General features: G+C 61.4%; 55 protein-coding genes and 3 pseudogenes (2 of these 58 cut by a window edge). 39 read left to right on the top strand and 19 right to left on the bottom strand.

Going from position 1 to position 57217, the window contains the following annotated elements; all coding sequences use genetic code 11:
• The 9 genes from NXC14_RS30185 to NXC14_RS33225 all read left to right on the top strand — a co-directional run.
• A protein-coding gene (locus NXC14_RS30185; protein WP_085781682.1) for a HAMP domain-containing protein crosses the window boundary here: on the top strand, window positions 1–5714 show its 3' portion. The gene continues 586 nt to the left of window position 1, outside the view; only the last 5714 of its 6300 coding nucleotides appear in the window; the start codon falls outside the window, past its left edge; its stop codon occupies window positions 5712–5714.
• A gap of 10 nt (window positions 5715–5724) precedes the next feature.
• The gene (locus NXC14_RS30180) at window positions 5725–7398 is read left to right on the top strand and encodes a response regulator (RefSeq protein ID WP_085781681.1); all 1674 of its coding nucleotides are present in this window, start codon (window positions 5725–5727) and stop codon (window positions 7396–7398) included.
• Between the two features lie 295 nt (window positions 7399–7693).
• Entirely contained in the window at window positions 7694–9472 is a 1779-nt protein-coding gene (gene treZ / locus NXC14_RS30175) for a malto-oligosyltrehalose trehalohydrolase (RefSeq protein ID WP_085781680.1), read from the top strand.
• 13 nt (window positions 9473–9485) lie between these two features.
• On the top strand, window positions 9486–11405 hold the full coding sequence (gene malQ, locus NXC14_RS30170; RefSeq protein ID WP_085781679.1) for a 4-alpha-glucanotransferase: 1920 nt from the start codon (window positions 9486–9488) through the stop codon (window positions 11403–11405).
• Between the two features lie 11 nt (window positions 11406–11416).
• A complete protein-coding gene (locus NXC14_RS30165; protein WP_085781678.1) occupies window positions 11417–11617 on the top strand; it encodes a hypothetical protein in 201 nt (66 codons plus the stop codon).
• A 103-nt stretch (window positions 11618–11720) separates the two neighbouring features.
• Complete coding sequence (locus NXC14_RS30160; protein WP_085781677.1) at window positions 11721–11936, top strand: hypothetical protein; 216 nt, start codon at window positions 11721–11723, stop codon at window positions 11934–11936.
• Window positions 11937–11946: 10 nt separating this feature from the next.
• A complete protein-coding gene (locus NXC14_RS30155; RefSeq protein ID WP_085781676.1) occupies window positions 11947–12129 on the top strand; it encodes a hypothetical protein in 183 nt (60 codons plus the stop codon).
• 9 nt (window positions 12130–12138) lie between these two features.
• Complete coding sequence (locus NXC14_RS30150) at window positions 12139–12327, top strand: hypothetical protein (protein ID WP_085781675.1); 189 nt, start codon at window positions 12139–12141, stop codon at window positions 12325–12327.
• An 83-nt stretch (window positions 12328–12410) separates the two neighbouring features.
• On the top strand, window positions 12411–12572 hold the full coding sequence (locus NXC14_RS33225; RefSeq protein ID WP_164517833.1) for a hypothetical protein: 162 nt from the start codon (window positions 12411–12413) through the stop codon (window positions 12570–12572).
• A 299-nt stretch (window positions 12573–12871) separates the two neighbouring features.
• Here the strand turns inward: NXC14_RS33225 and NXC14_RS30140 are convergent, their stop codons facing one another.
• The 3 genes from NXC14_RS30140 to NXC14_RS32795 form a co-directional block, all read right to left on the bottom strand.
• Entirely contained in the window at window positions 12872–13096 is a 225-nt protein-coding gene (locus NXC14_RS30140; protein ID WP_085781673.1) for a hypothetical protein, read from the bottom strand.
• 47 nt (window positions 13097–13143) lie between these two features.
• A complete protein-coding gene (locus tag NXC14_RS30135; protein ID WP_085781672.1) occupies window positions 13144–13506 on the bottom strand; it encodes a hypothetical protein in 363 nt (120 codons plus the stop codon).
• A gap of 133 nt (window positions 13507–13639) precedes the next feature.
• Entirely contained in the window at window positions 13640–13828 is a 189-nt protein-coding gene (locus NXC14_RS32795; RefSeq protein WP_198175597.1) for a hypothetical protein, read from the bottom strand.
• A gap of 443 nt (window positions 13829–14271) precedes the next feature.
• Between NXC14_RS32795 and NXC14_RS30125 the strand changes: the two genes are divergently transcribed.
• The 5 genes from NXC14_RS30125 (at window position 14272) to NXC14_RS30105 (ending at window position 16097) form a co-directional block, all read left to right on the top strand.
• A complete protein-coding gene (locus NXC14_RS30125; protein WP_085781671.1) occupies window positions 14272–14562 on the top strand; it encodes a hypothetical protein in 291 nt (96 codons plus the stop codon).
• Window positions 14563–14577: 15 nt separating this feature from the next.
• Window positions 14578–14985 carry a hypothetical protein gene (locus tag NXC14_RS30120; RefSeq protein WP_085781670.1) on the top strand — a complete coding sequence of 136 codons (408 nt, stop codon included), beginning with the start codon at window positions 14578–14580 and terminating at the stop codon, window positions 14983–14985.
• Window positions 14986–15050: 65 nt separating this feature from the next.
• Window positions 15051–15299 carry a hypothetical protein gene (locus NXC14_RS30115; protein ID WP_085781669.1) on the top strand — a complete coding sequence of 83 codons (249 nt, stop codon included), beginning with the start codon at window positions 15051–15053 and terminating at the stop codon, window positions 15297–15299.
• Window positions 15300–15502: 203 nt separating this feature from the next.
• A complete protein-coding gene (locus NXC14_RS30110) occupies window positions 15503–15733 on the top strand; it encodes a hypothetical protein (RefSeq protein WP_085782059.1) in 231 nt (76 codons plus the stop codon).
• Window positions 15734–15833: 100 nt separating this feature from the next.
• The gene (locus NXC14_RS30105) at window positions 15834–16097 is read left to right on the top strand and encodes a hypothetical protein (RefSeq protein WP_085782058.1); all 264 of its coding nucleotides are present in this window, start codon (window positions 15834–15836) and stop codon (window positions 16095–16097) included.
• A gap of 30 nt (window positions 16098–16127) precedes the next feature.
• Here NXC14_RS30105 and NXC14_RS30100 read toward each other — a convergent pair whose 3' ends face one another.
• A complete protein-coding gene (locus NXC14_RS30100; RefSeq protein ID WP_085781668.1) occupies window positions 16128–17198 on the bottom strand; it encodes a LacI family DNA-binding transcriptional regulator in 1071 nt (356 codons plus the stop codon).
• Window positions 17199–17378: 180 nt separating this feature from the next.
• Here NXC14_RS30100 and NXC14_RS30095 point away from each other — a divergent pair, with 180 nt between their 5' ends.
• The 5 genes from NXC14_RS30095 (at window position 17379) to NXC14_RS30075 (ending at window position 21999) form a co-directional block, all read left to right on the top strand.
• Window positions 17379–18206 (top strand): ABC transporter substrate-binding protein, encoded by an 828-nt coding sequence (locus NXC14_RS30095; protein WP_085781667.1) that lies wholly within the window; start codon window positions 17379–17381, stop codon window positions 18204–18206.
• A gap of 78 nt (window positions 18207–18284) precedes the next feature.
• Window positions 18285–19823 carry an amino acid ABC transporter permease/ATP-binding protein gene (locus NXC14_RS33910; RefSeq protein WP_085782057.1) on the top strand — a complete coding sequence of 513 codons (1539 nt, stop codon included), beginning with the start codon at window positions 18285–18287 and terminating at the stop codon, window positions 19821–19823.
• Window positions 19824–19888: 65 nt separating this feature from the next.
• Window positions 19889–21025 carry an FAD-binding oxidoreductase gene (locus tag NXC14_RS30085; RefSeq protein ID WP_085781666.1) on the top strand — a complete coding sequence of 379 codons (1137 nt, stop codon included), beginning with the start codon at window positions 19889–19891 and terminating at the stop codon, window positions 21023–21025.
• Between the two features lie 93 nt (window positions 21026–21118).
• A complete protein-coding gene (locus tag NXC14_RS30080; RefSeq protein ID WP_085781665.1) occupies window positions 21119–21631 on the top strand; it encodes a hypothetical protein in 513 nt (170 codons plus the stop codon).
• Between the two features lie 116 nt (window positions 21632–21747).
• A complete protein-coding gene (locus NXC14_RS30075) occupies window positions 21748–21999 on the top strand; it encodes a hypothetical protein (RefSeq protein ID WP_085781664.1) in 252 nt (83 codons plus the stop codon).
• 43 nt (window positions 22000–22042) lie between these two features.
• On the opposite strand, the gene NXC14_RS33765 is transcribed toward NXC14_RS30075, so the two are convergent.
• On the bottom strand, window positions 22043–22183 hold the full coding sequence (locus NXC14_RS33765) for a hypothetical protein (RefSeq protein WP_245362257.1): 141 nt from the start codon (window positions 22181–22183) through the stop codon (window positions 22043–22045).
• Between the two features lie 174 nt (window positions 22184–22357).
• Window positions 22358–23086 carry an endonuclease/exonuclease/phosphatase family protein gene (locus tag NXC14_RS30065; RefSeq protein ID WP_085781663.1) on the bottom strand — a complete coding sequence of 243 codons (729 nt, stop codon included), beginning with the start codon at window positions 23084–23086 and terminating at the stop codon, window positions 22358–22360.
• A 116-nt stretch (window positions 23087–23202) separates the two neighbouring features.
• Between NXC14_RS30065 and NXC14_RS30060 the strand changes: the two genes are divergently transcribed.
• Window positions 23203–24162 carry a lysylphosphatidylglycerol synthase domain-containing protein gene (locus tag NXC14_RS30060; protein WP_085781662.1) on the top strand — a complete coding sequence of 320 codons (960 nt, stop codon included), beginning with the start codon at window positions 23203–23205 and terminating at the stop codon, window positions 24160–24162.
• Here the strand turns inward: NXC14_RS30060 and NXC14_RS30055 are convergent.
• Window positions 24109–25644: a phospholipase D-like domain-containing protein gene (locus NXC14_RS30055; RefSeq protein WP_085781661.1), complete on the bottom strand. Its 1536-nt coding sequence runs from the start codon at window positions 25642–25644 to the stop codon at window positions 24109–24111. The genes NXC14_RS30060 and NXC14_RS30055 overlap by 54 nt on opposite strands.
• 105 nt (window positions 25645–25749) lie before the next feature.
• Here NXC14_RS30055 and NXC14_RS30050 point away from each other — a divergent pair, with 105 nt between their 5' ends.
• Entirely contained in the window at window positions 25750–26997 is a 1248-nt protein-coding gene (locus NXC14_RS30050; protein WP_085781660.1) for a DUF763 domain-containing protein, read from the top strand.
• A 75-nt stretch (window positions 26998–27072) separates the two neighbouring features.
• On the opposite strand, the pseudogene NXC14_RS30045 reads toward NXC14_RS30050, so the two are convergent.
• The 8 genes and pseudogenes from NXC14_RS30045 to NXC14_RS30015 all read right to left on the bottom strand — a co-directional run bounded on the left by NXC14_RS30045 (window position 27073) and on the right by NXC14_RS30015 (window position 34592).
• Window positions 27073–28065: pseudogene (locus tag NXC14_RS30045) on the bottom strand (DUF4105 domain-containing protein).
• Between the two features lie 341 nt (window positions 28066–28406).
• Complete coding sequence (locus tag NXC14_RS30040) at window positions 28407–29324, bottom strand: DMT family transporter (RefSeq protein ID WP_085782056.1); 918 nt, start codon at window positions 29322–29324, stop codon at window positions 28407–28409.
• A 255-nt stretch (window positions 29325–29579) separates the two neighbouring features.
• A complete protein-coding gene (locus tag NXC14_RS30035) occupies window positions 29580–30674 on the bottom strand; it encodes a hypothetical protein (protein ID WP_085782055.1) in 1095 nt (364 codons plus the stop codon).
• A 255-nt stretch (window positions 30675–30929) separates the two neighbouring features.
• Window positions 30930–31060 (bottom strand): annotated as a pseudogene (locus tag NXC14_RS33760) (ABC transporter ATP-binding protein); the annotation flags it as partial.
• A 115-nt stretch (window positions 31061–31175) separates the two neighbouring features.
• Entirely contained in the window at window positions 31176–32120 is a 945-nt protein-coding gene (locus NXC14_RS30030; protein ID WP_085781659.1) for a dihydrodipicolinate synthase family protein, read from the bottom strand.
• Window positions 32121–32142: 22 nt separating this feature from the next.
• Window positions 32143–33030 carry an SMP-30/gluconolactonase/LRE family protein gene (locus NXC14_RS30025; protein WP_085781658.1) on the bottom strand — a complete coding sequence of 296 codons (888 nt, stop codon included), beginning with the start codon at window positions 33028–33030 and terminating at the stop codon, window positions 32143–32145.
• Window positions 33027–33857 carry an NAD(P)-dependent oxidoreductase gene (locus tag NXC14_RS30020; RefSeq protein WP_085781657.1) on the bottom strand — a complete coding sequence of 277 codons (831 nt, stop codon included), beginning with the start codon at window positions 33855–33857 and terminating at the stop codon, window positions 33027–33029. Before NXC14_RS30020 ends, NXC14_RS30025 begins: the two co-directional genes overlap by 4 nt.
• Window positions 33858–33878: 21 nt before the next feature.
• Window positions 33879–34592, bottom strand: coding sequence for a FadR/GntR family transcriptional regulator (locus tag NXC14_RS30015; RefSeq protein ID WP_085781656.1), 714 nt, complete (start codon window positions 34590–34592; stop codon window positions 33879–33881).
• A 366-nt stretch (window positions 34593–34958) separates the two neighbouring features.
• Between NXC14_RS30015 and NXC14_RS30010 the strand changes: the two genes are divergently transcribed.
• From NXC14_RS30010 to NXC14_RS29990, 6 genes and pseudogenes are all read left to right on the top strand, one after another.
• Window positions 34959–36896: an ABC transporter substrate-binding protein gene (locus NXC14_RS30010; protein WP_085781655.1), complete on the top strand. Its 1938-nt coding sequence runs from the start codon at window positions 34959–34961 to the stop codon at window positions 36894–36896.
• A gap of 116 nt (window positions 36897–37012) precedes the next feature.
• Window positions 37013–37999 (top strand): ABC transporter permease, encoded by a 987-nt coding sequence (locus NXC14_RS30005; protein WP_085782054.1) that lies wholly within the window; start codon window positions 37013–37015, stop codon window positions 37997–37999.
• 9 nt (window positions 38000–38008) lie between these two features.
• Window positions 38009–39130, top strand: coding sequence for an ABC transporter permease (locus NXC14_RS30000; RefSeq protein ID WP_085781654.1), 1122 nt, complete (start codon window positions 38009–38011; stop codon window positions 39128–39130).
• Between the two features lie 7 nt (window positions 39131–39137).
• The gene (locus NXC14_RS29995) at window positions 39138–40859 is read left to right on the top strand and encodes an ABC transporter ATP-binding protein (protein ID WP_085781653.1); all 1722 of its coding nucleotides are present in this window, start codon (window positions 39138–39140) and stop codon (window positions 40857–40859) included.
• Window positions 40860–40900: 41 nt separating this feature from the next.
• A pseudogene (locus NXC14_RS32785) lies at window positions 40901–41023 on the top strand (mandelate racemase/muconate lactonizing enzyme family protein); the annotation flags it as partial.
• 12 nt (window positions 41024–41035) lie between these two features.
• Window positions 41036–42223: a galactarate dehydratase gene (locus NXC14_RS29990; RefSeq protein ID WP_085781652.1), complete on the top strand. Its 1188-nt coding sequence runs from the start codon at window positions 41036–41038 to the stop codon at window positions 42221–42223.
• Window positions 42224–42339: 116 nt separating this feature from the next.
• Here the strand turns inward: NXC14_RS29990 and NXC14_RS29985 are convergent, their stop codons facing one another.
• A complete protein-coding gene (locus tag NXC14_RS29985; RefSeq protein ID WP_085781651.1) occupies window positions 42340–43263 on the bottom strand; it encodes a LysR substrate-binding domain-containing protein in 924 nt (307 codons plus the stop codon).
• Window positions 43264–43363: 100 nt separating this feature from the next.
• Here NXC14_RS29985 and NXC14_RS29980 point away from each other — a divergent pair, with 100 nt between their 5' ends.
• The 12 genes from NXC14_RS29980 (at window position 43364) to NXC14_RS29925 (ending at window position 55172) form a co-directional block, all read left to right on the top strand.
• Entirely contained in the window at window positions 43364–44389 is a 1026-nt protein-coding gene (locus NXC14_RS29980; protein ID WP_085782053.1) for a putative sulfate exporter family transporter, read from the top strand.
• Between the two features lie 100 nt (window positions 44390–44489).
• Window positions 44490–46040 carry a CoA-transferase gene (locus NXC14_RS29975; protein WP_085781650.1) on the top strand — a complete coding sequence of 517 codons (1551 nt, stop codon included), beginning with the start codon at window positions 44490–44492 and terminating at the stop codon, window positions 46038–46040.
• Window positions 46037–46843, top strand: a complete 807-nt coding sequence (locus NXC14_RS29970) for an SDR family oxidoreductase (RefSeq protein ID WP_085781649.1) — start codon at window positions 46037–46039, stop codon at window positions 46841–46843. Before NXC14_RS29975 ends, NXC14_RS29970 begins: the two co-directional genes overlap by 4 nt.
• Window positions 46840–47691, top strand: a complete 852-nt coding sequence (locus NXC14_RS29965; RefSeq protein ID WP_085781648.1) for a MaoC/PaaZ C-terminal domain-containing protein — start codon at window positions 46840–46842, stop codon at window positions 47689–47691. The genes NXC14_RS29970 and NXC14_RS29965 overlap by 4 nt, the downstream gene beginning before the upstream one ends.
• Window positions 47688–48455 (top strand): histidine utilization repressor, encoded by a 768-nt coding sequence (gene hutC, locus NXC14_RS29960; protein ID WP_085781647.1) that lies wholly within the window; start codon window positions 47688–47690, stop codon window positions 48453–48455. The genes NXC14_RS29965 and hutC overlap by 4 nt, the downstream gene beginning before the upstream one ends.
• The gene (hutH, locus tag NXC14_RS29955; RefSeq protein ID WP_085781646.1) at window positions 48452–49957 is read left to right on the top strand and encodes a histidine ammonia-lyase; all 1506 of its coding nucleotides are present in this window, start codon (window positions 48452–48454) and stop codon (window positions 49955–49957) included. The genes hutC and hutH overlap by 4 nt, the downstream gene beginning before the upstream one ends.
• A 69-nt stretch (window positions 49958–50026) precedes the next feature.
• Entirely contained in the window at window positions 50027–50959 is a 933-nt protein-coding gene (locus NXC14_RS29950; protein ID WP_198175598.1) for a glycine betaine ABC transporter substrate-binding protein, read from the top strand.
• Window positions 50960–51077: 118 nt separating this feature from the next.
• The gene (locus tag NXC14_RS29945; RefSeq protein ID WP_085781645.1) at window positions 51078–52082 is read left to right on the top strand and encodes an ornithine cyclodeaminase family protein; all 1005 of its coding nucleotides are present in this window, start codon (window positions 51078–51080) and stop codon (window positions 52080–52082) included.
• Between the two features lie 5 nt (window positions 52083–52087).
• Window positions 52088–52906 carry a PhnD/SsuA/transferrin family substrate-binding protein gene (locus tag NXC14_RS29940; protein WP_085781644.1) on the top strand — a complete coding sequence of 273 codons (819 nt, stop codon included), beginning with the start codon at window positions 52088–52090 and terminating at the stop codon, window positions 52904–52906.
• A 37-nt stretch (window positions 52907–52943) separates the two neighbouring features.
• On the top strand, window positions 52944–53576 hold the full coding sequence (locus NXC14_RS29935; RefSeq protein ID WP_085781643.1) for an ABC transporter permease: 633 nt from the start codon (window positions 52944–52946) through the stop codon (window positions 53574–53576).
• Complete coding sequence (locus tag NXC14_RS29930) at window positions 53573–54208, top strand: ABC transporter permease (protein WP_085781642.1); 636 nt, start codon at window positions 53573–53575, stop codon at window positions 54206–54208. The genes NXC14_RS29935 and NXC14_RS29930 overlap by 4 nt, the downstream gene beginning before the upstream one ends.
• Before the next feature lie 22 nt (window positions 54209–54230).
• Window positions 54231–55172 (top strand): ABC transporter ATP-binding protein, encoded by a 942-nt coding sequence (locus tag NXC14_RS29925; protein ID WP_085781641.1) that lies wholly within the window; start codon window positions 54231–54233, stop codon window positions 55170–55172.
• Between the two features lie 180 nt (window positions 55173–55352).
• Here NXC14_RS29925 and NXC14_RS29920 read toward each other — a convergent pair whose 3' ends face one another.
• The 3 genes from NXC14_RS29920 to NXC14_RS29910 form a co-directional block, all read right to left on the bottom strand.
• Complete coding sequence (locus NXC14_RS29920; protein ID WP_085781640.1) at window positions 55353–55925, bottom strand: NADPH-dependent FMN reductase; 573 nt, start codon at window positions 55923–55925, stop codon at window positions 55353–55355.
• A gap of 83 nt (window positions 55926–56008) precedes the next feature.
• Entirely contained in the window at window positions 56009–56674 is a 666-nt protein-coding gene (locus tag NXC14_RS29915) for a nitroreductase (RefSeq protein WP_085782051.1), read from the bottom strand.
• A gap of 195 nt (window positions 56675–56869) precedes the next feature.
• Window positions 56870–57217 carry the 3' portion of a metalloregulator ArsR/SmtB family transcription factor gene (locus NXC14_RS29910; RefSeq protein WP_085781639.1) on the bottom strand. It continues 6 nt past the right edge of the window, so 348 of the gene's 354 nt are visible here — the last part of the coding sequence; its start codon lies beyond the right edge, outside the window — the gene reads right to left on this strand; its stop codon occupies window positions 56870–56872.

Genomic DNA, 57217 nt, shown 5'->3' with positions numbered 1-57217 from the left:
CCGAGGTGACGGGCGTCTGGAAGGACTTGACTGAAAGCGTCAACTCGATGGCGTCGAACCTGACGGCGCAGGTGCGCAACATCGCGGAGGTGACGATCGCGGTCGCTAACGGCGACCTCTCCAAGAAGATTACCGTCGACGTGCGCGGCGAGATCCTGCAGCTTAAGGAAGCGATCAACACCATGGTCGATCAGCTGCGCTCCTTCGCTTCCGAAGTGACGCGCGTCGCCCGTGAGGTCGGCACCGAAGGCAAGCTTGGCGGCCAAGCGCTGGTGCCGGGCGTCGCCGGCACTTGGAAGGACCTGACCGACTCGGTCAACGCGATGTGCGGCAACCTCACAGCCCAGGTGCGCAACATCGCGCAGGTGACGACGGCGGTTGCGCGCGGCGACCTCTCGCGCAAGATCACCGTCGACGTCTCGGGCGAAATCCTCGAACTCAAGGAAACCATCAATACGATGGTGGATCAGTTGAACGGCTTTGCCGGCGAAGTCACGCGCGTGGCGCGTGAAGTCGGCACCGAAGGCCGCCTCGGCGGTCAGGCGCAGGTGCCTGGCGTGGCCGGCACCTGGAAGGACCTGACCGACAACGTCAATTCGATGGCCTCGAATCTGACGGCGCAGGTGCGCAACATCGCCGAAGTTTCCACCGCGATCGCCAATGGCGACCTGTCGAAGAAGATCACGGTGACGGTTTCGGGCGAAATCCTCGAGCTGAAGGAAACCATTAATACGATGGTCGATCAGCTGAACGCCTTTGCCTCGGAGGTGACTCGTGTCGCCCGCGAAGTGGGAACGGAAGGCCGGCTCGGCGGTCAGGCGAACGTACGTGGCGTCGCCGGCACCTGGAAGGACCTGACCGAAAACGTCAACTCGATGGGCGGCAACCTGACGGCGCAGGTGCGTAATATCGCGGAAGTCTCCACAGCCATCGCCAATGGCGACCTGTCGAAGAAGATCACCGTCGACGTCAAGGGCGAAATTCTCGAACTGAAGGAAACCATCAACACGATGGTCGACCAGCTGAACGCCTTCGCTTCGGAAGTGACGCGCGTGGCGCGCGAAGTCGGCACGGAAGGCCGGCTCGGCGGCCAGGCCAACGTGCGCGGCGTGGCCGGCACCTGGAAGGACCTGACCGACAGCGTCAATTCCATGGCCTCCAACCTGACCGGCCAAGTGCGCAATATCGCAGAAGTCGCGACCGCCGTCGCCCAGGGCGACCTTTCGAAGAAGATCACCGTTCCGGTGTCGGGCGAAATCCTCGAACTGAAGGAAACCATCAATACGATGGTCGACCAGTTGAACGGCTTTGCCGGCGAGGTCACGCGCGTCGCACGTGAAGTCGGCACCGAAGGCCGGCTCGGCGGCCAGGCCAACGTGCTCGGCGTGGCCGGCACCTGGAAGGACCTGACCGACAGCGTCAATTCCATGGCCGGCAACCTGACGGCGCAGGTGCGCAACATCGCCGAAGTCTCCACGGCGATCGCCAATGGCGACCTGTCGAAGAAGATCACGGTGTCGGTCTCGGGCGAAATCCTCGAGCTCAAGGAAACGCTGAACACCATGGTGGATCAGCTGAACCGCTTCGCCTCCGAGGTGACGCGTGTGGCCCGAGAGGTCGGCACCGAAGGCAAGCTCGGCGGCCAGGCGCAGGTGCCTGGTGTGGCCGGGACCTGGAAGGATCTGACCGAAAACGTCAACTCCATGGCCTCGAACCTCACCGGTCAGGTGCGCAACATCGCCGAAGTCACGACCGCCGTGGCGCGTGGCGACCTCTCACGCAAGATCACTGTCGACGTGAAGGGGGAAATCCTTGAGCTGAAGAACACCATCAACACCATGGTGGACCAGCTGAACGCTTTCGCCGGCGAAGTCACGCGTGTTGCCCGCGAAGTCGGCACCGAAGGCAAACTCGGCGGCCAGGCGCAGGTACCAGGCGTTGCCGGCACCTGGAAGGATCTGACCGACAGTGTCAACTCCATGGCGGGCAACCTGACGGCGCAGGTGCGCAACATCGCCGAGGTGGCGACTGCGATCGCCAATGGCGACCTGTCGCGCAAGATCACCGTCGATGTGCGCGGCGAGATCCTGCTCTTGAAGGACACGCTGAATACTATGGTCGACCAGCTTCGCTCCTTCGCCGGCGAAGTGACGCGTGTCGCCCGCGAAGTCGGCACCGATGGAAGGCTCGGCGGCCAGGCCGTCGTTCCCGGCGTCGCCGGCACCTGGAAGGACCTGACCGACAACGTCAACCTGCTCGCCGCCAATCTGACGACGCAGGTTCGCAACATCGCCGAAGTGACGACCGCCGTGGCGCGCGGCGACCTCTCGCGCAAGATCACCGTCGACGTGAAGGGGGAAATCCTCGAACTGAAGAACACGATCAATACGATGGTGGACCAGCTGAACGCCTTCGCCGGCGAAGTCACACGCGTCGCCCGCGAAGTCGGCACCGAAGGCAAGCTCGGCGGCCAGGCGCAGGTGCCCGGCGTGGCCGGTACCTGGAAAGATCTGACCGACACCGTCAACGTCATGGCCGCCAACCTCACCGAACAGGTGCGCGGCATCGTCAAGGTGGTGACGGCGGTCGCAAACGGCGACCTGAAGCAGAACCTCACCGTCGCCTCGAAGGGCGAGGTGGCAGCCCTTGCCGAAACCATCAACAACATGACGAACACGCTTGCGACCTTCGCCGATCAGGTGACCACGGTGGCGCGCGAAGTCGGCGTCGAAGGCCGCCTTGGCGGCCAGGCGAACGTTCCCGGTACCGCGGGAACGTGGAAGGATCTGACCGGCAACGTCAACCTGCTTGCCGCCAATCTGACGACGCAGGTGCGCGCCATTGCCGAAGTCGCCACGGCCGTCACTAAGGGTGACCTGACGCGATCAATCAAGGTCGATGCGCGCGGCGAAGTGGCCGAGCTCAAGGACAACATCAACACGATGATCGACAACTTGCGCCTGACGACGGAGCGCAACACCGAGCAGGACTGGCTGAAGACGAACCTCGCGCGCTTCACCAACATGCTGCAGGGCCAGCGCGACCTGACGCTGGTCGGCAAGATGCTGCTTTCGGAGCTGGCGCCGCTGGTCGGCGCGCATCAGGGCGTCATCTACCAGGTGGACGCCGACGAAGAGCAGCCGTTCCTGTCGCTGCTCTCCGTTTATGCGCAGGGCGTCGAAGCGGCGCATCCGCTGCGGCTCGACTTCGGCCAGGGCCTGGTCGGCCAATGCGCCAGCGACGCCCGCCGTATCCTCGTCACCGACCTTCCCGACAATGTCGTGCCGATCAGCTCGGGCGTGTTCACGACGCTGCCGCGAAGCGCGATCGTCCTGCCGGTGCATTTCGAGGGGCAGGTGAAGGCGGTGATCGAGCTTGCCTCTGCAGGCGAATTCACCGAGCTGCAGCTTTCCTTCCTCGACCAGTTGACGACCTCGATCGGCATCGTCCTCAACTCGATCGAAGCGACCATGCAGACCGAAGGCCTGCTCAAGCAGTCGCAGCAGCTCGCGGCCGAACTGCAGACGCAGCAGCGCGAGTTGCAACAGACCAACGAGCAGCTCGGCCAGAAGGCGCAGCAGCTCGAGGAACGCAACGTCGAAGTCGAGGCGAAGAACCAGGAAATCGAGCAGGCCCGCCGCGCGCTCGAGGAAAAGGCGACGGAGCTTGCTCTCACCTCGAAGTACAAATCCGAATTCCTCGCCAACATGTCGCATGAATTGCGCACGCCGTTGAATTCGATCCTTATCCTCGGCCAGCAGCTTGGCGAAAACCCCGACGGCAACCTCTCGGCAAAGCAGGTCGAATTCGCAAAGACCATCCACGGCGCCGGCACCGATCTGCTTAACCTCATTAGCGATATTCTTGATCTGTCGAAGATCGAGTCCGGTACGGTCTCGGTCGACGCCGAGGAGATCTTTGTCAGCAATCTGCTCGAAGTGATGGCGCGGCCATTCCGGCACGAGGCGGAAAACCGCAACCTGTCCTTCGCTATCGAGGTCGGCGCCGATGTGACGAAGAGCATCATTACGGATTCGAAGCGGCTGCAGCAGATCCTCAAGAACCTGCTGTCGAACGCCTTCAAATTCACGGCGCAGGGCGGCATCACACTTCGCGTCGCCTCGGCGGCGAGCGGCTGGTCGCCGGAGCATCCCTCGCTCCGGCATGCGCCATCGGTCATCGCCTTTGAAGTGATCGATACCGGTATCGGCATTCCGCCTGAGAAGCAGCGCATCATCTTCGAGGCGTTCCAGCAGGCGGACGCCTCGACCAGCCGCAAATATGGCGGCACCGGCCTGGGGCTCGCCATCAGCCGCGAACTGGCAAACCTGCTCGGCGGCGAGATCCAGCTGCGCAGCACGCCGGGTGTCGGCAGCACCTTCGTGCTTTACCTGCCGCTCACCTATGTCGGCGCCGGCGCGGTGGCGCCGAAGTCGGCTCCGGCAGCGGCGAATGTCGTCGAATTCGCCGAGGCGGCTGCCCGCCGGGCTGATAAACCCGCCGAACATGTCGCGGACGACCGCCACCGGATCGAGCCCGGCGACTCCGTGCTGCTCGTCGTCGAAGACGATGCGCATTATGCCCGCGTCCTCGTCGATCTCGCCCGCGACAACGGCTTCAAGGTGTTGGTCGCGATGCGCGGCAGCGATGCGCTTGTTCTTGCACAGGAATACAGGCCGTCGGCGATTTCGCTCGACATCTTCCTGCCAGACATGCTCGGCTGGACGGTGCTGAGCCAGCTCAAACAGAATTCGCAGACGCGACACATTCCGGTGCAGATCATCAGCCTCGACGAGGACCGCCAGCACGGGCTGACTCGCGGCGCCTTCGCCTTCATGAGCAAGCCGACAACGCCGGAAGGTCTCGGCAAGGCGCTGTCGCGGCTGAAGGCTTATGCCGAGCCGCGCCGCAAACAGCTGCTGCTGGTGGAAGACAACGAAGCCGAGCGCATGAGCGTCACCGCCCTTCTTGGGCACGACGACATCGACATAACAAGCGTCGGCTCCGGGTCGGAGGCGCTCACGGTTCTCCGGCAGGGCTCGGCCGACTGCGTCGTGCTCGACCTCACGCTGCCTGACATGTCCGGCTTCGAAGTGCTCGAGCAGATCCGCGACGACGCCGAGATCGCTGAAGTCCCGGTCGTCGTGTTCACAGGGCGGGAGCTTTCGCCCGAGGAAGACGCCACACTGCACAGTATGGCCCGCAGCGTCGTGGTGAAGGGGGTGGAGTCGCCCGAGCGGCTGCTCGACGAGACGGCGCTCTTCCTGCACCGGGTCGTCGCCGACCTGCCGGCCGCAAAACAGGCGACGCTGCAGGAGCTGCACAGCTCGGACGAGGATCTGGTCGGCGAGACCGTGCTGCTCGTCGACGACGACGCCCGCAACATCTTCGCGCTGAGCAGCGTGCTGGAGCGCCGGGGCATGAAGGTGCTGACTGCCACCACAGGCAGCGAGGCGATCGAGGTCATCAACACCGAGCCCTCGGTGGCGATCGTGCTGATGGATATCATGATGCCCGGGATGGACGGTTACGAGACGATGCAGGTGATCCGCTCGGAGCCCCGCTTCCGACGGCTGCCGATCCTGGCGCTGACAGCTAAGGCGATGAAGGGTGACCGGGAGAAATGCCTGGAAGCGGGCGCGTCGGACTACCTGGCAAAGCCCGTCAACACCGAGCAGCTCCTGTCGGCTCTGCGTATGTGGCTGCACCGCTGAGGATCCGGCCATGAACCCCGTCAACATCCTCCTCGTCGACGACCAGCCCGCCAAACTCCTGAGCTACGAGGTCATTCTCGAAGAGCTCGAGGAAAATCTGATCAAGGCGCAATCGGCGCGCGAAGCCTTCGAGCACCTGCTGCGCACGGAAATTGCCGTGATCCTCGTCGACGTCTGCATGCCCGAGCAGGACGGATTCGAACTGGTCAGCATGATCCGGCAGCATCCGCGCTATCAAAACACACCGATCATATTCGTCTCCGCCGTGATGCTGGCGGAACCAGACCGGTTGCGCGGCTATGCGGTGGGCGCCGTCGATTACGTCTCCGTCCCGATCGTGCCCGAGGTGCTGCGCGCCAAGGTCAGGGTCTTTGCGGATCTCTACAGGAAGACGCGGGAACTCGAACGTCTGAACGCCGAGCTGGAGGCCAGGGTGCACCAGCGCACCGCCGAACTCGAAGCCTCGGCGGCGCAGTTGCGTCAGCTGAACGAGGAGCTCGAGCATCGCATCGACCAAAGGACGCGCGAGCGCGAGGAGGCGCTGGCCCAGCTCTTCGAAGCGCAGAAGCTCGATACGATCGGCCATCTGACAGGCGGCGTGGCGCACGACTTCAACAATCTTCTGATGGCGGTGCTCGGCAGTCTCAGCCTGCTAAAGAAGCGGCTTCCGGCGGACGAGCGCAGCGAACGCCTGGTGACGAACGCCATCCAGGCGGCCGAACGCGGTACCGCGCTCACCCAGCGCCTGCTCGCCTTCGCGCGCCGACAGGAGCTGAAGCCGCAGGCGGTCGACTTCCTCCGGCTGTTCGAAAATGTCGAGGATCTGCTCGCCAAAGCGGTTGGACCGCGGGTCGAGATCCGAAAGCGCATCCCTGTTGATCTGGAGCCGCTGCTGGTGGACAGCAACCAGCTGGAACTGGCGCTGCTCAACCTCTTCGTCAATGCACGGGATGCGCTCGAAAGTGGTGGTGCGGTGACGGTCGCCGCGGAGGCGGAGGAGACCCGGCCGGCCGGCCTTGCAGGCGGCAATTACATCAAGATATCGGTCTCGGACGACGGCGAAGGAATGGACGAGGCAACGGTTCTGCGCGCCGCCGAACCTTTCTTCACCACGAAGGGGATCGGCAAAGGCACCGGTCTCGGCCTGTCGATGGTGCACGGCCTGGCAGCGCAGTCGGGTGGTTCCATCCAGATTTCGAGCACAAGAGGGAAGGGCACGACCGTCTCCCTCTGGCTGCCCGTCGCGCAGAGCATTCCAAAGGCAGAGCCGGCGGACGTGCCTGCGGCCGCCGAACCCTTGAAAGCAGTCTCGCGATCGCTTGCCATCCTCGTCGTCGACGACGATGCGCTTGTCAGGACCGGAACCGTGGCAATGCTGGAGGATCTCGGGCACCTGCCGCGGGAAGCGGCTTCCGCTACCCAAGCTTTGGAATTCCTCGCTGGCGGACAGGAGTGTGATCTCGTCATCACCGATCATGCCATGCCGGGCATGACGGGCGCCGAGCTCGCACGCCATCTTCGTTCAGCCTTCCCCAACCTGCCCGTTATCCTCGCTTCCGGCTATGTCGAGCTTGCCGAGGATCAGGGGCTCGGCCGGATGCTCAGGATGGCGAAACCGTTCACGCAGGAGCAACTCCAGGCGGCCATGGACGAGGCTCTGAGGGCCACGGTCGCGGCGGCGTGATGATCGAAGCGGCAGCCGTTGGGGGGTGCTGCATAATCGACGTTTCTTCAACCCCTATGTCACCAGCCTGAGTGGCGGAGGAATCGGCTGCCGTGCCCGCGGATGCCGCCCATGAGGCGCGCGGTTAACATGGAAAACTGCTCTTCGTCCGCGTGAACCAGCATGAACACGCCGCGACCAATTCGGATTTGCGCCGCCCGCTGATGAGATCTCGTCGCGCGTACTCTACTCCGGTGAAACTTTTCGCTCTGCTAAAAGTTACTCAAACCCATCCTCACTCACCGAAGGCTTCCCCTTGACCAAAACGATGTTCGGCCCCGCATTCACCGAAGATGGCGTTCTGTTTCGCCTTTGGGCTCCACTGCATGAAAGCGTTTCGTTGAAAATCGAAGGCTCTGATCCGCGCCCGATGCAAGCGGCTGAAGATGGCTGGCATAAGTGCGCGGTCGCGGATGCCGGCCCTGGTACGCAGTATCGCTTCATCCTGCCGGACGGTCTTCAAATTCCCGATCCTGCTTCGCGCTTCCAGCCGCAGGATGTGCATGGTCCGAGCGAAGTGGTCGACCTTGCCGCCTATCGCTGGAGCACACGCGAATGGGCCGGCCGGCCTTGGGAGGAGATGGTCATCTACGAACTGCATATCGGCTGCTTCACACCACAGGGCACTTTCAAGGCCGCGATCGAGCGTCTCGACAATCTGCGGGAGCTTGGCGTCACGGCGCTGCAGATCATGCCGCTCAGCGACTTCCCCGGCCGCTACAACTGGGGCTATGACGGCGTGCTTCCCTATGCACCCGACAGCACTTACGGCCGGCCGGAAGATCTGATGGCGCTGGTGGATGCGGCGCATGAGCGCGGCATCTCGGTCTTCCTCGACGCGGTCTACAACCACTTCGGACCCGATGGGAACTATATCCCCTCTTATGCGCCGCTCTTTACCGATCATCACAGGACCCCCTGGGGCCACGGCATCAATTATGACGGGGACGGCTCTGAGATGATCCGCGAATTCGTCATCGAGAACGCCATCTATTGGATCACCGAGTTCAGGCTCGACGGTTTTCGCTTCGACGCCGTCCACGCCATCAAGGACGACAGTTCTGAGCATCTTCTTCACGCGCTGGCCCGCCGCGTCAAGGCTGCGGCCGGTGACCGGCATGTTCATCTGATCGTGGAAAACGAGGAGAACGACAGCGACCTTTTGGAACGTGACGCAGACGGCGAGGCGAGGCTGTTCACGGCCCAATGGAACGACGATATGCACCATGTGCTGCATATTACCGCCACGGGTGAAACCTTCGGCTACTATGCCGATTATACCGGTGACGCCGGCAAGCTAGGCCGGACGCTGGCGGAAGGTTTTGTGTTCCAGGGGGAGCATATGCCCTACCGCGGCGGGAGCCGGGGTAAGCCGAGCGGCCATCTGCCGCCCACCGCCTTCGTCTCCTTTATCCAGAACCATGATCAGATCGGCAACCGGGCGCTGGGGGAGCGGATCATGGCTTCGAGCCCGACGAATGCTGTCAAGGCCGTCACATCGATCTACCTGCTGGCACCTGAGATACCGATGCTGTTCATGGGCGAGGAATGGGGTGCGCGAGAACCTTTTCCGTTCTTCTGCGACTTCGACGAGGATCTGAACGAAAAGGTCAGGAAGGGCAGGCGCGAGGAGCTTTCGCGCCTGCCGGGTTTCGACGCTGACGAGCTTCTCGACCCGACGGCGCCGTCGACCTTTGCGGCGGCCAAGCTCGACTGGTCAAAACGCGCCTCATCGGAAATGCTTGAATTCTACAAGACGCTTCTCGACCTCCGACATCGACGGATCGTTCCCCTGCTGAAAGGCGCCGGCGGCGGAAAAGCCACCTACCACTCCGAGGGGACAGCGCTCGCGGTGGATTGGTTTTTAGCCGGCGACCGTCGCCTTCATTTGGATGCCAATCTCGGCGGCGAGGCGGCGCCGCTTCTGCGGCGGCGCGAAGAAGGAGAAACGATCTTCCGCCTCGGCGGCCGCGATGGAGGACAATTGGCGCCCTGGACGGTGATCTGGAGCATCTCAGGTGAGGGCATGGCATGAAGGCGATCGGACGATGAAATCCGCCGAACTCGAAAAGCTCGCCCGGCGATACGGGATCAGCCCGACCAGGCCGAGTCCCGACGATCGCGAGGTGGCGATTTCCGCCGACACCAAACGCAAGATACTCTCGGCTCTGGAAGTCGAGCTATCGGGAACCACCCATCGCCAAACTTATCCACCGCGACTGGAGCAGCAGTCGAGGCCGGCGGATAGGGCGATTCCCAAATCATTTCTGCCGGATTTCCTGTTCAAGACGCGGGTCTGGGGTATCAGCCTGCAGCTTTACGAACTGCGTTCGGCGCGAAACTGGGGCATCGGCGATTTCGAGGATCTGTCTGACATGGCCGACTTGGCGGGGAAGCTTGGCGCTGATTTCATCGGTCTCAATCCGCTTCACGCACCATTTCTTGCCGATCCCGATCGCTGCAGCCCCTATGAACCTTCAAGCCGTCAGCATCTCAACCCGCTCTATATCGCGGTCGATAGATTGCCAGGTTTTGTCAGTAGTGCCGAACTCGAACGGCAATTGGAGGGACTTCGCGGGGGGGGCCTCGTCGATTATGTCGGAGTTGCGAGAGCCAAGCTTGGAGCTCTGCGCGATCTCTGGCGCGCCTGGCTGCAGGCGGGTGCCGCCCATGAAGCCTACAATCCCGTTGATTTCGATGCCTTCGTCACCCGAGGCGGCAACAGCTTGCGGCGCCATGCGCTCTTTGAATGTCTTTCGCTTTCCATGGCGGAACGCGGTGCAGGCGCTGGCTGGCAGGGATGGCCGGCAGATTTCCGGCGCTTCGACAGCGCCGCCGTCGCCGAGTTCGAACGTGAGTATGCGGACGAGGTCCGCTTTCATATGTGGCTGCAGTGGCTCGCCCACCGGCAGTTGCTGCAGGCAGCGGACCGGGCGCGAAAAGCTGGTCTGCGGATCGGGCTTTATCTCGATCTCGCCGTCGGCGAGGCGGTCGACGGATCGGCGACATGGAGCGAGCCGGATGTCTATATCTCGAAAGCGACCATCGGCAGCCCTCCCGATCCGTTCGCGGTAGAGGGGCAGGACTGGCATCTCGCCGGATATCTGCCGTCCGCCATCGCTGCAGGAGACAGTTCTCCTTACCGGCGCATGGTGAGCGCCGCGATGCAATATGCTGGTGCGATCCGTATCGATCACGCGCCGGCGCTCCGCCGCCTCTTTCTGGTGCCACTCGACAGCACGCCGGAAGACGGCGCCTATGTCCGCTACCCCCAGCATCGGCTTCTGCAGATCCTGGCCGAGACGTCCGACAAGTATCGATGCCTCGTCATCGGCGAAGCGCTGGGAATGATCCCGCCGGATTTGCCTGACGAGCTGGCGGCGGCGCAGATCCTCTCCTATCGCATTCTCTCCTATGAACAGGACGAGAAAGGCTTCAAGCCGCCGGATGCCTATCCCGTTTTTGGCCTGACTTGCATTTCGACGCACGACCACCAGACGCTTGCCGGCTGGTGGCGCAGCGCCGACATCCAGGATCGCCGCGACCACGGCATCGTGCCGCCCGATCTCACGGCAAAACATCTCCAGCACCGCCGGCGCGAGCGACGAAATCTGAAGGCCGCGCTCCTCGCTGCCGGCATCGACGTGCCGGCAGGTCTTAGTGCGAGGGCCGGCCGGGAGACTTTGAGGGAATTGACGGTCAGCGCCTACCGCTTCATCGCCCGTACTCCGTCGCTTCTCGTCGCGGTTCGGCTTGCCGACCTGACCGACGAGAAAAGGCCCACCAATATCCCTGGCACGAGCGACAGTTACCCCAACTGGAAGCCGAAGTTGTCGCTCTCGTTGGAGGAGCTGGCGTCGAACCCTCTGCTGCATAGCATTACGGCGGCGGTGCGGGAAGAAAGGCCACGGATTCACGCGGCAAGGGAACGATCGGGAAGCAGGCGGATTTCGACTAGACAGGGATAAGGAACGCCGAAATGAAAGCCAGAAGACCACTTGTCGAAGTTGCCGTAGAAACCGAGGAAGGACGGGTGCCGCTGGGCATCATGAACGCCAAGCAGGCATTGTCGCTTCCTGACGATCTCGACGTGAAGGTATCGCATCCCGATCATGAGCCGGGCAGCACCGACAATTTCATCCCCAAGGACGAACTGCAGCGGCACCTGGACAAGCTTTAGGGCGTCGCGGCTTGTCCGCTCGAGCGTCAGGCGATTTGAGTTTCGCATCCCGGAACCTCCATGGGCCTGGTGTGTTTGAGTCCATAAATGGAAGGAGAAAACCATGGCACATGCCGACCGGAAGCACATTGGCGCGGGCGCGAAGGGGAAGGGCGACGGAAGCGGCGCGATGACCAATCTCGACGAGGAAAAGCTTCCCGCAAACACGGTTCTTTCGAACCGCGACAAGACCCGGCACTCCAAAGAGCGCGGTCTCGACGGCAAGACTGTTCAGACCGAGCAATATTCGGATCACAGCTCCAATCGGAATCCTAAATGAGGACAAGGTGATGAGCAGCAGATTACCCCCCATTCCCGCCGACAACGTCAGCAACAAGGGAGCCGGCAAGCCGGCGCGGACCGAGGCAGAGGATTCCGCGATGACAGGCGGCAGCGAAAACCCGGAAAAGAAGGGTCAACAAGGAAACACCAAAGTCAACACAACCCATCAGGGTTACCAGCAGGACAGGTAGGAGGCATCGATGTCTACTTCGAAGAAGAGCCCGTCGACGATCCGCCAGGGCGGCCCAGGCGCATCCCACGAAAACGCCAAGTCGCCGCTTGAGATACCGAAACCGGCAGCCGAGCCGGATAGACGTACGCGAAGCAAAGTTTCCGGCGGCGGCGGCGAGCATGATCGCCACCACACCCACGACGCAAGAGAGAAGTGAGGGACAGACCTGGCGGTGGGACCTGATGAGCCCAAGGCACGAGGTCCACCGCTTTACATGATCAACATGACGGAAAACAGACCATGACGACCGCATTCATCCTTGTTGCACTGGCTCTCATCGTCATCTACGCCGGTCCGACATTGCTTTACATCTGCGTCGGTTATGCTGACTACATGATCGAACGCCGCCGACATTTGCTGGCTGTAAAACACGCGGTAAAGCGTCGCAGCGACGAGCTTTAGCTGTCCGGTTGACGGCGGGCCAGGATTCATTCACGCTTCGGATGCCGATATCTTCGGCCGCCGCAGTGTCACTCGATTTCCTCGGCGCGCTGGGTGATCGCGAAGTTCTGAAGGATGCCGGCCATTTCGGGGTCGTTGCCGGCATGCGCAATAAAAGCGTAGAAGGCCGCACGAAACGATTTCTTTCTTGGTGGCCTGCGGATGCGATTTCATCACAGCCTTGATCAGCTGCTTCGGTGTGATATTGGCCCGCGTTTCCTTCAGAATGGCCTCGCCAGGCTCCTTCAGATCCTGGTCTTTCAGTCGATTTCCCCGGACTCCTTGTCTCCGATTTCCTCGACATCATGATCAGGTAGGATGCGATGCTTTACTTCCTCGGCCGCGACCGCGATGCCTCTGGCCGTTCCCGCCAGGGCAATCTCGGCCGCGATGAGAGGGTGCTTGCGCACAAGCTTTCCGAGCGCCTTGGCCGTCGCGGCCGCTTTGGCCTGAGACAAGACGCCTTTATCGGCGCGTTTGCGCAAGAGAGATTCCAGCTTTCTCTTCGAATGCTTTCGGGGCGGCGTCGCATCTAATGCACGGCGACGCCCTTCCGAGGGTTTTCTTCCGCCTGCTTCCGGATATTCTTCGGAAGCGCCGAACTGGCGGCCTCACGCACAACATCGATGGCCGCATCGGCCGCACTATGGAAGGCCTGCCCGACCACCCCAAGAGTCTTTGCGCTCTTGCGCGTACTCGATTTTGCGGCGCCGGCAATGTCATCGCGGTCCTCCACCAGCACGGCCGCAGCAGCGCCGGCTCCCGCAATCAGCGCCTTTCCCAGCGTGTCACGACCGCTGGGGCTCGCCAGTAAGGTTTTCAGTATCGAATTCTTTCGGATGGCTTTCGGCACCTTGTAACCTGCAATCTTCTTCGGAATCTTTGTCTTGGCCATAACGCACCTCCTTCAGACCGTGAGAACGCGGCAAAGCGCACCCTGTTCCGAGAGTGGGTGGCACCGCGCGAAGGAGGAGCTTCGCCTCTTGTTTGCGGCAACTTCGGCTCGCCGAAGCAAAGGTTAGCAGATGTTAGTGGATCGACTGCGAGGTCGGAGCGTTGATCTTGAGCAGATCCGGGGCGGGAAACATCTCGATCAATCCTGCGGCGAGGTCGTCGACATCGGTCTTGCCTTCATTGAAGAGCTGGATGGCGGCGCTGCACAGGATCTGGCTGTCGTGTTCGCTTACCGAGACGCCGAAATGGCGATACCAGCTCATGACAGCCTTCGACAGGCATCTGAAATCCTGCGGGAGTATCGGTCGGTAGAAAATCGCCATGAAAGTCCGCCACGATTGCCGGTTAACGTCATCGCTCTTCACCTAATCAAGATAGTAGCCGCCCCGTTTGATACCAAGCGGCCTGTTTCCTTGGTGCGTTAGCGCACGGAGCCGCTATTCGAGCGCTTCGGGGCCTCTCTTGCCTTTACGCCAGGACACCGGCCGCAATGGGCGGCCTGGATGAAACGTTGGCGCGCCAGTTCGGCGCTTCCGCGTCGGCGAAGCGCATCGACGCAGCGCCGCGCTTCGCTTCGAAATAACCGCCGCCCCGGTGTTCCTGTTCGAAGAGGAACTCCTGCCTGCTGCCACCGGGTTCCGGAACAATGTCCGCCGCGCCTTGTTATTTGTGCGACAGGCGAATGCCGAAGCAGCCGGAGGATTCGATGAGGCGGAGCATGGGGCTTGGGCTGGTTATGGCCATCGCGCTGACGGGTTGCAAGACCAGTGCAGGCAGCTACCCATCGGCGGGACTTGAGCCCATTCCGGGCAGCATCACCTATCAGGGGCAACCGCGCACAAAGCTGACGAAATCCCCGGTCGGTTCATCCTTTCCGCACACCTTCACGGATCAATGGGGGCGGCAAGTCGAGGAGATTTATATTATCCAGCCCGACCGAAGCTTGGTGATTTCCCAGCGCCATTACCGACCGGTTTTTTCGCTCGATGACGACTAGAGAGGAGAACTGATCATGCCGCGCCGCAAGAACACGGTGGGGACGACGCTCGACACCGAAGGTGCCAAGATCGGCGAGCCGATTCCGAAAGCGATCGTCGATATCAACACCGCCTCTGTCGGGGTCCCCCGCCAAGCCGAGGACGATTTGCGCACAGAACTGAGCGCTCTACGGAAACAGGTTGATAGGCTTCAGCAGCAGGTCATCAGTGCGGGGCGTTCGGCGAAGGGCGGCGCCGGAAAGGCGGTTCGCCAGACCGGGGCTCTGGTGAAACATTATCCGCTCTCAACCTTTGTCCTCATGGCTGCTGTCGGAGGTTTGTTGGCGCTTGCCTCGCGTCAGCTCTCCCCACCGCGCCATCGTGGGCCGTCGGCCTTGCGCGAACTCAAGGATTTCTACGACAGGGTGCGCGAGCGGATCTGACAAGATTTGAGGATTGCCAGCATTCCGATTCTGCCTGACTCTCTTTCGGGCAAGGAGGGAATTGCATGCTTGACGTCCTTATACGACGCGCTCTGGATATTGTCCGGCGCACGGACCGTTTGATCGAAGCGGCGAGTGGGCTGCTGGACAGGCATGATCTTGATGAGGTCGAGCGATATGAACTTGATTATGAGATCGAACGGCTGAGGGACGCGGTTCTTGCGGTGGACGAGGCCGTCCGGTCGCTCGCGCGCAGGAGCGAACGCTGGCCTGAGGTGGCTCGGGTCCACGCATTACAGACGACATTGCACTGATTGCGGGACTTTTACAGGCACTTGCCGCTTTCATAAGCTGCTGATTTCTAAGCATTTTCTCAGACGAAACTGCATGTCACGCTGATGTCACGCGACCATGGGCGCAATATATGCTTGATTGGGCCGCTAGCGCTTATGATTTCCGGCCGGATGCACTGAACAGGGGGCGAGGGACAGAGCGCTGTTATCGTTGGGGCATCGCGATGACTTTGAAAACCTCCGGGCAGACATCTGAGCCCGACGAATGCGTATTTCCGGTTCACACCCGGACGATCGCAGAGATACGCTATGATATTCTCAACCAGGTCATGACGGTCGTCTATCATGACGGCCGCACGCGCACCACTGCCGGCATACGGGGGCCGGCGATGCTCAGGATCCTCGCTCAGCGTCCGCTGGAGCGCTCCCCGTTCCTTTTGCGGAGTGTTATCTGATCGAGAAAGCCGGCGCACCCGCCGCTAAATCGTCTTCGTCGTGCATCCATTTCGGAAGAGATGCGTTCATTCTGATAGTCAGACTATGGAGGGAACGCCGATGACCTTTCCACCGCCGAAAACCGAGGCTCCCGCTCAGCGCTTCGAAGAAGCAAGTGCTGCTGCGCGCGACGCTTTGGAGAGGCTGATTGCAGCCGCCAACGAAGCCGGATGGGGAACCGAGGAAATCTCGGTCGCATTCCTCGAGGCGGCGCGATTTTTGACCGAAGCAAATAAAAAAGATCCAGATCCTGCCGACGATCCCGTGATTAGCGACGTGCCGGGGAAGCGGGAGCAGATCGGCCACGGCGAGCTTTTCGATTAGACGCCGCTTCATTCCTGCTTTGGAACAAGCTCACCCGCCAATCCTTGCGACCGAGCTGCGGATGACGAGGCTCGTGCTGACCCGCAGCCGTTCAACGGCAAGGGGGATCTGTTCGATGCGGGAGACGAGCCGCTCGCCGGCGAGTTTGCCCATCTCGTAGACGCGCTGGTCGACGACGGTAATCGGCGGCACGGTCACGCTAGTCCAATCGGCATCCAGGAAGGAAATCATCGAGATATCGCCGGGAATTGAGAGACCGAGTGATTGCAGCGACTTGAAGACGCGCAGCCCCACCAGGCTGTCCGATGCGAGGACCGCGGTTGGCGGCAATGGGTCCGCCAGCAGGCGTTTGATCACGGCGTCCGTCTGCGGTTGATCGGTCGCGCCAAGCCTCACATAGTGAACGGGGTCGGGCAAGCCCGCTTCCGTCAGCACGCTCATGAAGCCTTCCACGCGTTCACGCACGGCAGAATTCGATATCCGGCTGATATCGGTCACTCCGCCGTCCTCAGCGTCCATGGCCGAGACGTAAGCGAGACGTCGATGTCCTGCGTCGACCATAAACCGGGCCGCGGCGATGGCGGCCTCGCGATCATCGCCGGTCACGGCGTCGACATCGAGCTCCGCGATGCTCCGGTCGAAGAGGACCAGCGGCATACCGGCGCGGCCGACGTGTCGGAGATGGTCGAAGCTGTCACAGCGGGCGGGCGTCACGATCAGGCCGTCGACACGCTTGCCGATCAGGAGGTCGACGGCTGATTTCTCCGATTCGAGCTTCTCGCCCGAATTGGAGATGATCACATCGAAGCCGGCGAGCCGAGCCGCATCGCTGATGCCGCGCACCGCCAGACTGAAGAAGGCGTTTTCGATATCGCCGACGACGATCCCGATGATGCCGGACCGGCCGGTGCTCATGCTGCGCGCAAGTTCGTTCGGCCGGTATTCGAGAGCCGTCGCCGCCGCCATGACCTGATCCTTGATCTTGCCGCTGACGACGCCGTAGCCGCCGAGCACGCGGGCGGCCGTCGCTTTCGACACTCGTGCCGCTTTCGCGACGTCGGCGACCGTGACTGAACGTTTCGGAGCAGCGGAATCTTCCATGCCGCAGCACTACAAGAGTTGTTGACGGGCGGTCAATTGACAGTTATCAAATCTGTTGTGAGACCGGTCTCTTTTTATTGGAGACCGGTATCTTTGCGGACAGTCTTGCTGCAGAACGGCGGCAAGTGCGGATAAACAGCTAATGCCGACAAGAGCATTCCTTCGGAGCGGAGAACGAACATGAAGTTTTTTGAATCACTTCCGGCAGTCATTGCGCCTCTGCAAGCCGGTCTCGCGGCCTGCTTTCTGGCGATGGGAGTCGGCTTCGCAGCAGCGGCCGACAATCCCTACAATCTGATCGAGCCCGGCGTCATTAGCGTCGGCACGATGGGCGATGCCAAGCCCTATACATTCGCGACCGCGGATGGCCAGTTTACCGGTTTCGACATCGAACTGTTTCTCAACGTCGTGTCCCGGCTCGGCTTTGCGAAGGACAAGGTGACTTTCACCGGCCAGGAATTTTCCGCCCTGCTGCCATCGGTTGCCAACGAGCGGTTCGACGTTGCCGTCGCCGCGATCGGAACCACCGAAGCCCGCAAGAAGACCGTCGACTTCTCCGACGGCTATCTCGCCGGTTATCTCTCGGTGCTGACGTCGGACGCCGCCATCAAGGACGCGGCCGGGCTGAAGGGCAAGCGGCTCGGCGTCGTGCAGGGAACCTTGCAGGAAGTCTACGCCGCCAAGAATTTTGGCGAGACCGATCTCGTGAAATTTCCCGACAACAATTCCGCCGTCGCCGCACTCAACAACGGCACGATCGATGCGCATTTCCTCGACTACGAGGCGGCCAAACAATATGGTGAGCGCTATCCTGCGCTGAAAGTCGCCGTCAACATCCCGTCCTTCGATGCGCCGGCGGGCTTTGTGATCAGGAAGGGCAACGATACGTTCCGCACGGCACTGAACGGCGCCCTTCACGAGGCAATGCAGGACGGCACCTGGAAGACCCTCTATGAGAAGTGGTTCCCGGGCTCGCCGATGCCGGATCAATATCTCCCCAAGAAGTGAGGCCGCGAGCCGTCCGTCAAAAACGGGCGGCTGACCTCGATGGCGGCACGCCCGGCAAGGGCTTCGATGGGGATTTTTATGAATTGGCTTGAGAATCTGCGCCGCAGCTTCCTCGACTGGGAGGCGATGGCGGACGTGCTGCCGAGCATGATCAATGTCGGCCTGAAGAATACTTTGATCCTGGCCGCGGCTTCGACCGTGCTCGGCGTCATCATCGGCATGGTTCTTGCCGTGATGGGTATCTCTCAATCTCGGTGGCTGCGGCTCCCGGCGCGCATCTATACAGATATCTTTCGCGGGCTGCCGGCGATCGTCACGATCCTGATCATCGGCCAGGGCTTTGCCCGGATCGGACGCGATATCTTCGGTCCCTCTCCGTTCCCGCTGGGAATTCTTGCGCTCAGCCTGATCGCCGGCGCTTATATCGGCGAAATCTTTCGCTCGGGCATCCAAAGCGTCGAGCGTGGGCAGATGGAGGCCTGCCGGGCGCTCAGCATGAGCTACGGGCAAGGCATGCGCCTGATCGTCATACCGCAGGGCATCAGGCGCGTACTGCCGGCGCTGGTCAACCAGTTCATCGGCAACGTCAAGGATTCGAGCCTCGTTTATTTCCTCGGATTGCTCGCCTCCGAGCGGGAGATATTCCGCGTTGGGCAAGACCAGGCGGTGGTGACCGGCAATCTGTCGCCGCTGCTGCTGGCAGGCGTTTTCTACCTCGTGATCACCGTGCCGCTGACCCATTTCGTCAATTATATCGATGCGAGGCTGCGATTGGGTAAGCAGGGGCGCGGTCCCAGTCCTGCGAGCGGATTGGTCGAGGTGAGCGAGCTTGCGGCGGCAGCCGGTCCCCACTCCATCGTCGACGTCGCGAGCTGCGATCACCGGCATTTCAGGGGCGGTACCCTGCAAATCCGGGATTTGAGCATGTCCTACGGCGAGTTCGAGGTACTCAAGGGTGTCGATCTCGATATCCCCGCCGGAACCGTCACTTGCATCATCGGCCCTTCCGGCTCAGGAAAATCAACGCTGCTGCGTTGCATGAACAGGCTTGTCGAGCCGAAGGGTGGCGACATACGGCTCGACGGCGAAAGCATCCTGACAATAAGGCCGGAAAAGCTTCGTCGCCGGGTCGGCATGGTGTTCCAGCACTTCAACCTGTTTCCCGATCACACCGCTCTCGAAAACGTCATGCTTGCGCTGACGAAGATCAAAAAGATGCCGAGGCAGCAGGCGCGACGCGTCGCCGAGGCGCGCCTGGCCGATGTCGGTCTGGCCGCGCGCGGAGATCACCGGCCGGCGGGCCTTTCCGGCGGGCAGCAGCAGCGCGTCGCGATCGCTCGGGCGCTGGCCATGGATCCGGAGGTCATCCTGTTCGACGAGGTGACGAGCGCGCTAGATCCCGAATTGGTGAAGGGCGTGCTCGACCTGATGGCGACGCTCGGCCGTCAGGGCATGACCATGGCCGTCGTGACGCATGAGATGGGATTTGCCCGCCGCGTGGCCGACCAAGTGGTCTTCATGGACGAGGGCCGTATCATCGAAGCCGGCTCGCCGCAGCAGATTTTCGACAATCCGCAAAGCGAGCGGCTGAAGCGCTTCCTTGCGGAAGTTCTCTGAGGCGCCAGGCCTTCAACGCGCGCAATTCGGTTCGATCAAACAAGAGCAGGAATAGGGTACCCGACATGAATGCTTACACCAAACCTTCGAAGGTCGTTGTCGTCGGCGGCGGGATTTTCGGCGTCTCGACTGCGCTCCATTTGGCTCGACTCGGGGTTGATACACTGCTTGTCAATGACGGCGCGCTTGCCAACGGTGCCTCCGGCCGATCTCTCGCTTGGCTGAACTCGGCGCGAAAACGCTCCGATGCCTATCACCGGCTGCGTCTGGCAGGCATTGACCGCTATCGCACGCTGGCTGCTCGATACCCCGATGCCTCATGGCTGCGCTTTGACGGCGGGCTGACCTGGGATGCGGACGACGCCAGCAATGAGATCGCCGAAATCTTCGACCATGAACGTGACCTCGGCTATCACGCTCAATGGCTCACCCCGGAGAAGATCGCTGCGGTGACGCCCGGCGTCGACCCGAGCGCTGTGACGCCGCAAGGCGCAATCTTCAACCCGGGGGAGGGGTGGGTCGATCTTCCATCTCTGATCGGCAGGCTTGCGGAAGAATTCCGTGCGCTTGGCGGCGAGATCATCACGGATGCCGGACGCGCGGCGGTCGATGTCAGCAACGGGCGCGCCCACGGCGTAATCACGGCGGACGGCGCGCGTTACGACGCCGACGCCGTGCTACTTGCTGCAGGCAGCAAGGTTCCCGCAATTGTTGCTGAGGCTGGCCAGCAGATCGAGGATTCGACACCCATCGCCCTTCTTGTCAGGACAAAGCCGATCAGCCACCCGCTGAAGGCCGTGCTCAACACCCCGCGCATCGCCATTCGACCGATGCCCAATGGCGGCTTCGCACTCGATTCCGCCTGGTCGGAGGAAGAGGTGAGCGCCAACCCCGACGGCAGCTACAATGTCAGGCAATCGACGCTGCAGGGACTGCTGCGAGAGGCGTCGAGAGTCCTCGAAGGCAATCCGGTCCTTGAGATCGAAGATTATGGGGTCGGTCCGAAACCGATTCCGGGTGATGGCGAGCCGGTTTTCGGCGAGCTGTCATCGATTCCGGGTTATTTCGTCGCCTTCAGCCATAGCGGCGCCACCCTTGGCCTGATCGCCGGCGAACTGCTGGCGGACGAGATCGCCATGGGCCGCCGCCATCCGCTGCTTTCCGACTTCCGCCCTGAGCGCTTCAGCGCGGCGTCCCGGTGACAGCCGCGATGCGGATGGCCGCCAGCCTGACGGCGGACGGATCAATTTGAACCATCGAACGTTCTGCCGAAAGGAACCAATGGGAGACGCATCATGATCAAGGATGAGGCCGCCGCCTTCGGCGCCGAAAATGATCGCGGCGATGCCGCCGCTTCAATGCCGAATGGAGAAGAACCAACCATCAATCCGGATCTCGTTCGGCGTGAGGGGTTCGCGAGCGAGGCCGAATACCGCGCCTACTTTGCCACATTGGGCGGAGATGCGTCAGCACCGCCCGAAAATCACGTGGCAGAATCGGTGCCGACTTCCGGGGAGCAGATCCTGGAAAGCCGACTGCAGGAATTGAAGTGGGAACTCGAAATCCTTCGCGCTCGCCTTCATGGAATCAGACGCCAGGCCGCGGCGGTTGTCACCGAAAACGTCCGTTGGGCTGATTCCAGCGCCCATGCCCAGCTCGGCGATCAACCGTGGCTGAAGCTCGCCGGCGCGATGGCGGGTGCCTTCGTCATCACAAGGGGGCTGAGACGGCTGCCTTGGGGAAGCGTGGTGACAACGGCGTTACCCTTGGCCGTCGCTGCGATGAATCGAAAGCTCGCCCGGCGGTGATGGCAGCAGGCACGGATGGGTTTGGGTGAGATCGCGCGTCGGTTTCTTCACCATGGAAGGGACGCCATCATCTCGCCGAAGTGTTCGTGACATCTACCATTTTAACGGAGGCAAACATGGCTGGACACGACGCTCGCTATGTCGAGATTACGACGCGTCTTCGCTCGGTACGATCGTTCTGCGACTTCCTCTCGCAGGGCGGAACTGTCCGCGTCGCCGTATCGGAGGGCGAACCGTACAAGGACGTTACTGCCACGTTGCTGGAGCGGAACCGCCGGGAGGCGGAAGCACTCGCCCGCACGCGCAGACATCTCTACCCGGAACTCGCCGAGGAAGACGTGGCGCCGCCGCTCTACAGCCGCCACTGACGCCCGCACACGTTTGAGCATCGCAACAAGACGGAGCATCGCTCTAAGCGGCGGCAACGCAGCCTGCGCTGGCTTCATCCAGCTGGAACTGGTCGATCAGCCGCAGAAGCGTTCTGGTCTCATCGGCAAGTTCCTTCGGCGCCGCACCGGTTTCTGCGACCATGGCGGCATTCTGCTGCGTCATCTCTGCTCGGATGCGGTGACCACTTTAGCGGAGATGCTGTCGAGCACTTCGCTCGTTTCGCGAACGACACGTGCGCCATTGCGTGAAATATCCGTTTCACATGTAGCCCCGATAAGGGTTCAACGTCGTTTTCCACCGCATATCAGGGCATGCCGCTCAGGCGCGGCGGAGCGATCAGGCAAAACCGATTTCTGCCAGCAGTGGAAGATGGTCCGAGGCGATCCGCGTCAGGCGGTTTTCCAGAACGACCGCCTTTTTCACGACGAGGTCGTCGGTGACGAAGATGTGGTCGAGGCGCATCAGCGGATAGCGGGAGGGAAAGGTCGCTCTCGGCGCGCCAGGCCCGGTGAGTTGCGCATCCTTCAGCGTTCGCGCGGCGAGCCGGTAGCTCGCGGAAGAGGGAATGGAGTTGAAGTCGCCGCAGAGGACGGCAGGAAGGGGCGCTTCTGCCGTGCCGTGCAGCCAGCCGGAATTGAGCAGCGTCGTCATCTGCCGGATCCGTTCGCGGCCGCGAAGGCCGAGATGGGTGTTGACGACGAGCAGCTTCCTGTCGCCCGCCGTGACTTCGACGGAAAGCGCGCCCCGGGCTTCGCCGACGGAGGGCAGGGGGCCTGCCTTGATCGCGCCTGTCGGAAGGGCGGTGATGATCGCATCGCCGTACTGTTCTTCGGCAATCGACAGCGCCGGATGGAAATGCGCCTGCATCTTCAAGAGCGAAGCGATCACGTGCGCCTGGTCGATGCCGCCGGTCCTGCGCCTGCCGACGTCGACCTCCTGAAGCGCAATGATATCTGCCTCCGTCGCGGCGATGACGGAAGCGATGCGGCCGGGATCGAGTTTCCGGTCGCTGCCGATGCAGCTGTGCACGTTATAAGTGAGCAATTTGATTGATTTATCCGGCATGGGCCCGTTGGAAGCTTGATCGCGCGGGAGGTTTTCTTCCCCCGGGGGAACACGGAACTCATTTGATCGTTCCGGATGATAGGGCCTGTCGCCCGCACTTTTAAAATGGATGATCGATGAGCCTGAAAAGCATTATCATGAACGGACTGCTCGTGGCTGCCCTTTGTCTTGCGGTCTTTCTTCTCTACCGGATCTTCCAACAATATAGCCTCGATGAGATCGTTCAATCGGTTCGAAGCATTCCTCTTTCGACGTTCCTCACGGCGCTCGTCTTCGTGGCGGCATCCTATCTCTGCCTCAGCTGTTTTGATCTCCTGGCGATCCGTTCGCTCGGCAAATCCTTGCCCTATCGCAAAATCGTGCTGGCATCGTTCATCAGCCTTTCGCTCGGCCACAATATCGGCTTTGCCGGCCTGAGCAGCGGCGCCTTCCGTTATCGGTACTATTCGCGCTGGGGGCTGACGACGGAGGACGTGGCGAAGATTATCCTGTTTTGCGGCGTCACCGTCGGACTTGGGCTCGTCACGCTCGGCGGCCTTGCGCTGATCATTAATCCTTCCGACGCGGCACGCCTCATGCGCGTCGATGCGGGAAGCGCCCGCATCTTCGGGGTGCTGGCCCTGATCGTGCCTGTGGTCTATGCGGGCCTGGCGTTTTTCGTCCGCGGCAAGCTGCGGCTTTGGCGCTGGTCGTTTCAACTGCCACGCTTTTCGATCGCCGTGGCGCAGGTGGGCGTCGGGACAGTCAACTTCATGCTGGTGTCCGCTTGCCTGCACCAGATGCTTTCGACCTTCGGCGACGTTGCTTTTTTCCGGTCGGTTACGGCTTACGTGCTGGCCAATTCGGCGATCCTTGCGACGCATGTCCCCGGCGGTCTCGGCGTGCTGGAGGCGACCGTCTCCCATGTCGTGCCGCAGCAGGCGTCGATCGGTGCGCTGATCGCCTTCCGCTGCGCCTATTTTTTCATCCCGCTGGCGCTCGGCACGTCGCTTCTCCTGAGCATCGAACTCATCTTCCGGCGCTCAAGCCGTGCGGGTGAAGAGGCGGACGAGAGCGCCGAGGCCCAGTCGGTGTAAGAGGAGGAAGGGCCGGGCCGGGTCGAAGATCGCGGTGCCGGTGATCGGCGAGATGCTGCCTGACAATTCGACGGCAAATTCCCTGAGGCCACGAGCGCCGCCGTTCAGCGCGTCAATCGCCCCGATCATCGAGCCGCTTCGCCCGAAGGCGACGGCAAAAGTCTCGGGGGCCGTCCCGAGATATTCCGCCAGCAGCCGATCGCGCAGCTCCGAAATGGCGCGACGATGGTCTGCGTTTACAGCCTCGAACAGCAGATCGCATTCCGAATCAAGCCCTTCCGAACGATTGTTGAGATTGGAAGAGCCGATGCGGACCAGCTCGTCGTCGGCGATCATCAGTTTCGAATGGATGAGCACCTCAACTTCGCTGTCCGCCTGCGCTGACTGCCGGGGGGCTTCAGGCCCCGGCACTTTCGGCCCGGGCACGACGGGGTAGTAGACCCGCAGGCGGTTGGCGCGATCGGCGCGTTTGAGGCGGCGGATGACACGGTCGCGATTGCCGCCCATGACGAGCTTTTCGATCAGTCCGTGAGAGCTGCGCGTGCAGATGACGACCACCTCCGGCCCGTCCCTTTCCTGTAATCGTGCGGCGATGGCGTCGGCAACCCGGAAGGAGGCGAGATATTGCGCCTCGATGTAGAGCTGGCGCCGGGCTCGGGCGATGATCTCCAAGGTCGAGGCGATGCCGTCGCTGATGCCGCTACGCCAGGTGGTCGCCGGCTCTGTCAGGGCGAAACCCACAGGGACGTCCCGCAGCGAAACGGAAAGGGTATCCGGCCAGGCGAACGGCATGTTGTCGGCGAGCGCCAGGTGCTTTTCGCCGGTGGCTTCCTCCCAGCGCCGCCTGGCGATATCGCCGATCAGCCGGGCGGCGTCACCCGTGACCATTGCCTGCACGTCGTGGAGCGGGTCGTAAGGGGCGCCCTCGGGATCGCGCCGCAGCCTGTCTCTGGCACGATGGCGCCTCGTATCCCATCGTCGTGCCGTCAAGTCTATGCCGCCGATGAAGGCGACCGCGTCGTCGATGCAGACGAGCTTCTGGTGATGACAGCCGCGCAGCGCCCCTTGAAGAGCAAAACGCAAATCGATTCTGGCATTTCTGGGAAAATTCTTCTTTCGAAGCAGATCGATCGATTTGTCCGAATAGATCGGCCCAAGCGCCCAGATAAGGATGCGAATTTCGAGCTCGGGATTTTCCGCTGCCAGCGCATGCAGCAGGTCGGCCAAGGTTTCGTCGGACTTTTCGGGCTCCATCCGAATATTGGGATGGAAATCCCACCCAATGATCCACACATTGCGGCGGGCCTGCCGCAGCGCCCGCGAGACTTCGGCGAAATATGTGTTGCCATTGATCAGAAAGGCGGCTTTGTCCGCACGTCCCTGGAGCCGCAATGCCGTAGATCCCTCTTTTTCGCCGCTCGGATGTTGCGCTTTTGTTCGGGTTAGGTACGGTTGATCGGACATGGTTTGAAATGCGGTCATGTTTGCCTCTGCGATTTGACTGAATGCAAACGCCTGAAATTTCGCGCGGTTCCGATCAGGACGCTGCTGCCGGGGCGGACGGGCATAGAAAATGTAGGAAAAGAAATGTCACGACGAGCAGGCAGTGCCGACCTTCCCCTTCACGGGGGACGCGTGCCGCATTGGCTTGGCGACCGAATGACGCGGCTGGGAACGCTGATCACAGAAGCAATCGTTCATCATTATGGCCGCGATGAATTCCTGCGCCGGCTCGCCCACCCTTTCTGGTTCCAGTCCTTCGGCGCGGTCATGGGCATGGATTGGCATTCCTCCGGCATTACGACAAGCGTTCTCGGTGCATTGAAGCGCGGGCTGAAGCCGCGCGCCGGTGAGCTCGGCCTGCATGTCTGCGGCGGACGCGGGGCGCATTCACGCAGAACCCCGCAGGAGCTCGTCTCGATCGGCGAGCGCGTCGGTCTCGACGGCGAGGGGCTTGCGACGACGAGCCGCCTCATCGCCAAGGTCGACAGCGCCGCGCTTCAGGACGGCTTCGACCTTTATCTTCACGGCTTCATCGTCGCCGATGACGGCCATTGGGTGGTGGTGCAGCAGGGCATGAACGGTGACAGACGGCAGGCGCGGCGTTATCACTGGCTCTCCGAAGGGCTCGAAAGTTTCGTCGACTCGCCGCATGCAGCAATTGAAGGCAGAAGTCAGGGCGAAATCGTCAATCTCGCCGACAAACGCGCAGAGCGCTCGCGGCGCGGCCAGCTGGATCTGCTCGCGACCCTCGGCCCCGACAGAATCATCCGCGAGGCGGCCGCGCTGATGCGTGTGGAGGAGCCGGCGCCCGAACCCGCTGCACAGCCGATGCTGCCGCATCTCATCATGCCCGCTCATCACGACGTGCGCGAGAGCGATGTCCACATGCGTCGCCTGCATGGAAATCTGGCGGCAGCGGCCGACCGCGGGCCGGTGGATTTTCAGGAGTTGCTCCTCGTTCCAGGCGTCGGCGCCCGGACGGTGAAGGCGCTGGCGATGGTGGCGGAAGTGGTACACGGCGCGCCCTGCCGTTTTTCCGACCCGGCGCGCTTCTCGATCGCCCATGGCGGCAAGGATCGCCATCCCTTCCCGGTACCGCTCAAGGTCTATGACGAAACGATCGGCGTGATGAAATCGGCGGTGCTGAAGGGCAGGCTCGGGCGTGAAGAGGAGCTGCAGGCGCTGAAGCGCCTGGACGAGCAATCGCGGCAGATGGAACGCTATGTCACGGGTCCCGATCTCAAAGAGATCATCGCCGGCGAATTCCGCCAATCCGCCGATTTCGGCGGCCGCAGCGTCTTCGGCTGGGAGCCTCCCGGGGCTGAGGATTAGGGCATGACGGCGAATGTCTCAGCGATTTCGGGCGGCATCATGCCATCGATTCGGATTTTCAGGCCGATGCGCTGTTCAATCGCCCGGTGAAGGCACACCCTCACGGATCACTTTCGAAAAATCGTCGGAGGCGCCGGCACCTTTTGCCCGTGCGGCGATATGCGCCGCCGCTTTCAACTACTCAAAAGGTAGCTTCATGTCGAGTGCTTTCCGGTCATAGGCGAATTCCGGAAGGTAACCGTTCACGATCAGCCGCCAATCGAACGGAAATGCAGCGCCGACGGCCCGCATCATTTTGGCGGCAGTCGTGGTGCAGTTGGTAGTGAGCGAGTTGTAGAAGCGCGGGTGTTCGGCGAGCGTGTTCGCATCGCTCACATATTGCAGGAGAAGGCGAGTGGCATTGGCCGGCGGAACGCCCATGCGAAAAAGCTGAACGTCCTCGCCGCGTATGTTGGATCGAACAAGAATGACGTCGCTTTCGGTGGCCGCGATGATGACGAGGGGATTGCTTTTGAAGAGGTCGCCGATCGGAGAGAATTTGCCCCCCGCCGTCCTCCGCACTTCGATCGACCATGCCAGGTATTGGTCGTCATCGAACCCGAAACTCAGGATCATGTGTGCCATCTCGGGCCCTGCCCAATATGACATGAACAAATCGAGGCTCCTGAGCGTGTTCAGGTCGTAGGTGCGCGACTCCCATTTCTCCACAAAACCGCCATCCGTTTTCCAGGTGAAATTTCTGACATTGGTCAGCGTGAGGATGTTGCCGTTGACCGTGCCTGTCACCTGCCTGGCGACGTCTCCCGCCCAGTCGGCCGTCACCGGCGGCTTGATTGAGTTCCACCACACGGCGATGCCTGCAAAGCATAGGACGAAAGGAAGGATAACCAAGGAGCGTGGCTTCCAGATTATGGAAACTGCCGCGGCTACACCGACCGATGCGAGGACTCCTGCTGCGACCTGTCGGATCGGCAGGGAAACAGGCAGACGATAAAATAGCGCGAGAGAGGCCCATATGGTCGCCAGCAGAAACGCTAACCAGAAGACAGCCTTTGCAGCCCAGAACATTATGCGAACGAGCAGGGGCGCTTGCCGCCGTCCGCGGCCTGCAGATCTTGATGCACTTTGGCTGTTGTTGAAACTCATGACGCCTTCCTAGCCTTGGTTGAAGGTCAATCGATGAATTCGATGTCCCGGGCATGTGACGAGGGCCGAGAAGGCGTATTTATCCGGAGACGCGGCTCTCGTGACGGGCAGAACAATCTGTCTTGAACCGAGGACGCTTGTCCAGTCCGTATCGGACAAAACAAAAGGGTGTTACGTGCTGACGACAGTCGAATATTAGGTCCTTGCCCGCCGGAACGGCGCCAGCAAGATGATCCTTCCCGGCAAGACGCCGATCCGGTTTGTCAGTGCCCGTCCGGGGGGACGGCTTCCGACGGCACCGTCTCCTTCAGGTTCTTCCGGTGGAAGATGAAAAGACCGGCAAAGACGATGATTGCGGCGCCGACGATGATCTGCGCATCGGGAATGTCATTGAAGAAGATGTAGCCCAGTACGATCGCCCAGAGCAGCAGCGTATATTGCAGCGGCGCCAGCAGCGACGCCGGCGCGAGCTTGAGCGAGCGGGTGATGAGCAGATGCGCGCAGGTGGCGACGATGCCGAGCAGCAGCATGCCGGCCCAATCGATTGATGTTGCCGGCTGCCAGTTGCCGATGCTGAGCACGATGCCGGTGGCAAGGGCGGCGACCGTTTGCCATGTCACCAGCGTCGTGTCGCTGGTCGAGCGAAGGTAGCGGCTCATCACCAGTGACAGCGCGAAGGAAAAGCTGCCGGCGAGGCCGAAGAGAGAGGGAAGCGACAGCATCGCCGTCGAAGGGCGCAGTGCGATAACGACGCCGGCGAAGCCAACCAGAACGGCGAGCCAGCGGCGCCAGCCGATCTTTTCCCCGAGAAAGAAATGCGAGAGCGCCGCAATATAGATCGGCCCCGCCATATAGAAGGTCATGACATCGGCGAGCGGCAGATAGGCGACGGCCGCGTAGAACAGCGCGACATCGCCGGTCGCCAGGACGACCCGCATGAACTGCAAGCCTTTCTGCTCGACGCGGAGGAGGGCCATTGGCCCTTGCCGCAGGATCATCGGCCCCAGGACGATGAAGGCGCCGACCGAGCGGATCACCAGCACCTGGCCGACGGCAAAGCTTGCCACCAGCCATTTGCCCATCGCATCATTCAGGGCAAACAGCAGATCGCCGAGCAGCATCAGCACGACGCCCGTCATGATCAGGTTTCCGGCATTGGCGACAGCCGCCTTCGTCTTCATCTCTCGCATCCTCGCAAAAACGGCCGCGCGTGCGCGGCCAGGTGCGGATTCGACCCTAACGCTGCCGATGTGAACCATCCTGCGCTGCATCAGCGCATAGGTTCGAAAGGCGGAATCGGTTTTCGGAAAACACGATGCGTTGTTCTATAGTATTAGAGCGTCCATCGTGCGTCCGAAGGACGCACGGCGCTCTATGCTGGCCAAACTGCGCCAGTGTCCGTCAGGTTGAGCGCGAGCGGGAGGCCCGGCCTGTCTTCAGTATTTCCAGCTTGTGTAATCGTCAGCAACGCATCCGAACGGAGCTCGATCCTGGCCGAACCGCTTCCGCAATTGAATGCATCCCCATTTGTTCAATGGTGTCGGCATGAGATTGTTGATATCCATCCCCGGCGACTGGAAAGGTGTGCTGGCACTCGTCACATACCAAAGCCAGAAACCGATGAAGCCGGCCAGGATCAAGAGGAGGGTGCCGAAAAACAGCCGCAGCCGGCCCGCGACTGACATCGTTTTTCCGCGCTTGCCGATCAAGACCGGCACAGTCTGGCCACCGCCGAGCTGGGAGAATTGCGCAAGCGCAACCTTTCGCTCGTCATCCGTCAGCCCGATACGCTGCAGACGATCATCCAGAAGCACTGGCAGCGCTGTCCTGCCATGCCGGACCGCCAAGCCCACGGCTTTGCCGTTTGCCTCCCCCACAATCAAAGGCTCCTGACCTCCCTTCATCTGGGTGTAGGCTGATCGACCAGTCCGACCGTTGGCGATCTTGTCATTGTAGGTGACGGAAAGAATGTTGCGCTTGCGATGAAACGCAGCAATTTCCACCGGTATGGTATCCAAGAACGCCGGCTGGCGCAGATGCCGTTTGACCCTCCATATCCGCAGGGCCTGGAACAGTGTTCCAAGGCTCATGCTGCCAAGAAACAGGGCAAATACGGTGAGGGTTATGATCCGGTTCCAGAGCTTGTCAAGACCGAGGCTCATTGTCGCCAATTCCGGATGATCGGCCGAGATCACCACGCCGGTTTCATAGTCGCCGGTATGAAAATCGACGAACATCACTTCGGCTTCCGTGTCGTATTTGCGGCCGTCGTAATTGTAGACGAGGCGCGCCTCACAGTCAGTAAAGAAGAGCTTGCGTGTCGTGCATCTCCCGCTTTGGACGTCACCATTCTCAAGGGCCAACGGATTTTGGCTGATCTGAAAATCCCTGATGACGCCGGGCGCTTGCCAGGTGACTATAAACACCGCCAGTGCCGCGATGACGGGAGTGGCCCAGAAGTAAGCCCGCGGCGTGGAGATCACATCAGGTGCAAGCGATAAAGGGCGGCTGGGAAGAACGAGGGCAGGCACGAGAATGACGCCTTTCGAATATTGGGGCTGAGAATACGCCCGATAAGAATTTTGATCGAAGCGGGTGACAGCTTCGCGGTAATGATCGCATTGATACATTGTGCGCGGGTCAAGTGTCACTCTGGTTGTCTCTCGATGCCGGCACCTCTTCACAAAAAACTGAGGGCACTATGGAGCTACGCGGGCGGTGACCATTGGGGACTGTGCACTGAGGCTGAAGCGGACTGCCAGCTTTTCTCTGGAAGAGGAGGAGAGCTAGACCCGACCATACATACGGCTCGCCCGCAGCAAGCGTTGCGAATAGGGATGTTCGACCGCGCCTTTCACAAGGCTTCAATATCGACCTGTTCGACGATCTCACCCGTTTCCATGATGGCGACGCGGCTCCACTGCGAAATCGGGATCGCGCTTCAGGATCGGCAGTCGGGCCGGCGGATACTCGATCTTCGGCAGGGAAGCCGGCAGCCCATGCGTATAGGGGTGCGGGAATGATGTTCGAATTCAGCCCGCTGCCTTGACGTCCCGCCAGTCCGTTTGAATGTCGCCCTCGGCCTCCCAACCGCGAAGCAGCCGATGCAGCTCGTCGCGATCCTGCGCGTCTAGCCGCGTCAATCCCGGCACGCGCACCGGGCCAGCATCGAGGCCGGAATAGGTGACGGCCTCTTTGACGACGGTGACGTTCGCGCCGTTGCGGAACTTGGTGCGCATCCGCTCGAAGGGTTCAAGCTTGTTGACGATCGCTCTCGCCGCGGCGAAATCGCCTTTCTCAAGCGCTTCGTGGACGGCGAGCGAAAGCTTCGGGGCGACGTTGACGAGGCCTGAGGTGAAGCCGCGCGCGCCGGCTGCGGTGAATGTCGGCGCCCAGCTCTCCGCCAGGCCGCAGACGAATAGCGCGCCATTCGGATCGGCGGCGGGGATCGCCCGCGACAGCAGCATCAGATCAGTCGTGGCGAACTTGATGCCGGCAATATTGCCGTGGTTGGCGAGGCGGACGATCTCGGCGACGCTGAAACCTTCGGCCCTGACATAGGCGACGAGCGGCAGGGGGGAAGCATCGGCGAGATTGCAGAAATAATCGATCTGGGCCGATGGTGCCGCGAAAGGATCGACGGGCTGATGCGACATCACGGCGGAGGCGCCGATCGCGGCTGCATCCCTGGCCATGCCTATCGCCTCGCGCAGCGACCGGCCGATCGCCGCCGTCACCGGCGCGCGGCCGTCGACGCCTGAAACCGCCGCCTCGTGGACGATCCGGATCTCCTGCGGCGTCAGGGCATAGAATTCCCCGGTATTGCCGGCTGCGACGATGTTGTGAATGCCGGCCGCGGCTACCCGTTCATAAACCTTCGCGGTAATCCGGGGCTCGACTTCGCCCCCGGCGTCATAAGCCGTGACGGGAACGCCCGACACGCCCCTGAGCGCCTTGCGCATGATCGCGATGCTCATTTTTCTCCCCCGTCGCTTTCCATCAGGATGATTGTTTGGCGAAGCGGAAAGGCGGCAGGCCCTCCGCATCCACGTCGAAGGCGATGACCGTGCCAGCCTCGAAACGTCCGGTGCGGTCTGTCGACAGGCTCGTGACGTAGAGGGTCCTGAAATCAGGCCCTCCGAAACACGGCATTGTCGGCGCTGCGACCGGCAGAATGTAGATTTCGACGATTTCGCCTTCGGGCGATATCCGGTTGAGACGACCGGCAGAGACGCCGGCACTCCAATAGAACCCGTCGCGATCGGTGGTCGCCCCGTCGGGACGGCCTTGCTCTTCGGTGAAACTGCGCAGCTGCCGAGCCTCGCCGAGTTCGCCCGTCTCGGAATCGAAATCGAAGACTTGGAGGAAGCACTGCCGGCTGTCGGAGTGATACATCCGCCGGCCGTCCGGCGACCAGGCAAGGCCGTTGGAACTCGTCAGCCCCGTTGCCGCGGTCCGCGTGCTGCCATCCGGCCCGACACGGAAGAGCGCCGCGTCATTCACCTGCGGCTTGGCCTCGCTGATCGAGCCGACCCAGAAGTGGCCATCCGGCCCAACCTTGCCGTCGTTGAGGCGGCCGATCATCTCGCGTCCGACCGGATCGCACAAAAATTGGAGATCACGAGACACGGGATCGAAGAGATGGACGCCGGTCCGGAGGCCGACAACGATCCGGCCGTCGCGGCAAAGTCCAAGACTACCGGCCGCGGAAGGCATGTCGAAGCGCTCCACCTTGCCGTCTGCCGAGCACCGGACCACCGCCGGCGCGAGGATATCGACGAGCCAGAGAGCGCCGGTCTGCTCGTCCCACACGGGCGATTCACCGACCGTCAGCGGTTGCTGCAGGACCGAACGAGCCTTCGGCTCGATGAGCCGGGGCGCCGTCACGAGATTTTCTCCAGGTCTTTGACGAGGCCCTCGGCATCGCGCATGCGGATGTTGCCGTCGTGATTGAATTCGCAGAAACCGCCGCCCTGGAATGCAAGGGCGACCCGCCCCTCCGCTCGGTCCTCGATACGGGCGTGATCACGCGGCCGATCCTGCGGCTGGTAACCAAGCCGTGTCGCCAGATCATTGTCCCACCATTTCGTGTCGGTATCGGAAACGCCGTAAACAACCGTTGCGGCGATCTGCGGGTGGGTGAGGCCGATCAGCACCAGTTGCGCCAGATCGCGGGCGCTGATCCAGATCGCGATCGAGCGCTCGCTGTTCGGGTAGGTGCCGGCGTTGCCGATGCGGATGGAAAGGGAGCGAATGCCCGATGTGTCGTAATAGAGACCCGCCACCAGTTCGCCCCAGCATTTTGACAGTCCGTAGGGGCTGTCCGGCCGCATGGGATCGAGCGGCGAGATGACTTGGCCGCGCGGGTAAAAACCCGTGGCATGGTTGCTCGAGGCGTAGACCATCCTCTCGACCTTGTTGATCCGAGCCGCCTCGTAGAGATTGTACGTCCCGAGCACATTGGCCTGCAAAATGGCATTCATGTCGACTCCGCTGGCGATGCCGGCAAGATGAATGGCCCCGTCGACACCGCGCAAAGCGGCCGTGGCCTCGTCGAGCTTCGACAGATCGGCACGGACGAAGCTCTCATTCTCGGCCAGTTCCTCGGGCTCATGAATGTCGATGAGGCTGAGATGCTCGAAATGCTGCCGGAGAAACGGGCGCAGCAGCGTCCCGACACGTCCGGCGGCGCCCGTCATCGCGATCCGTCTCATCGTCGTTCCTCCCATTGTCGCTCAAACCCCCTGGAACATGCGGGCGCGCGCATTCAGTATGTGTCTCTTCATCGCGTCGTGCGCTTCGGTTTCCCGCCGTGCGAAGATCGCCTCGACGATCACCGCATGCTCGTCCTGGACGCTGCGGATCTGCTCCGGGGTCCGCTTCAGGCTCAGGCTTCGCGTTACGGAATGGCCGATGGCGAAATGCGGCTTGAACCATTCGCGCACGGTGATGTGAAACTGATTGCCCGTCGCCATCGCAATCGCATCGTGCAGGGCCTGGTCTTCGTCGGCGCCGAGTTCGCCGTTCTTCAGACATTGCTCGATGGCAAGAAGCGCCTCGGTGATCCGCTCCTTGTCGGCCGGCTGCCAGTTTCGCGCGGCAAGCTCTGCAGCTTCGGCCTCGAGGCCGGCGCGGAATTCGAAGAACCGCTGGACATCGGCGAGCGAGCCGACCGGAACCATTTTCAGCATCGACGAATCCGGCCGTTGCCGGACATAGGAACCGGAGCCCTTGCGTGAAACGACGAGACCATCGGCCCTCAGGCGTTCGAGCGCTTCACGCACGACGGGTCTTGAGGCGCCGAAATCGGCGGCTAGCCTTGTTTCCGACGGCAGCCGCTCGTTAACCGGAAAATGGCCGTCCGCGATCATTTCCACGATCTTCTCGTAGATGATATCGCTGAAGCGTGTTGCGCCCCGGGTCGAAACGGCATCGACTGCAAACGACATTATCGCTCTTTTCTCTCCCGCCAAGTGGCAAATTCACGCCCATCGGCTCTTCCGGCGAATAGAAGCCAGATATGCCTTCCAGACCATGCGCCGGCATGGCGTCGCCCCGTCGCCGGCCGTGATAAAACCCGTTTACAGCATCTGACAGCTTGAGCTTCATCTGCCAGTCACGGTAGAACGTCCAATGGCTTGGCGCCTGGTTCGATATTGTATCGCTATAGAATCTGTAATTATCTGTCAACTCTTGTAATCATTTGAGAACGTGTCTATGGTTTCGTCCTAGCGCCGAGGAGGGCGCAAAATGGCGGTCGGGAGCCCGCCGCACCAGCCGGGAATAGCCTGTACCGGCATAAAGGGGAGGAATCGATGCCCAATGAATTTCTGTCTCGCGGTGTCACCCGCCGCGCCGTTCTCGGCGGCATGGCTGGTGCTGCAGCATTGTCCATCGCCGGTCGCGCCTTCGCGGCTGGCGGCGAAGCGCCTGCGCTGGCTCAGCTGGTCAAAGACGGCAAACTGCCGCCTCTTACCGAGCGCCTGCCGAAGAAGCCGATGGTCGTCACGCCGTTCGAGAAGGTCGGCACCTATGGCGGCACGCTGCGCCGCGGCCTGCGCGGCTCATCCGACCACAACGGCATCCTGCGCATGGTCGGCAACCAGAGCCTCGTGCGCTGGAATCTGGAGTTCACCGCCGTGCAGCCGAACCTTGCCGAGCGCTGGGAGGTCAGCGACGACGCGACGCAATTCACCTTCCATCTGATCGAAGGTGTGCGCTGGTCCGACGGCCAACCCTTCACGGCCGACGACATCGTTTTTGCGATCGAAGACTGCGTCAAGAACACCGAACTTTACAGCGCGACACCGTCGCAGCTCTCCGTTGCCGGCAAGCCGGTTACTGTCGAGAAGATCGACGATTATACGGTGAAGTTCACCTTCGCGGCGCCGAACGCGCTTTATCTCGAAAATCTCGCCACGCCGCTCGGCCAGCATCCGACGCTCTTCCCGAAGCATTACTGCAGCCAGTTCTTGCCGAAGTACAATCCCAACATCGAGGCCGATGCGAAGAAGGCTGGCGTTACCAGCTGGACGGAGCTCTTCCGCAGCCGCTGCGGCGATATCGAGATCCCGACGCGCTGGGGCAATGTCGACAAGCCGACGCTCGATCCTTGGGTCGTCAAGGAGCCCTATGTCGGCGGCGCCACGCGCGTCGTCATGGCCCGGAACCCCTATTTCTGGCAGGTCGATACAGCAGGCAACCAGCTTCCCTACATCGATGAGATCAACTTCGGCATCTCGCAGGATGTCGAATCGCTGATGCTGAACGTCATCTCCGGAAAGATCGATATCCAGGAACGTCACATCAGCGTGCTGGCGAACAAGCCGACGCTGTCCCAGAACATGCAGAAGGGCGATTATCGACTGCTGACGCTCGTTCCTTCCGCCTCGCAGCAGTGCCAGATCTATTTCAACATCACCCATAAAGATCCTGCCCTGCGCAAGATGTTTGCCGACAAATCGTTCCGGCAGGCGCTCTCGATCGGCATCAATCGCCAGGAACTGATCGACATCGTCTATTTCGGCCAAAGCGAGCCCTATCAGGCGGGGCCACGTCCCACCCATCCCTGGTATCACGAGAAATACGCTCGGCAATTCACCGAATATGACGTCGATAAAGCCGGCGCGATGCTAGATCAGGCTGGCTACAAAAAGGGGCCCGACGGCTTCCGCCTTCGGCCGGACGGTCAAAAGGTGTTCTTCTCGGTCGACGTCATTCCGACGCTTTATCCCGATCTCGTCGATGCCCTGGAGCTGGTAAAGACGCATTGGTCGCAGATTGGCATCGACATGAAGGTCAATACGATCGAGCGGGCGCTCTATTATACCCGCGGCGACGACAATGCCCATGATGCGCAGGTGTGGCCGGGGCCGGGTGGTCTCGATCCGATGCTCGACCCGCGTGATTTCTTCGCCTTCCATCCGCAGGGTTCGCGTTACGCCATTCCGTGGACGCTCTGGTACACATCCAACGGTGCGCGTGGCGAGGAGCCGCCGGAAAGCCAAAAGAAGCGCATGAAGCTGTTCGACGAAGCGCGTTCGACGGCCGATCTCGACAAGCGCGGCGCAATCATGAAGCAGATCTTCGACATCGCGGCGGAGGAATTCGAGACTGTCGGACTTTGCCTCGCCGTCGGCGGCTTCGGCATCATCCGCAATAATCTGCGCAATGTTCCCGAGAAGCAGCCGGATAGCTGGTCCTGGCCCAATCCGGGACCTGCGATGCCGCAGCAGTTCACCTTCACGAGCTGATTTGATCGAGCGCCGTACCGACGGTACGGCGCTTTATTCGGTTCGCCTTCCGAGATGCCTGCGGGCGATGAGAGCCGGTAAGGCCAGGAGGGCGGTACTCAATGCAAGAGGCGCCCATGCTGGTCTTTATCGCCAAACGTTTGTTGTGGATGATTCCATCGCTCTTTGCCGTCAGCTTCCTCGCATTCGTGCTGATCCAGCTGCCGCCGGGTGACTACGTCACGACCTACATTGCGACGCTGGCGGCTTCCAACGAAATCGTCGATCAGAACACCGCGGCACAATTGCGCGAACGCTTCGGACTCGATGACCCGATGCTCATCCAATATTTCAAGTGGATCTGGGGCATCCTCTCGCGCGGCGACTTCGGCATTTCCTTCGAATGGCAGCAGCCGGTGTCCGACCTGATCTGGGAGCGTATGGCGCTGACCCTGGTTCTCGCTCTTTCGACATTGATCGTCACCTGGGCAATCGCGCTGCCGATCGGCGTCTTTTCCGCCGTCCGCAAATATTCGATTGGGGACTACTTCTTCACCGCCTTCACCTTCTTCGGCCTGGCCGTTCCGTCCTTCCTGCTGGCGCTGGTGCTGATGTATGTCGCGGCGGTCGAATTCGGCCAGGATGTCGGCGGGCTGTTTTCGCCGCAATATGAGAATGCGCCCTGGAGTTTTGCAAAGATGGGCGATCTCTTCTCGCATCTCTGGCTTCCCGTCATCATTCTTGCCGTGTCCTCGACGGCGAGCCTCATCCGCGTGATGCGCGCCAATATGCTTGACGAACTGCCGAAGCCCTACGTGACGACGGCGCGGGCAAAGGGGCTCTCGGAGTTCCGACTGCTGATGAAATATCCTTTGATGATCGCCCTCAACCCGTTCATCTCGACGATTGCCTGGTTGCTGCCCAATCTCATCTCCGGCTCGGTTGTCGTCGCCATCGTTCTCAACCTGCCGACGGCGGCGCCCTTGCTGCTGCAGGCGCTGATGGCCCAGGACATGTATCTGGCGGGCGCCTTCGTTCTGCTGATCTGCGCGCTGACGCTGATAGGCTCTCTGATCAGCGACATCCTGCTTGCGCTGGTCGATCCCCGCATCCGGTTGGAATAGGAGCCCGATATGGCCGACATCGCCGTTACAAATATTCAGCCGGACCGCGCCGCCGTCGCATCGCAGTGGCAGCTGATCTGGTGGGCTTTTCGCCGCCACAAACTGGCCATGGTGGCGCTCGTCGTTACCGTGCTGATGTACATCGTTGCACTGGTTCCCGGCTTCTTCGCCATCAACGATCCGAACTTGCAAAATGCGCGCGCGACCTTTCACCCGCCGCAGAAAGTGCATCTGATCGATACCGAGAACGGGTTTTCGTTCGGCCTGCATTATTATCCGATGAAGCTGACCCGCGATCCAGAAACGCTCGCCGCCATCTTCAAGGAAGACACGACGAAGCGGATCGATGTCCAGTTCTTCGGGCGTGGCTATGATTATTCCGTATTTGGCCTGTTCAACACCAACATCCATCTGATCGCCTCGCCCGACAAGACGACGCCGCTGCTTCTCTTCGGTGCCGACCGGCTTGGCCGCGATGTCTTCAGCCGGACGGTGCAGGGTTCGCAGGTGTCGCTGTCGATCGGCCTCGTCGGGGTCTTCCTGTCGTTGATGCTCGGCATCGTGATCGGCGGTATCTCCGGATATTACGGTGGCCGCATCGATTTCTTCATGCAGCGTGTGATCGATTTCGTGCTGTCTCTGCCGACGATACCGATCTGGCTCGCCATGGCTGCAGCCCTGCCGCAGGATTGGCCGGCGACGCTGCAATATATGATGATCACGATCATCCTGTCGCTGACCGGCTGGGCCCAGCTTGCCCGCGTCGTTCGTGGTCGTTTCCTGTCGTTGCGCACCGAGGAATTCGTCGCTGCCGCCAGACTGGATGGCGTTCGCGAAGGCCGCATCATCTTTCGCCACATGCTGCCGAGCTTTGCCAGCCACATTATCGCGTCGATCACCCTCGCAGTGCCGGCGATGATTCTGGCCGAAACCTCTCTTTCCTTCCTAGGGCTCGGGCTGCAGCCGCCGACCATTTCCTGGGGCGTGCTGCTGCGCGAGGCCCAGAACATTCGTTCGATCGCCACGGCGCCCTGGCTATTCCTGCCGGGCTGCGCCGTCGTGGTCGCCGTCATGGCGCTCAATCTCCTCGGCGACGGTCTGCGCGACGCGGCCGACCCCTACAACAAATGAGGCCGGCATGATCGACATCGTTCCCATTGCCGGCAGGCCGCTGCTCGAAGTGAAGAACCTCACCGTCGAGTTCCCGCTGCGCACCGGCGTCTTTCGCGCCGTCAACGACCTGTCCTTTACAATAGAGCCGGGCAAGACGCTCTGCGTGGTCGGTGAAAGCGGATCCGGAAAGTCGGTGACGGCGCGCTCGATCCTGCAGATCGTCGATGCGCCCGGTCGCATCGCCGGCGGCTCGATCACACTGAATCACCCGAAGGGCGGCTCGATCAATCTAGCCAGCCTCAATCCGCGCGGACGCCAGATCCGGGCGATCCGCGGCCGCGATATCGCCATGATCTTCCAGGAGCCGATGTCGTCGCTGTCGCCCATCCATACTGTCGGCAACCAGATTATCGAGGCGCTTCGCCTTCACACCAGGATGAGCAAGGCCGAAGCGCGAGCGGAAGCCATATCGCTGCTCAAACAGGTTGAAATTCCCGCGCCTGAGAAAGCGCTGGATCGATATGCCTTCCAATATTCCGGCGGCATGCGCCAGCGCGCGATGATAGCCATGGCGCTCGCCTGCAAGCCGCAGCTGCTGATCGCCGACGAGCCGACCACGGCCCTCGACGTGACGACGCAGGCCGAAATTCTGGACCTGATCGCCCGGCTGCAGAAGGCCAACGGCATGGCCGTTCTCTTCATTACCCATGATATGGGCGTCGTGGCGCAGATCGCCGACGATGTGCTTGTGATGCACAATGGCGTTGCCAAGGAATATGCACCGGTCGAGCAGATCTTTCACGCTCCGAAAGACGATTATACCCGCATGTTGATCGGCTCCGTGCTGAAGCTTGAGCAGAAGGCCGAGATTCGCCTGGCGCGGGCGCCGCTCGATCGGACGGCGGCGCCGATCCTGGAATTGCGTAATCTTTCGATGGATTTCGGCGAGGTAAAAGCACTCGACGACGTCTCCATTTCGCTGCTGCCGGGCGAAACCCTCGGCATCGTCGGGGAGAGCGGATCCGGTAAGACGACCATGGGCCGCTCGATCATGCGGCTGATCGATCCGACAGCCGGCGAGATTCTCTATCGCCGGGCCGATGGCGGCATCATCGACCTGGCAATGGCAAAAGGCCAGACGCTTGCCGCCGCGCGCCGCGAATTGCGCATGGTGTTCCAGGATCCCTTCGGCTCCCTCAATCCGCGCATGACCGTCTCCCAGATCATCGGCGAACCGCTGCTCGTCAACGGTATCGCCAAGGGACGGGCGCTGGACGAGCGCGTCTGCCATCTGATGGAGCAGGTCGGCCTCGATCCGAGGGCGCGCGAACGCTATCCGCACGCCTTCTCCGGCGGTCAGCGCCAGCGTATCGGCATTGCCCGCGCCATTACGCTCAACCCCCGCGTCATCGTCGCCGACGAGGCGACCTCGGCGCTCGACGTCTCCGTGCGCTCGCAGGTGCTCGATCTGCTGATGCGTCTGCAGGATCAGCTCGGGCTTGCCTATATCTTCATTAGTCATGACATCGGCGTCATCCGCTACATGTGCGACCGCGTCGGCGTCATGTACAAGGGCCAGCTCGTCGAAATCGGCGAAGCGGAAAAGGTCTGCCGCACGCCCGAGCACGCCTACACGCAAGCGCTCATATCAGCCATTCCGCGCCCCGATCCACGCGACCGCGATCATTCGCGGCGCTTCCGCTATGTCGCTCCAGACAGTCTGAGGAACGGGAGCTCGCAGCGATGAAGATCACCGGCATCAGAACTTTTCTCATGCATGTCGGTCAGCCGAGCGGCGGCAATGTCTCCGTGCCGGTGCCGGAGACCTCGGGTTCCTACAATCCAGAAACCTATAACGAGCAGGTCTACGTGCAGACACGCGTGGCGCGCTACTGCTATTTCAATCGCTAGAAGGACAGACTGATGAAGATCGACCGGATGCGGGTGTTCATGACCCGCGACAAGGACCGTCCCCGCGTAATCGTCGCACTCGACACGGACGACGGGTTGACGGGCTGGGGCGAATGCTACAACCACGGTCCTGATAAGGCGCTGCCGCCGCTGCTCGACTATCTCTATGGCTTTCTCTCCGGCCAGGACCCGACACGCGTCGATTATCTCGTCAACCTGCTGATCCAGCAAAGCCGCTTCCCGCCGGGCGCACTCGGCCTTGCCGCGATTTCGGCGCTCGACCATTGCCTGTGGGATCTGGCGGCCAAGGCCGCGAATGTTCCCGTATACAAGCTGCTGGGTGGCGAGGTGCGCGACCGCATCAAGGTCTATGCCGGGGTCTATACCGCCCCCGACGCGCCCGCTGCTCGCGACGAGTTCGATCGCCTGAAAGAGGAATGGGGGTTCACGGCCTTCAAACTCAGCCCCTGGCGTATCGACATGCATTCCCATCGTTGGGGGAATGTCGTGAAAGCCTCGGCCGATTATTTCCGCTCGCTGCGCGAGACGGTGAATGACGAATATGAGATCGCCTTCGACGCTCATGCCAAGATTTTCGAACCGATCGCCGCAAGGCAACTCGGCAATGCGCTGGCGCCCTATGATCCGCTGTTCTACGAAGAGCCGCTGCGTCCGGAGAATATCGATGCCTGGGGCGATCTGAAACAGGGGCTCAACTGCGTGCTGGCCACCGGCGAGTCGCTTTATAACAGGAACGAATTCCTGCGGCTGCTGCAGGTCAAGGGCGCCGATCTGATCCAGCCCGACATCTGCGTCGTCGGCGGCATCAGCGAAATGCGCCGCATCGCCACGCTTGCCGAAGCCTATTTCGTCGGCGTTGCTCCGCACAACCCGATGGGACCGCTGGCGACGGCGGTCAATGTGCATTTTTCGGCCGCGGCCCAGAACTTCCGCATCCTCGAATACCGGCTGCCAAAGGGCCAAGCCTATGTCTACGGCGGCCTCGATATCGAGAAGCGGCAGGGGGAAACCCGCTATGTGGTCGATCCCTATCTGCCGAAGAACGGCTATCTCGAGCTGCGCCCCGACCGGCCCGGCTGGGGCGTCGAGATGGACGAGAAGGCAATGGAGGAGGAAGGCTATATCCACTGGCAGCGGCGTGTGCCGAAGCGGCCGGATGGCTCTTACGCCTTCGCTTAGAGGCGCCGCTCGAAAGAACCGGGACAGGCTGCTGCCGCATGGCAGCAGCCTTTTCCCTGGTCATCAGGCGAGACCGACCTTATGCCTGATGATGGCATTCTCCAACATCTCGCATGTTAGAGGACCCAGTCATCGCGATTTTGGACTTCGGCAGCTCTGTCTTCGCGGCAAATCGTTTCCAGCGCCAACGAGGCACGGCTGGAGTGTCTTTGTTTGTGCCGCAGGATTGCAAACTGGCGGGACGGCAAGGGAAAACGCGCCTTTACCAACAGACCTTGCGTCAAGAGCGGCGCGGCCACGGCTCCGGAAACGACCGTTGCGCAGAGGCCTTCTCTTGCTGCCGATATGACGGCTTCGTTCGATGGCAGCTCAAGCGCGACAGTCAGATCTCCGGAGCCAATGCCAAGATTGGAAATCGCCGCCTCGAAAGCCGACCGGGTTCCGGACCCCTTTTCCCGCATGACCCATTTTGTGCCCGAAACCAGCTCCGCCGGGGCAATCGGTTTGCCACGCGCCCAGGGATGGCGCGGACCGACAACGACAAGGAGTTCGTCCTTGGCAAGCGGCTGAACATTCAGTGCCGGCTCATCAACGCTGCCTTCGACGAAACCGACTTCCGCCAATCCATCGAGAACCGCTTTTGCCGCCATGGCCGTATTGCCGATCACCAGCTTCAGGTCGATGCCCGGATAGCGGGTCTTGAAACGCATCAGCATCGCTGGCAGCCAATAGCTTGCGATCGTCTGACTGGCAAAAACAACGAGCTCACCCTTTTGCAGGCCGCCGAGATCGGACAAGACGAGCGCTGCGGCTCTTGCGCGTGCGAGAGTGGCTCTTGCCTCCCCCAGAAACACCCGCCCTTCATATGTCAGCTCTATGCGCCGTCCGACACGGTGAAAAAGCTGGACCCCATAGGAGGCCTCGAGATTGCGGATGGCCGAACTGACGGCTGATGGCGTGAGGCTGATCGCCGAGGCGCCGTTGGTCAGGTGCTCGCGTTCGGCAACCGCTATGAAAATGGAGAGCTGTTCGAAGGTCATGACGCAATCGTTCGATTTCACCGAATGAACTATATTAAACTATTCAATGGAAGGCGACAATCGAGTATGGGACAGTGAAGCATTCCGCAAGGTCTTGCCCATGCTCGTTTCCGTCTCACGTTCCCCGTCGCTTCCTGCTGTCCTGCCGGGACTTTTCTTTTGCGCGGCAGTCGCGATCATTGCGCAGTTAGTCGAGCGGTTGCAGATGATGATGTTCGGCGCGCACTGGATAGAGAGCCTCGTGCTGGCCATTCTAATTGGCATTGCCGTGCGCTCCTCGATCCGTCTTCCGCAGACTTTCACTCCAGGCATTAACTTCGCCGCCAAGACGCTGCTCGAGATTGCCGTCGTGTTGCTGGGCGCCTCGCTCAGCACGGCTGCCATCCGACAGGCCGGATTGCCGCTTGTCGGCGGAATTGCCGTCCTGGTTGCTCTGTCCCTGGCCGGCAGCTTTCTGCTCGCGCGGCTATTGGGGCTGTCGACCGGCCTAGCGACCTTGGTTGCCTGCGGCAACTCGATCTGCGGCAATTCAGCGATTGCCGCTGCAGCACCTGTCATCGGCGCGAAACCGGAGGATATCGCTGCCTCGATAGCCTTTACCGCGCTGCTCGGCGTTGGTGCGGTGCTGGCGCTGCCGCTTCTGCATCTGGTCCTGGGGCTCAGCGCCGTACAATATGGCGTTTTCGCAGGGCTGACAGCCTATGCCGTGCCGCAGGTGTTGGCAGCCACAGCCTCTGCCGGAGCCGTCAGCACCCAGGTAGGCACGCTCGTCAAGCTGATCCGCGTGATGATGCTCGGACCCGTCATTCTTGTGCTCGGCGCAGTTCATCGCCGCCGTCCCGGTGGCTCCGCAGTCAATCTCCGCCATCTTCTGCCATGGTTCATCCTCGGCTTTGCAGCCATGGCGGCGCTTCGCTCCTTCGACGCAATCCCGGCGCCGCTGCTGGCCGGGATGTCGGCTGTCTCCGCTGCCTTCACCGTCACCGCCATGGCCGCGCTAGGTCTCTCCGTCAATGTGAGATCCATCACCCGTGCCGGCGGCCGGGTCCTTGCAGCGGCGGCGCTGTCACTTCTGGCTCTGGCGGCTCTTGGGTTTTGCTTGATGGGGCTGCTTGACATCGGCTGATCGAGGCGATCTGCCTAAAATACCGGCAAAGATTCCGGTTGCCTTCCAAACGATCGGCCGTTAGCCTGTATATACAGGTCGGTTGGAAACAAAGATCGTCATGCGGGTCATCTCTTCACAGCAGGCTGCGGATCTCCTCGAAGACGGGATGACGGTCGCTGCTTCGGGTTTTGGAGGATTCTGCCACCCCGAGGCCATCACGGCTGCGGTGGAGGAGCGTTTCGTCGCCTCTGGAAAACCCCGCAATCTCACGCTCTTGTTTGCTGCCAGCACGGGCGATCGTCAGACGCGCGGCATGGGGCATTTTGGCTATGAAGGGCTCGTCGCCTGCGTGATCGCCGGGGGCTGGCGAGGAACGCCGCGCCTTGGCAGGCTGGCGATCGAGGAAAAGATCGAAGCGCATTGCTGGCCGCAAGGCGTTATCGCCCAGCTCTATCGAGCGATTGCCGCCGGTCAGCCTGGGGTGATCACCCATATCGGGCTCGGTTCTTTCATGGATCCGCTGCATGGCGGCGGCCGTATGAATGCGACGACGCCGCGCGCGCTTGTCGAGCGTGTGTCGTTGCGCGGCAAGGAATGGCTGCTCTATCCCTCGATGCCGCTCGACTGCGTGCTTTTGCGCGGTACGACGGCCGACGAAGACGGCAACATCACCCTCGAGGACGAAGCCTTTCCCCTCGACGTGCTTGCCATGGCACAAGCAGGCCGAAATTCCGGCGGTATCGTCGTCGTGCAGGTCAAGCGGATTGCGGAGCGTGGCTCGCTGCCGCCGGGCGATGTTCGCATCCCGGCGGCGCTGGTCGATTATGTTGTCATCTGCGAAAATCCGGCCCAGCACGGCGTCAATTTCGCCGAGAAGGACAATATCGCCTATACCGGGCGCGTCCGCATGGCGGCGAGCCGTCTGCAGCCGGCGCCGCTGTCGGCCGATAAGATTATTCAGCGCCGCGCCTTCCTGGAGCTGGCGCCGCTCCATCGCCCGACGATCAACCTCGGCATTGGCATTGCCGCCGGGATCGGCCGTATCGCCAGCGAAGAGGGATTTGACGATTATACGGTGACGATCGAATCCGGCGTAATCGGTGGCGTGCCGGCCGAGGAACTATCCTTCGGCGCTGCCGTCAATCCGACCGCGATCGTCCCACAGGCTTCGCAGTTCGACTTTTACGACGGCGGCGGCCTCGATATCGCCTTTCTCGGCATGGCCGAGGTGGATAGGTACGGTGCGGTCAATGTCAGCCGCTTCAACAATTCCATCGTTGGCGTCGGTGGCTTCACCAACATCTCGCAGACGGCGAGGCGTGTTGTCTATCTCGGCGCGTTTTCGGCTGGCGGCGCGGAAATTGCGGTTGCCGACCGCAGGCTCGACATCATCCGGGACGGCAGAGTTTGCAAGATCGTCGACCACGTCGACCAGATCAGTTCGAGCCCGGCCTTTGCGTCGGAAGGGCAGACACAGCTCGTCGTCACCGAGCGGGCGGTCTTTCAGGTGATCGACGGCTGCCTGACGCTGACGGAGTTTGCCCCCGGCATCGATCTCGCCGCCCACGTTCTCGACCGCCTGCCGAAGGGCGTCGCGGTGTCGGACCAGCTGAAACAGATGGATGCGCGCCTGTTTTCCACCCACGCAATGAAGGTCTCTGCCCCATGAAAATCGATGGAGCCGTCATCATCGTCACGGGCTCGGCAACAGGCGTCGGGGCCGCATGCGTGAAGCAGTTCGCCGAGGGCGGTGCCCGGGTGGTGGTCAATTACAGCCGCAGCAAGAAAGAGGCCGATGAAACGGCCGATATCTGCCGCAGCCTGGGCGCGCAGGTCGAGATCGTCCAGGCCGATGTTGCCGACGATGCGGCCTGCCGCCGGATGGTTGCGACGGCCGTTAAACGGTGGGGGCGGCTCGACGCCCTGGTGAACAATGCCGCAACGACGGTCAAATCGGATCCTTTCGATCTCGAGACATTGTCGGCAGAGGATTTTCAGAGTGTTTTCGGCGTCAATGTCATCGGGGCCTACCAGATGTGCCGGGCGGCGGTGCCTGCGATGCGTGACAGCGGCGGCGGTGCGATCGTCAATGTCTCATCCAACGTTGCCTTTACCGGCGGCGGCAGTTCGCTTGCCTATACGGCCTCCAAGGGCGCGCTCAATGCGCTGACCCTGGCGCTAGCGCGCACCTGCGGTCCCGATATCCGGGTGAACGCGGTTTGCCCCGGCATCATCGATACGCGCTGGATGCGCGATACGCTCGGGCCGGATGCCTATGGCGCCATTGCCAAGCGATTTTCGGAATCCGCGCCGCTCGGCCGGGTCGCAACGCCGGAAGACGTTGCCGGCGCGATTGTCTGGCTTGTTCAGGGGGCAGACTTCGTCACTGGCGAATTGCTTTCCGTCGACGGCGGCATCCGCCTGTCCGGTGGCATTCGCAAACCCGTGGCATCCAGCGGAGCCGCATCGTGACGCTGTCGGCCCAATCCATTCTCGATTTCCCGGTGCCGCAAGCGACGCATGTGGTCACCGCAAGGGATGCCATCCTCTACGCCCTGTCGGTCGGCTACGGCACCAACCCGCTCGACGAAAACGCGTTGAACTACGTCTACGAACGCGATCTGGTCACTGCACCGACGCTTGCCAATATCGTGGCGCATCCGGGCCCCTGGATGCAGCAGACGGGTGTCGACTGGGCGCGTCTGGTGCATTCCGAACATCGCCTGGCGATCCACCGGCCGGTCCCTCTCGATGTGCCGCTGATCTCCCGGTCGCGCGTCTTGTCAGTGGTCGATCGCGGCGTTGAGAAAGCCATGTTCGTCAGCTTCGAGCGCATGATCGCAACCGTGGACGGTGACGAGCCGATCGCGACGATCGTGCAGACGAACGCCTGCCGCGGCGACGGTGGCTGCGGTTCGGCGGGATTAGCGCCTGAACCTCTGTCCAAAGTCCCGGACAGAGAGCCTGACGTCGAATTCAACGTCGACATCCCCGGTAACGCCGCGCTGCTTTATCGCCTGAACGGCGATCGCAATCCGCTGCATGTCGACCCACGGGCAGCGGGCAGCAGCGGCTTCGATCGGCCGATCCTGCATGGGCTATGCAGCTTCGGTTATGCGGGCTACGCCATCATCGCCGCCATCGATCCAGGGATGGCTGCCGGTTTGAGCGCGATCGCGGCGCGGTTCAGCGCAGCGATCTTTCCCGGAGAAACGATCACCCTGCAGATGTGGCGCAACGACGCTGAAATTCGCTTCCGGGGGATCGTTGCTTCCCGGGGCGTGACCATCCTCGACAATGGCATGGCGAGGCTGTCATGACGAAAGCGGTCAAGCCGGCCGCCAGCGAGGCGCGCCAATATATCAGGATCAAGGAGCAGATCCTGGCCGAGATTGCCGAGGGCAAGCTGCAGCCGGGAGACCGGGTATCTTCCGAAAGCGAACTGGTGGCGGCATTCGGCGTCAGCCGCATGACGGCGAACCGGGCGCTGCGGGAGTTGATGTTCGAGGGTGTCCTCAAGCGATCCGCCGGCATCGGAACCTTCGTGTCGCCAAAGCACCTTGACGTCGATCTGCTTCAAATTCGCAACATAGCCGACGAAATACTGGAGCGGGGTCACACGCACAAGGCGGCGGTTGTCCAGGCCGGTTTGATGAAGGCGGATGCCAATGTTGCCGACGCGCTCGAACTGACCCTCGGCGCTGAGGTGATGCATTCGCTGATCGTGCACCTGGAAAACGACCAGCCCATTCAGGTCGAGGAGCGCTACGTCAATCCGCTGGTCGCGCCAGACTATCTGTCGACCGATTTCAGCAGCATGACGCCGAACGAATATCTGACGAAGGTGGCGCCGATAACGGCGTTCGAACATATCGTCCAGGCCGTCAAACCGGACACGACGATCCGCAAATATCTTGGCCTGAAGAATGATCACCCTTGCCTGCGCGTCTTTCGAAGGACCTGGTCGGGCGAGGCCGTCGTGACCTGCGCGCTGTTATACTATCCCGGCGCGCAATATCGGCTGGAAGCGCGGTCCACCAAGGGTCCTTCGAAGCCCGTCGCCATTCTCGGAGAGAAGCAGTGAGCGCCACCCATTCTCCATCGATCACCTTCAGCGCGTCGCCACCGACGGTCGAGGACATCGCGGCAATTGCCCGTCGTCACGCCAGGATCGAAATCTCCGCCGAGGTCGAGGCCCGGATTATGGCGGCGCGCGCCGTCGTCGATCGCTATACGGAAAGGGATCTGCCGGTTTACGGCCTGACGACGGGACTGGGAGCGGGGGTCGATACACGACTTGCAACGGAAGATCTGGTGGCGTTTCAGATGCGTGTGCCGCAAGCCCGCGCGGTCGGCGTCGGAAAGCCGCTTGCCCAGGAATCCGTGCGGGCGATGATGGCCGTCAGGGCAGTCGGCATGGCGGCGGGCGGTTCCGGCATTTCGCTGAACGTGTTCCGTGGTCTGATCGCCGCCATCAACGCAGGTGTCCATCCTGTCGTCCCGTCATTGGGCTCGATCGGTGCTGCGGATTTGGCTCCGCTTGCCCATATGAGCCGGGCGCTTCTCGGCTTCGGCGAGATCGAGCTTGGCGGCGAAGTGCTGCCGGCCGGCATCGCCCTGGAAAGGGCCGGCCTGAAACCTCTCGAATTGGCGCCGAAGGACGGGCATGCGCTTGTCGTGGCCAACAGCCTCTCCATCGGCCTCGCCTGCTTGGCGCTTGAGGATATCGAGCGGCTTTTCGATTGGTCTCTGAAGGCGATTGCCGTTAATTTCGAAGCGTTCAGGGCCAATGTCAGCGTCTTCGACGACCGCGCTCTGGCTGCGAGACCGGCCTTCGGGCAGCGCCGCGTCGCCGCTCAGCTGATGGAGTTGCTTTCGGGAAGCTCCTTGCTCGCCGCCGATGCCGCAAGACGTCTCCAGGATCCATTGAGCTACCGCTGCACGCCGCAGGTCTGGGGTGCGTTGAGGCATGCGATCGATGAGGCAAGGCAGGCGACGGAGATAGATCTCGTCAGCTCCAGCGACAATCCTGTCGTCATCGCCTCAGAGGGCGTCATTCTTGCGCATGGCAATTTCGACATGACCGCTTTTGTCCTCGCCTGGGAACGGCTGGGGCAGGCGATGGCGCATTGTGCGGCAGGCACCGCCTATCGGATCATGAAGATCATGTCGCCTGGCATGTCCGACCTTCCACGCTTCCTGACCCCGATGGGCCAGAGCCGGACCGGTTTTGCGACAGTGCAAAAGACCGTCTCGGCCATGGAAGCCGAAATCCGTCATCTCGCCATGCCAGTTTCGCTCTCGCCCCTTCCGGTCGCCGATGGTGTCGAAGATCAGGCGTCGATGGCCCCGAGCGTTTTGGCAAAGACGCAGGCGATCGTCGAGCGCCTGCGTTATCTCGTCGCCATCGAACTGATTGCCTCGGCACAGGCCCTCGAGCTGCGCGGCGTCTCAGGCGAATTGGGCAAGGGATCGGCCGGGGCCTATGCATTCGTCCGCAGCCACGTCCCGGCGCTTGAAGAGGACCGCGCGCAGGGGCCGGATTTTGCGACGATCGCCGCATTGATCGGGCTTGGCCCGCAATAAGCCCGGTTCGCCACTGCCCCACCAAGAAGGGCAGGGCGCCGACCGGTCATGCCGACGGTTATTCTGGGGATGCCGCCGGTTCGTTCATTGAAAAGTCAACAAGAGGGAATGATTATGAAAAATTGGACAAAGGGCATATTTGCAGCCGGCATCATCGCAGCCGTCATGTTCCAGTCTGCATCCGCAGAGACTATCAAGGTCGGCAGCAAGAATTTCACCGAGCAGTTCATCCTCGCTGAAATGTATTCAGCCGTTCTGGAAAACGCCGGCTTCACGGTCGAGCGCAAGATCAATCTCGGCGGCACGCTGATTGCGCATCAGGCATTGGTGGCCGGCGAGATCGATCTCTATCCGGAATATACCGGGACGGCGCTCGCGTCTGTCGTCAAGGGCGAGATGTCGACCGATGCCGACAAGGTCTACACCCAGGTCAAGGACTTCTACGCCAAGCAATTCAACCTCACATGGCTGAAGCCGAGCGGCATCAACAACGGCTATGTCATCGTCGTCCGGCAGGAAACGGCGCAGGCCAACAATCTGAAGAGCCTGTCGGATCTCGCCAAGGTCTCCAAGACACTGGTCTTCGGCGGCGGTGCTGAATTTCCCGATCGCGCCGACGGCCTGCCCGGTCTGAAGCGCGTCTACGACGCCGAGTTCAAGGAGTTCAAGCAGTTCGCCAAGCTTGGTCTTCGTTACGACGCGCTGGAACAAAAGGACATCGACGTTGCCAACGGTGCAGCGACCGACTGGCAGATCGGCTCGAAGAACCTCGTGCCGCTGGCAGACGACAAAGGTCTGTTTCCGCCCTACTACGTGGCGCCCGTTGTTCGCCAGGACGTGCTCAAGGCCAACCCGAAGGTTGCCGAACTGCTGGAAGCGGTTGGCTCCCATCTCGACAATGAGAAAATGCGGGTCCTCAATGCCAAGGTCGAGACCGATCACGAGGAAGCCAAGGACGTGGCGGTCGACTTCTTGAAGGAAAACGGCCTGCTGCCGAAATGATTGTCATGCCCCCGTGGCCGGATATCCATCCGGCCGCGGTCTGGGGCGGCGATCCTTTCAAGGGGTTGTTCGAAAATCCGTCCGGTCGGCAGCGGGCAGGAATGTGGAGAAGCGGGAAATGCAGGAAATCTGGATCGATTATCTCAACGCCCTCGATGCCAAGGCGCTGGGGCTGACCAATGACGAGATTCTCGATGCGGTGTCGAAGGCGCTGGATGCGCAGGGCAGGGGTGAAACCGTCATCGAGCCGCGGGTTCATCTTGTGCCGGAGAGCTCCGACAAAGGCCATTTCAATGTGCTTCGCGGCTATGTCAAAGCGCTGAATTATGCCGGCGTCAAAGTCGTCGGCGACTTCGTCGACAACTACAAGGTGGACCTGCCTTCGGAGCTTGCGGTCCTCAACCTGTTCGACCCGAATACGGGTGTGCCGAAGGCCATCATCGACGCGACTGCCATCACCGACATGCGCACCGGCGCCGTCACCGCTCTTGGCGCGAAATATCTCGCTCGCAAGGACAGCAGGGTGCTCGGTCATATCGGTGCGCGCGGAACCTCTTACTGGAATGTCCGACTTCTCGACCATCTCTTCGACTTCGAGGAAATCCGCGTGCATTCGCGCCGCCCGGAAAGCCGCAATGCCTTCGCCAAGCGTCTTGAGGCCGATCTCGGCAAGAAGATCGTCGTTACCGACAATTGGGAGGATTGCCTCAAGGACGCCGACATCATGGTCGAGGCCAGCCGCCTGCCGGAACCGGCGCCGCTGTTCAAGACCGAATGGGTCAAGAAGGGAGCATTCGTTGTGCCCTATGGCACGATGAGCGCACTCGAATTCGATCTCACGGACATCATGGACAAGGTCGTCGTCGACGATTGGGGACAATGCGGCCCCGGCAAGCCTTTCGGGGCGCTTCGCCGTCACGTCGACGAGGGCAAGGTGACGGCCGAGAACCTGCACGCCGAAATCGGCCAGATCATTTGCGGCAGGAAGCCCGGCCGCGAGAGCGATGAGGAGACGATCCTGTTCTGGCACCGCGGCCTCAGCACCACCGATGTGGCGCTCGGCGCCGCCATGGTCGACAAGGCAAGAGAGATGAACATCGGCCAACGGCTGCGGTTCGCATAATTGCCATGGTGTTGTCCAAGCCGATCGCCTGTTCGAGAATGTATAATCTCAGTCCGTGCATTCGCGGCCTGTGGGATGCGCTGTTTGCGCAGGTCAGTCTGCAGTCCGGCATCGAACTCGAGATCATCGCTCACGCAGCACCGGCACCGTTGTCGGAGCTGTGGGCGAGGCCGGACATGGGAGCGGTCTTCATGTGCGGCTATCCGTTTTCGCACATGCCCGAGGCTGCGCGACCGACGGTGCTTGCCGCACCCGTCTCGAGCGAGGCATGGTCTTTGGACCAGCCGCTCTACGCCAGCCACATTCTCGTCGCCTCCACCGGGCCGGTAAACGCTGTGGAGGATCTCGCAGCGGCACGCTGGGGCTGGACTGTGCGCGATTCCCAATCGGGCTATCACGCAGCGCGTTCTTTCCTTGCCGACCGGTTTGCCGGGAAAATGAAGCAGAGCATGACGGTCGGACCGCTGCTCAACCCGTCGGGCATCGTCGCCGCCCTCAAGGACGGCAGGATCGATGCGGGTGCGATCGACGCTTACGCCTTCCAATTGTTGCGGATGCACGAACCCGATGCGATCGATGGTCTGCGTATTCTGGCGACGACCGAACCGCTTCCGGCGCCGCTGCTGGTTGCCTCGCAGACATTGCCGTCGGGCGTCGCCGCAGCGTTGCAGCAAAGCCTCGTGACATTGCATGGAACGGCTGAGGGAGCGGCGGTTCTGGTGCAGCTCGGCCTCAAGCGGTTCTCAACGGTCGTTCCCTCGGCCTACGATATTCTGCCGCAGAGAGCAGACGACGCCGATCGCAGATTGGGGATCTCATGGTAGACAGGCGAAAGAGCGCCCCGATGCGGAGGTCTCGACGATGAAATGGGTCCCTAAACATCTCGACCGGCTATTCGAAGCACTGTTGGAGCACCTCTATCTCGTTTTTTCCTCGGTTGGCATTGCCCTGGTGATCTCGCTGATCGTCGGGATATGGGCGGCAAGGCGGCCGCGGAGCTTTGCCGTGATCGTCATCTTCACTGGTATCCTGTTTGCGGTGCCGAGCCTGGCGCTGTTTGCGCTTCTCATTCCCATCATGGGCATCGGCGCGGCACCCGCCATAACCGGTCTTGCCGCCTATTCGCTGATGATCCTGATCCGCAATATCGGCATGGGATTTCAGGCTATTCCGCGTGACATATTGGAGGCCGCCGATGGCATGGGCTACGGCACGGCGCGGCGGATCTGGGAAGTCGAACTGCCGCTGGCAGTGCCTTATATCGTCGGCGGGCTTCGCATCGCCATGGTGACGGTCATCGGCATTGCGACTGTTGCCGCCTATATCAATGCCGGCGGGCTCGGCGTCATAATTTTCGAAGGCATCGACCAGCGCTTTCCTGAAAAGATCATCGCAGGCGGGTTGCTGACGTCGTTTCTGGCGCTCTTTGCCGACTACTGTTTTGCCTCGCTCGAAAAGCTGCTGCGCCGGCGCAGCGGAGGGAAGGTAGCATGATCGTTATCGATGCATTCAGCTGGATCTTCAACAATTCCGGTACCTTCCTCACGGCTTTCAATCGCCATCTTCTGATGTGCGTCCTATCGCTCGGCATCGCCTTTGTCATCGCGGTGCCGCTCGGATTTGTCGTCGCACGGGCACCGCGCGCCGCCTTTGCGGTGGTCAATATTGCCGGCGCCTTGCGCTCCATCCCCAGCCTTGCGATCCTGTCGGCGACGATGCCCTTTCTCGGCATCGGATTGCTGCCGTCCGTGATCGCCCTCATCGTCCTGGCCGTGCCGCCGCTATTGTTGAACACGATCATCGGCATCCGCGAGATCGACGCCTCGGTGATCGATGCGGCGGATGGAATGGGCATGAGCTCGGGGCAGATGCTGTGGGAGATCGAACTTCCCCTGGCCGTTCCCGCGATTCTGTCGGGCGTCAGGACGAGCGCCATCCAGGTCATCGGTGGGGCGGCGCTAGCCTCTTTTATCGGCGGCGGCGGGCTTGGCGATTTCATCAATGCCGGCATTGCGATCATGAACATGCCGCGCCTTCTCGTCGGAGCGGTGCCAATAGCCCTGCTCGCAATCTTTGCGGAATTGGCCTTCGGCACCCTGGAGCGCCTCTTCACTCAACGGCGCTGAGCGGCCGAAAGCGGATATCAGGATGATTCATCTCGATCATGTTACCAAGAAATACGACGGAAGCGGCCCGCATGCGGTCGACAATCTCGATCTGCTGATCGAGACCGGCACGACGGTTGCCCTGATTGGTCCTTCTGGCTGCGGCAAGACCACGACCATGCGGATGATCAATCAGTTGGAAACGCCGACGGCGGGACGCGTGCTGGTTGACGGAAGAGATATAGCCCGGGTCGATCAGAAGGAGCTCCGCCGCAGCATCGGCTATGTCATCCAGCAGGTCGGTCTGTTTCCGCATATGTCAATCGCACGCAATGTCGCGACCGTCCCGCGGCTTCTCGGTTGGGACAAGGCGCGCAGCGATCGCCGCGTCGACGAGCTCCTGGATCTCGTCGGCCTTGATCCGGCCGTCATGCGGCAGCGCCTGCCGCACGAATTGTCGGGCGGGCAGCGTCAGCGCGTCGGTTTCGCGCGTGCGCTCGCAGCAGACCCCGCAATCATGCTGATGGACGAACCGTTCGGCGCGATCGATCCGATCACCCGTGTTAGGCTTCAGGACGAATTCCGCGATATTCTGAGGAAGGTGAAGAAGACCGTCGTCATCGTCACGCATGATCTCGACGAGGCCATCAAGATGGGCGATCGCATCGCGATCATGCGGGATGGCCGCCTTCTCCAATATGATAGACCGCAGGAAATTCTTGCGCGTCCCGTCAACGAATTCGTCGAGAACTTCCTCGGCCCTGACCGAGCCATAAAGCGGCTGAGTTTGATTGCTGTATCGACGATCATGACCGCGCCGGAACCGTCCAACGGCGATGCCGAGATCGCCGCTGACGCCACGGTTCACGAGGCCTTGGCGCTCATCCTCTCCGGCGAGATGCCGGGCCTCCATGTCAGGTCATCCGATGGGACGCTTGCGGGATATCTGTCGCGAGCCACCTTGTTGCGCGCCAATCGGCTGTAGAACAATTCCGGCTAAAGTCCGCAGCGGTTTTGCTCAACGTGAACAAGACCACCTGCCCTTGCCGAAGGGTCAATACACGAATGCTACCCACGCGTGCGGAAAGGGTTTGCCGATCGCCTGTCTCAGGCTGTCGGTGCCGGCTCGATTGACGTCAACTCCGCTCGTTCACTCTCCGCTTGTCTAAGCGTCTTTCGGCAGCACTGAGCGAACCCTTGCGACGAAGGCATGGAAGTCCCGCATGAACGTGCGCAGGAAATCGGCGGTGCTCTCGTTCGTGACCTCGCCGTCATCGGTGATCAGCCCCGGGGTGAATTGAATGTAGGCTTCCGGAGCATTCATCTGCGGAGAGTTGCAAAAACTAAGCACGCTGCGCAGATTCTGCTGGGCGACGGCTGTGCCGATCGCGCCCGGCGAGGTGCCGATCACCGCAGACGGCTTGCGTGTGAACGAGTTGGTGCCGTAGGGGCGGCTCGCCCAGTCGATTGCGTTTTTCAGCCCGCCGGGGATGGATCGATTGTATTCGGGAGTGACGAACAGCACGGCGTCGACGGCCGCGATCGCCGCTTTGAATGCCCTGCCGGCCGGAGGGTAATCGGCGTCGTAATCGTAACTGTAGAGTGGCAGGTCCTTGAAGGATATCTCTGACATTTCAAGTTCCGGCGGGGCGACGCGCACCAACGCCTTGGCGAGCTTGCGGTTGATCGAACCCTTGGCGAGGCTGCCGATAAGATAGCCTACTTTATGCGTGGTCATGGCGTTCTCCAGTATCCCGCATGATAAAGGACATATCATACGCGGAATTCTCGACGGGGTCTCTGTCCTTTGGGTCCAAGCAACTATTCGCCGATAAACGTGACCGTCTCGGCCAGTGGGGCGCGGCCCGTACGGGCGTAACTTACCGCAGGGTCTTCGTAGCCGATCGACATGCCGCAGAAGAGGATCAGCCCATCGGGCGGCGACAGTACCTCGGCGACCGTCTCGCGAACCTGCGACCATGCCATCTGCGGGCAACTGTGCAGTCCTTCGGCGCGAAGCAGCAACATGACGGTCTGCAGATACATGCCGACGTCGGCCCATTGAGGTAGGCCAAGATCGCGGTCGATGTAGCAAAACAGAGCGGCTGGCGCGCCGAAGCAGTTCCAGTTGGCGATTGCTGCCCGCTGGCGTGCCTCCCAGTCCTCGCGCGCAATGCCGAGCGCGCTGTAGCGTTCCTTGCCGAAGGCGGAGCGGCGCTCGCCGTAGGGGGGCTTCAGCACGGAGGGGTACATCTCATACTGCCGCTTGTCCCAGGCGTCGCCATGCGCCACGCGCTCGACGGCTGATGTCTTGAGTTCGGCCAGCGGCGCGCCGGTCATCACGTAGGTATTCCACGGCTGGATGTTCGATCCTGACGGGGACCATGCCGCGGCAGCCAGCACCCGCTCAAGTATTTCCATCGCCACAGGCTGGTCTTTAAATCCGCGCACCGACCGTCGGCTTGTGACTGCCTCATATACGTCCATGATCGCCTCCATGCGCCAGGCCGTTCGTTCCGTTCCCGATGTGGTTCATTATCTCCATTCGCAATGGAGGCGTAATCACACCGTGGTCTAGGAGGCGTATATCAAACGTACATCAGCGATCGATGCGGTCGAAGGGCATGTCAGCAGAATTGGAGACCAATCATGAGCGGCAAGATCAGCGTTCCGCCATTGGCGTCAGGTGCGGACGGCTCGGGCACGTTCTGCCGCCGTACGGCGATGCGATCCGAAGATGTCCGCGAGCGTATCGAGCATTGCCCTGACCCCGTCAGATTGAAGTGAATAGTAGATCGTCTGCGCAGCCCTTCGTGTTTGCACGAGTTCCTGGTCTCGAAGAATTGCCAGATGCTGAGACGTCGAAGATTGGCTCAATCCCACTTCGTCAGCCAGTACGGTTACGGACATTTCTCCTTCGCTCAACAGATGCAGAATGTGAAGCCGTTTGGAATTCCCGATGGCCGACAGGAAGATTGCTTCGGTGTCGAAGGCATTGGTTTTAGGGGAAGGCGCGACGGACGATTGATT

It is taken from the genome of Rhizobium sp. NXC14 (assembly GCF_002117485.1).
In the GTDB taxonomy this organism is placed as follows: domain Bacteria; phylum Pseudomonadota; class Alphaproteobacteria; order Rhizobiales; family Rhizobiaceae; genus Rhizobium.
Note: the sequence above shows the minus strand (reverse complement) of the source record. Positions and strands in the feature narration are given on the sequence as shown.

Coding starts and splice junctions, on each gene's coding strand:
- NXC14_RS30180 (WP_085781681.1), top strand. CDS start 5,725: ATGAACCCCGTCAACATCCTCCTCGTCGACGACCAGCCCGCCAAACTC.
- malQ (WP_085781679.1), top strand. CDS start 9,486: ATGAAATCCGCCGAACTCGAAAAGCTCGCCCGGCGATACGGGATCAGC.
- NXC14_RS30165 (WP_085781678.1), top strand. CDS start 11,417: ATGAAAGCCAGAAGACCACTTGTCGAAGTTGCCGTAGAAACCGAGGAA.
- NXC14_RS30160 (WP_085781677.1), top strand. CDS start 11,721: ATGGCACATGCCGACCGGAAGCACATTGGCGCGGGCGCGAAGGGGAAG.
- NXC14_RS30155 (WP_085781676.1), top strand. CDS start 11,947: ATGAGCAGCAGATTACCCCCCATTCCCGCCGACAACGTCAGCAACAAG.
- NXC14_RS30150 (WP_085781675.1), top strand. CDS start 12,139: ATGTCTACTTCGAAGAAGAGCCCGTCGACGATCCGCCAGGGCGGCCCA.
- NXC14_RS33225 (WP_164517833.1), top strand. CDS start 12,411: ATGACGACCGCATTCATCCTTGTTGCACTGGCTCTCATCGTCATCTAC.
- NXC14_RS30135 (WP_085781672.1), bottom strand. CDS start 13,506: ATGGCCAAGACAAAGATTCCGAAGAAGATTGCAGGTTACAAGGTGCCG.
- NXC14_RS32795 (WP_198175597.1), bottom strand. CDS start 13,828: ATGAGCTGGTATCGCCATTTCGGCGTCTCGGTAAGCGAACACGACAGC.
- NXC14_RS30125 (WP_085781671.1), top strand. CDS start 14,272: ATGAGGCGGAGCATGGGGCTTGGGCTGGTTATGGCCATCGCGCTGACG.
- NXC14_RS30120 (WP_085781670.1), top strand. CDS start 14,578: ATGCCGCGCCGCAAGAACACGGTGGGGACGACGCTCGACACCGAAGGT.
- NXC14_RS30115 (WP_085781669.1), top strand. CDS start 15,051: ATGCTTGACGTCCTTATACGACGCGCTCTGGATATTGTCCGGCGCACG.
- NXC14_RS30110 (WP_085782059.1), top strand. CDS start 15,503: ATGACTTTGAAAACCTCCGGGCAGACATCTGAGCCCGACGAATGCGTA.
- NXC14_RS30105 (WP_085782058.1), top strand. CDS start 15,834: ATGACCTTTCCACCGCCGAAAACCGAGGCTCCCGCTCAGCGCTTCGAA.
- NXC14_RS30100 (WP_085781668.1), bottom strand. CDS start 17,198: ATGGAAGATTCCGCTGCTCCGAAACGTTCAGTCACGGTCGCCGACGTC.
- NXC14_RS30095 (WP_085781667.1), top strand. CDS start 17,379: ATGAAGTTTTTTGAATCACTTCCGGCAGTCATTGCGCCTCTGCAAGCC.
- NXC14_RS33910 (WP_085782057.1), top strand. CDS start 18,285: ATGAATTGGCTTGAGAATCTGCGCCGCAGCTTCCTCGACTGGGAGGCG.
- NXC14_RS30085 (WP_085781666.1), top strand. CDS start 19,889: ATGAATGCTTACACCAAACCTTCGAAGGTCGTTGTCGTCGGCGGCGGG.
- NXC14_RS30080 (WP_085781665.1), top strand. CDS start 21,119: ATGATCAAGGATGAGGCCGCCGCCTTCGGCGCCGAAAATGATCGCGGC.
- NXC14_RS30075 (WP_085781664.1), top strand. CDS start 21,748: ATGGCTGGACACGACGCTCGCTATGTCGAGATTACGACGCGTCTTCGC.
- NXC14_RS33765 (WP_245362257.1), bottom strand. CDS start 22,183: ATGACGCAGCAGAATGCCGCCATGGTCGCAGAAACCGGTGCGGCGCCG.
- NXC14_RS30065 (WP_085781663.1), bottom strand. CDS start 23,086: ATGCCGGATAAATCAATCAAATTGCTCACTTATAACGTGCACAGCTGC.
- NXC14_RS30060 (WP_085781662.1), top strand. CDS start 23,203: ATGAGCCTGAAAAGCATTATCATGAACGGACTGCTCGTGGCTGCCCTT.
- NXC14_RS30055 (WP_085781661.1), bottom strand. CDS start 25,644: ATGACCGCATTTCAAACCATGTCCGATCAACCGTACCTAACCCGAACA.
- NXC14_RS30050 (WP_085781660.1), top strand. CDS start 25,750: ATGTCACGACGAGCAGGCAGTGCCGACCTTCCCCTTCACGGGGGACGC.
- NXC14_RS30040 (WP_085782056.1), bottom strand. CDS start 29,324: ATGAAGACGAAGGCGGCTGTCGCCAATGCCGGAAACCTGATCATGACG.
- NXC14_RS30030 (WP_085781659.1), bottom strand. CDS start 32,120: ATGAGCATCGCGATCATGCGCAAGGCGCTCAGGGGCGTGTCGGGCGTT.
- NXC14_RS30020 (WP_085781657.1), bottom strand. CDS start 33,857: ATGAGACGGATCGCGATGACGGGCGCCGCCGGACGTGTCGGGACGCTG.
- NXC14_RS30015 (WP_085781656.1), bottom strand. CDS start 34,592: ATGTCGTTTGCAGTCGATGCCGTTTCGACCCGGGGCGCAACACGCTTC.
- NXC14_RS30010 (WP_085781655.1), top strand. CDS start 34,959: ATGCCCAATGAATTTCTGTCTCGCGGTGTCACCCGCCGCGCCGTTCTC.
- NXC14_RS30005 (WP_085782054.1), top strand. CDS start 37,013: ATGCTGGTCTTTATCGCCAAACGTTTGTTGTGGATGATTCCATCGCTC.
- NXC14_RS30000 (WP_085781654.1), top strand. CDS start 38,009: ATGGCCGACATCGCCGTTACAAATATTCAGCCGGACCGCGCCGCCGTC.
- NXC14_RS29995 (WP_085781653.1), top strand. CDS start 39,138: ATGATCGACATCGTTCCCATTGCCGGCAGGCCGCTGCTCGAAGTGAAG.
- NXC14_RS29990 (WP_085781652.1), top strand. CDS start 41,036: ATGAAGATCGACCGGATGCGGGTGTTCATGACCCGCGACAAGGACCGT.
- NXC14_RS29985 (WP_085781651.1), bottom strand. CDS start 43,263: ATGACCTTCGAACAGCTCTCCATTTTCATAGCGGTTGCCGAACGCGAG.
- NXC14_RS29980 (WP_085782053.1), top strand. CDS start 43,364: ATGCTCGTTTCCGTCTCACGTTCCCCGTCGCTTCCTGCTGTCCTGCCG.
- NXC14_RS29975 (WP_085781650.1), top strand. CDS start 44,490: ATGCGGGTCATCTCTTCACAGCAGGCTGCGGATCTCCTCGAAGACGGG.
- NXC14_RS29970 (WP_085781649.1), top strand. CDS start 46,037: ATGAAAATCGATGGAGCCGTCATCATCGTCACGGGCTCGGCAACAGGC.
- hutC (WP_085781647.1), top strand. CDS start 47,688: ATGACGAAAGCGGTCAAGCCGGCCGCCAGCGAGGCGCGCCAATATATC.
- NXC14_RS29950 (WP_198175598.1), top strand. CDS start 50,027: ATGCCGCCGGTTCGTTCATTGAAAAGTCAACAAGAGGGAATGATTATG.
- NXC14_RS29945 (WP_085781645.1), top strand. CDS start 51,078: ATGCAGGAAATCTGGATCGATTATCTCAACGCCCTCGATGCCAAGGCG.
- NXC14_RS29940 (WP_085781644.1), top strand. CDS start 52,088: ATGGTGTTGTCCAAGCCGATCGCCTGTTCGAGAATGTATAATCTCAGT.
- NXC14_RS29935 (WP_085781643.1), top strand. CDS start 52,944: ATGAAATGGGTCCCTAAACATCTCGACCGGCTATTCGAAGCACTGTTG.
- NXC14_RS29930 (WP_085781642.1), top strand. CDS start 53,573: ATGATCGTTATCGATGCATTCAGCTGGATCTTCAACAATTCCGGTACC.
- NXC14_RS29925 (WP_085781641.1), top strand. CDS start 54,231: ATGATTCATCTCGATCATGTTACCAAGAAATACGACGGAAGCGGCCCG.
- NXC14_RS29920 (WP_085781640.1), bottom strand. CDS start 55,925: ATGACCACGCATAAAGTAGGCTATCTTATCGGCAGCCTCGCCAAGGGT.
- NXC14_RS29915 (WP_085782051.1), bottom strand. CDS start 56,674: ATGGACGTATATGAGGCAGTCACAAGCCGACGGTCGGTGCGCGGATTT.